At 47.4% G+C, this 57,671-nt stretch carries 48 protein-coding genes, 6 tRNA genes and 1 riboswitch (2 of these 55 running past the window's edge); of the genes, 38 read left to right on the top strand and 16 right to left on the bottom strand.

Translation table 11 applies throughout. The features are described 5' to 3' along the window. The 12 genes from tolR to N7386_RS13260 form a co-directional block, all read left to right on the top strand. Positions 1-240, top strand: the 3' portion of a protein-coding gene (gene tolR / locus N7386_RS13315) for a protein TolR (protein ID WP_011623130.1). It extends 195 nt beyond the left edge of the window; only the last 240 of its 435 coding nucleotides appear in the window; its start codon lies off the left edge, out of view; it ends in the stop codon at positions 238-240. Beyond that, a complete protein-coding gene (gene tolA, locus N7386_RS13310) occupies positions 241-1,263 on the top strand; it encodes a cell envelope integrity protein TolA (protein WP_011717445.1) in 1,023 nt (340 codons plus the stop codon). A 9-nt stretch (positions 1,264-1,272) separates the two neighbouring features. Further along, complete coding sequence (gene tolB, locus N7386_RS13305) at positions 1,273-2,601, top strand: Tol-Pal system beta propeller repeat protein TolB (protein WP_011717444.1); 1,329 nt, start codon at positions 1,273-1,275, stop codon at positions 2,599-2,601. Between the two features lie 46 nt (positions 2,602-2,647). Then, positions 2,648-3,184 carry a peptidoglycan-associated lipoprotein Pal gene (gene pal / locus N7386_RS13300; protein ID WP_011717443.1) on the top strand — a complete coding sequence of 179 codons (537 nt, stop codon included), beginning with the start codon at positions 2,648-2,650 and terminating at the stop codon, positions 3,182-3,184. Positions 3,185-3,208: 24 nt separating this feature from the next. Further along, positions 3,209-3,961 (top strand): tol-pal system protein YbgF, encoded by a 753-nt coding sequence (ybgF, locus tag N7386_RS13295; protein ID WP_279768977.1) that lies wholly within the window; start codon positions 3,209-3,211, stop codon positions 3,959-3,961. 142 nt (positions 3,962-4,103) lie between these two features. Next, a tRNA-Lys gene (locus N7386_RS13290) sits at positions 4,104-4,179 on the top strand. A gap of 53 nt (positions 4,180-4,232) precedes the next feature. Beyond that, a tRNA-Lys gene (locus tag N7386_RS13285) sits at positions 4,233-4,308 on the top strand. A gap of 35 nt (positions 4,309-4,343) precedes the next feature. Next, positions 4,344-4,431, top strand: a tRNA-Lys gene (locus tag N7386_RS13280). A 39-nt stretch (positions 4,432-4,470) separates the two neighbouring features. Further along, positions 4,471-4,546 (top strand) — tRNA-Lys (locus N7386_RS13275). A gap of 34 nt (positions 4,547-4,580) precedes the next feature. Continuing rightward, a tRNA-Lys gene (locus tag N7386_RS13270) sits at positions 4,581-4,670 on the top strand. 35 nt (positions 4,671-4,705) lie between these two features. Further along, positions 4,706-4,781: transfer RNA gene (locus tag N7386_RS13265), tRNA-Lys, on the top strand. Positions 4,782-4,948: 167 nt separating this feature from the next. After that, positions 4,949-6,112, top strand: a complete 1,164-nt coding sequence (locus N7386_RS13260) for a DcaP family trimeric outer membrane transporter (protein WP_279768976.1) — start codon at positions 4,949-4,951, stop codon at positions 6,110-6,112. A 58-nt stretch (positions 6,113-6,170) separates the two neighbouring features. Here the strand turns inward: N7386_RS13260 and N7386_RS13255 are convergent, their stop codons facing one another. From N7386_RS13255 to acs, 3 genes are all read right to left on the bottom strand, one after another. After that, positions 6,171-6,431, bottom strand: a complete 261-nt coding sequence (locus N7386_RS13255; RefSeq protein ID WP_011072684.1) for a GrxA family glutaredoxin — start codon at positions 6,429-6,431, stop codon at positions 6,171-6,173. Positions 6,432-6,491: 60 nt separating this feature from the next. Continuing rightward, complete coding sequence (locus tag N7386_RS13250) at positions 6,492-8,264, bottom strand: DEAD/DEAH box helicase (RefSeq protein ID WP_279768974.1); 1,773 nt, start codon at positions 8,262-8,264, stop codon at positions 6,492-6,494. 226 nt (positions 8,265-8,490) lie between these two features. Continuing rightward, entirely contained in the window at positions 8,491-10,443 is a 1,953-nt protein-coding gene (gene acs / locus N7386_RS13245; RefSeq protein ID WP_086902146.1) for an acetate--CoA ligase, read from the bottom strand. A 175-nt stretch (positions 10,444-10,618) separates the two neighbouring features. On the opposite strand from acs, the gene N7386_RS13240 reads away from it, so the two are divergent. Further along, entirely contained in the window at positions 10,619-14,059 is a 3,441-nt protein-coding gene (locus tag N7386_RS13240) for a NahK/ErcS family hybrid sensor histidine kinase/response regulator (RefSeq protein ID WP_279768972.1), read from the top strand. 59 nt (positions 14,060-14,118) lie between these two features. Here the strand turns inward: N7386_RS13240 and N7386_RS13235 are convergent, their stop codons facing one another. Both N7386_RS13235 and bioA read right to left on the bottom strand, forming a co-directional pair. Then, positions 14,119-15,720 carry a methyl-accepting chemotaxis protein gene (locus N7386_RS13235; RefSeq protein WP_279768970.1) on the bottom strand — a complete coding sequence of 534 codons (1,602 nt, stop codon included), beginning with the start codon at positions 15,718-15,720 and terminating at the stop codon, positions 14,119-14,121. Positions 15,721-16,184: 464 nt separating this feature from the next. Further along, positions 16,185-17,543 carry an adenosylmethionine--8-amino-7-oxononanoate transaminase gene (gene bioA / locus N7386_RS13230; protein ID WP_279768968.1) on the bottom strand — a complete coding sequence of 453 codons (1,359 nt, stop codon included), beginning with the start codon at positions 17,541-17,543 and terminating at the stop codon, positions 16,185-16,187. Between the two features lie 122 nt (positions 17,544-17,665). Here bioA and bioB point away from each other — a divergent pair, with 122 nt between their 5' ends. The 4 genes from bioB (at position 17,666) to bioD (ending at position 21,919) form a co-directional block, all read left to right on the top strand. Then, complete coding sequence (gene bioB, locus N7386_RS13225; protein ID WP_011623120.1) at positions 17,666-18,718, top strand: biotin synthase BioB; 1,053 nt, start codon at positions 17,666-17,668, stop codon at positions 18,716-18,718. A 220-nt stretch (positions 18,719-18,938) separates the two neighbouring features. Next, the gene (locus tag N7386_RS13220) at positions 18,939-20,159 is read left to right on the top strand and encodes an 8-amino-7-oxononanoate synthase (protein WP_279768966.1); all 1,221 of its coding nucleotides are present in this window, start codon (positions 18,939-18,941) and stop codon (positions 20,157-20,159) included. Positions 20,160-20,340: 181 nt separating this feature from the next. Further along, positions 20,341-21,168 carry a malonyl-ACP O-methyltransferase BioC gene (bioC, locus tag N7386_RS13215; protein WP_279771025.1) on the top strand — a complete coding sequence of 276 codons (828 nt, stop codon included), beginning with the start codon at positions 20,341-20,343 and terminating at the stop codon, positions 21,166-21,168. Positions 21,169-21,223: 55 nt separating this feature from the next. After that, positions 21,224-21,919, top strand: coding sequence for a dethiobiotin synthase (gene bioD / locus N7386_RS13210; protein WP_279768964.1), 696 nt, complete (start codon positions 21,224-21,226; stop codon positions 21,917-21,919). 54 nt (positions 21,920-21,973) lie between these two features. Here the strand turns inward: bioD and N7386_RS13205 are convergent, their stop codons facing one another. The 4 genes from N7386_RS13205 to pepE all read right to left on the bottom strand — a co-directional run bounded on the left by N7386_RS13205 (position 21,974) and on the right by pepE (position 27,811). Continuing rightward, positions 21,974-23,305 carry an IS4 family transposase gene (locus tag N7386_RS13205; protein ID WP_218211666.1) on the bottom strand — a complete coding sequence of 444 codons (1,332 nt, stop codon included), beginning with the start codon at positions 23,303-23,305 and terminating at the stop codon, positions 21,974-21,976. 130 nt (positions 23,306-23,435) lie between these two features. Further along, complete coding sequence (locus N7386_RS13200) at positions 23,436-24,404, bottom strand: DUF3187 family protein (RefSeq protein ID WP_011717432.1); 969 nt, start codon at positions 24,402-24,404, stop codon at positions 23,436-23,438. Between the two features lie 704 nt (positions 24,405-25,108). Beyond that, positions 25,109-26,692 (bottom strand): glucan biosynthesis protein G, encoded by a 1,584-nt coding sequence (locus N7386_RS13195; RefSeq protein ID WP_279768962.1) that lies wholly within the window; start codon positions 26,690-26,692, stop codon positions 25,109-25,111. A 408-nt stretch (positions 26,693-27,100) separates the two neighbouring features. Continuing rightward, positions 27,101-27,811, bottom strand: a complete 711-nt coding sequence (gene pepE, locus N7386_RS13190; RefSeq protein ID WP_109285689.1) for a dipeptidase PepE — start codon at positions 27,809-27,811, stop codon at positions 27,101-27,103. Between the two features lie 287 nt (positions 27,812-28,098). Here pepE and htpX point away from each other — a divergent pair, with 287 nt between their 5' ends. Continuing rightward, positions 28,099-28,962: a protease HtpX gene (gene htpX / locus N7386_RS13185; RefSeq protein ID WP_011717429.1), complete on the top strand. Its 864-nt coding sequence runs from the start codon at positions 28,099-28,101 to the stop codon at positions 28,960-28,962. Positions 28,963-29,009: 47 nt separating this feature from the next. Here the strand turns inward: htpX and N7386_RS13180 are convergent. Beyond that, positions 29,010-30,226 (bottom strand): IS3 family transposase gene (locus N7386_RS13180; RefSeq protein WP_279768960.1). Its coding sequence is split into 2 segments (ribosomal slippage): positions 29,010-29,878 and positions 29,878-30,226, totalling 1,218 coding nucleotides; the frame shifts between segments, so codons are not numbered across the junction. A gap of 368 nt (positions 30,227-30,594) precedes the next feature. Here N7386_RS13180 and N7386_RS13175 point away from each other — a divergent pair. Further along, positions 30,595-30,945, top strand: coding sequence for a cytochrome c3 family protein (locus tag N7386_RS13175; protein WP_279768957.1), 351 nt, complete (start codon positions 30,595-30,597; stop codon positions 30,943-30,945). A 70-nt stretch (positions 30,946-31,015) separates the two neighbouring features. On the opposite strand, the gene N7386_RS13170 is transcribed toward N7386_RS13175, so the two are convergent. Then, positions 31,016-31,762, bottom strand: a complete 747-nt coding sequence (locus N7386_RS13170; RefSeq protein WP_037427475.1) for a cytochrome b/b6 domain-containing protein — start codon at positions 31,760-31,762, stop codon at positions 31,016-31,018. A gap of 296 nt (positions 31,763-32,058) precedes the next feature. Here N7386_RS13170 and N7386_RS13165 point away from each other — a divergent pair, with 296 nt between their 5' ends. Beyond that, complete coding sequence (locus N7386_RS13165) at positions 32,059-32,694, top strand: LuxR C-terminal-related transcriptional regulator (protein WP_011717426.1); 636 nt, start codon at positions 32,059-32,061, stop codon at positions 32,692-32,694. Positions 32,695-32,880: 186 nt separating this feature from the next. Here N7386_RS13165 and N7386_RS13160 read toward each other — a convergent pair whose 3' ends face one another. Continuing rightward, on the bottom strand, positions 32,881-34,647 hold the full coding sequence (locus N7386_RS13160) for a PDZ domain-containing protein (protein WP_279768956.1): 1,767 nt from the start codon (positions 34,645-34,647) through the stop codon (positions 32,881-32,883). A gap of 145 nt (positions 34,648-34,792) precedes the next feature. Here N7386_RS13160 and hinT point away from each other — a divergent pair, with 145 nt between their 5' ends. The 6 genes from hinT (at position 34,793) to tsgA (ending at position 38,928) form a co-directional block, all read left to right on the top strand. Beyond that, on the top strand, positions 34,793-35,149 hold the full coding sequence (gene hinT / locus N7386_RS13155; protein WP_011623075.1) for a purine nucleoside phosphoramidase: 357 nt from the start codon (positions 34,793-34,795) through the stop codon (positions 35,147-35,149). Continuing rightward, complete coding sequence (locus tag N7386_RS13150) at positions 35,146-35,673, top strand: PaaI family thioesterase (RefSeq protein ID WP_011623074.1); 528 nt, start codon at positions 35,146-35,148, stop codon at positions 35,671-35,673. The genes hinT and N7386_RS13150 overlap by 4 nt, the downstream gene beginning before the upstream one ends. After that, entirely contained in the window at positions 35,660-36,124 is a 465-nt protein-coding gene (locus tag N7386_RS13145) for a PaaI family thioesterase (protein ID WP_011623073.1), read from the top strand. Before N7386_RS13150 ends, N7386_RS13145 begins: the two co-directional genes overlap by 14 nt. Before the next feature lie 130 nt (positions 36,125-36,254). Continuing rightward, positions 36,255-36,647, top strand: a complete 393-nt coding sequence (locus tag N7386_RS13140) for a YcfL family protein (protein WP_279768954.1) — start codon at positions 36,255-36,257, stop codon at positions 36,645-36,647. Positions 36,648-36,997: 350 nt separating this feature from the next. Then, positions 36,998-37,702 (top strand): purine-nucleoside phosphorylase, encoded by a 705-nt coding sequence (gene deoD / locus N7386_RS13135; RefSeq protein ID WP_011717422.1) that lies wholly within the window; start codon positions 36,998-37,000, stop codon positions 37,700-37,702. A gap of 50 nt (positions 37,703-37,752) precedes the next feature. After that, on the top strand, positions 37,753-38,928 hold the full coding sequence (tsgA, locus tag N7386_RS13130; protein ID WP_041412667.1) for an MFS transporter TsgA: 1,176 nt from the start codon (positions 37,753-37,755) through the stop codon (positions 38,926-38,928). A gap of 55 nt (positions 38,929-38,983) precedes the next feature. Here tsgA and N7386_RS13125 read toward each other — a convergent pair whose 3' ends face one another. After that, positions 38,984-39,664: a Crp/Fnr family transcriptional regulator gene (locus tag N7386_RS13125; RefSeq protein ID WP_011717420.1), complete on the bottom strand. Its 681-nt coding sequence runs from the start codon at positions 39,662-39,664 to the stop codon at positions 38,984-38,986. 214 nt (positions 39,665-39,878) lie between these two features. Continuing rightward, positions 39,879-39,989, top strand: a riboswitch (TPP riboswitch). Between the two features lie 53 nt (positions 39,990-40,042). Between N7386_RS13125 and N7386_RS13120 the strand changes: the two genes are divergently transcribed. From N7386_RS13120 to N7386_RS13085, 8 genes are all read left to right on the top strand, one after another. Beyond that, positions 40,043-42,316: a TonB-dependent receptor gene (locus tag N7386_RS13120; protein ID WP_011717419.1), complete on the top strand. Its 2,274-nt coding sequence runs from the start codon at positions 40,043-40,045 to the stop codon at positions 42,314-42,316. A gap of 95 nt (positions 42,317-42,411) precedes the next feature. Beyond that, complete coding sequence (locus N7386_RS13115; RefSeq protein ID WP_011626476.1) at positions 42,412-42,672, top strand: YkoF family thiamine/hydroxymethylpyrimidine-binding protein; 261 nt, start codon at positions 42,412-42,414, stop codon at positions 42,670-42,672. A gap of 68 nt (positions 42,673-42,740) precedes the next feature. After that, a complete protein-coding gene (pnuC, locus tag N7386_RS13110; RefSeq protein WP_011717418.1) occupies positions 42,741-43,406 on the top strand; it encodes a nicotinamide riboside transporter PnuC in 666 nt (221 codons plus the stop codon). 90 nt (positions 43,407-43,496) lie between these two features. Continuing rightward, positions 43,497-44,801: a phosphotransferase gene (locus N7386_RS13105; protein ID WP_126511521.1), complete on the top strand. Its 1,305-nt coding sequence runs from the start codon at positions 43,497-43,499 to the stop codon at positions 44,799-44,801. A gap of 109 nt (positions 44,802-44,910) precedes the next feature. Continuing rightward, positions 44,911-45,783 carry a DUF6279 family lipoprotein gene (locus N7386_RS13100; RefSeq protein ID WP_126511520.1) on the top strand — a complete coding sequence of 291 codons (873 nt, stop codon included), beginning with the start codon at positions 44,911-44,913 and terminating at the stop codon, positions 45,781-45,783. 50 nt (positions 45,784-45,833) lie between these two features. Further along, positions 45,834-46,427 carry a DoxX family protein gene (locus N7386_RS13095; RefSeq protein ID WP_011717415.1) on the top strand — a complete coding sequence of 198 codons (594 nt, stop codon included), beginning with the start codon at positions 45,834-45,836 and terminating at the stop codon, positions 46,425-46,427. 128 nt (positions 46,428-46,555) lie between these two features. Continuing rightward, positions 46,556-47,104, top strand: a complete 549-nt coding sequence (locus N7386_RS13090) for an NAD(P)H nitroreductase (RefSeq protein ID WP_126511519.1) — start codon at positions 46,556-46,558, stop codon at positions 47,102-47,104. A 34-nt stretch (positions 47,105-47,138) separates the two neighbouring features. Further along, entirely contained in the window at positions 47,139-47,636 is a 498-nt protein-coding gene (locus N7386_RS13085) for a GNAT family N-acetyltransferase (protein ID WP_164717868.1), read from the top strand. Between the two features lie 99 nt (positions 47,637-47,735). Here N7386_RS13085 and N7386_RS13080 read toward each other — a convergent pair whose 3' ends face one another. Further along, positions 47,736-49,964, bottom strand: a complete 2,229-nt coding sequence (locus tag N7386_RS13080) for a M3 family metallopeptidase (RefSeq protein ID WP_279768944.1) — start codon at positions 49,962-49,964, stop codon at positions 47,736-47,738. 273 nt (positions 49,965-50,237) lie between these two features. On the opposite strand from N7386_RS13080, the gene N7386_RS13075 reads away from it, so the two are divergent. The 3 genes from N7386_RS13075 (at position 50,238) to N7386_RS13060 (ending at position 53,686) form a co-directional block, all read left to right on the top strand. Then, on the top strand, positions 50,238-51,839 hold the full coding sequence (locus N7386_RS13075) for a dipeptidase (protein ID WP_279768942.1): 1,602 nt from the start codon (positions 50,238-50,240) through the stop codon (positions 51,837-51,839). Between the two features lie 818 nt (positions 51,840-52,657). Next, positions 52,658-53,020, top strand: coding sequence for a hypothetical protein (locus N7386_RS13070; protein WP_279768941.1), 363 nt, complete (start codon positions 52,658-52,660; stop codon positions 53,018-53,020). A 138-nt stretch (positions 53,021-53,158) separates the two neighbouring features. Beyond that, entirely contained in the window at positions 53,159-53,686 is a 528-nt protein-coding gene (locus N7386_RS13060; RefSeq protein ID WP_279768938.1) for an SMI1/KNR4 family protein, read from the top strand. A 641-nt stretch (positions 53,687-54,327) separates the two neighbouring features. Here the strand turns inward: N7386_RS13060 and N7386_RS13055 are convergent. Beyond that, positions 54,328-54,543 (bottom strand): hypothetical protein, encoded by a 216-nt coding sequence (locus N7386_RS13055; RefSeq protein ID WP_279768936.1) that lies wholly within the window; start codon positions 54,541-54,543, stop codon positions 54,328-54,330. A 353-nt stretch (positions 54,544-54,896) separates the two neighbouring features. Between N7386_RS13055 and N7386_RS13050 the strand changes: the two genes are divergently transcribed. Next, the gene (locus N7386_RS13050; RefSeq protein WP_279768934.1) at positions 54,897-56,993 is read left to right on the top strand and encodes a TonB-dependent siderophore receptor; all 2,097 of its coding nucleotides are present in this window, start codon (positions 54,897-54,899) and stop codon (positions 56,991-56,993) included. 260 nt (positions 56,994-57,253) lie between these two features. Here the strand turns inward: N7386_RS13050 and ggt are convergent, their stop codons facing one another. After that, positions 57,254-57,671: the final stretch of a gamma-glutamyltransferase gene (gene ggt / locus N7386_RS13045; protein ID WP_279771022.1), read on the bottom strand. 1,322 nt of this gene lie beyond the right edge of the window; only the last 418 of its 1,740 coding nucleotides appear in the window; its start codon lies beyond the right edge, outside the window; its stop codon occupies positions 57,254-57,256.

Raw genomic sequence — 57,671 nt, 5'->3', positions numbered from 1 at the left:
TCTATCGATGCCGACGGCGCTTATTTCCTCAATCAGGGCGGTTCCAATAACGAAGAGATGGAATTGGATGAGTTAGCCACCGCCGTCGCTGCAATCATGGTGACTGAGCCTGAGCGCCCAGTGGTGGTGAAAGCCGATAGAAATATTCCTTACGATAACGTGATCCAATTGATGGTGACCCTGCAGCAGGCAGGCGTTCCCTCAGTCGGTTTGATGACGGATTCACCCAAGGAGAAATAGGTGGCGGATAATTCAAATGTTGCATTACCTCTGTCGATTTCAGCAGGTATTCATATTGGCGTGATAATTATTCTGGCCATTGGCATAGATTTCACCCATAAACCTGAACCTGTGCAACAAGTTAGCGCCCCTGCAGTAAAAGCTGTTATGGTTGATCAGCAAAAAGTGGCTAATCAAGTTGAAAAGCTTAAGCAGGAAAAGCGCGATGCCGAGCGCCGCGAACGTGAACGCCAAGCCGAACTTGAACGCAAAGCACAGGAAGCAAAGCAAGCCCGTGAGCGTGAACAAGCACAGTTGAAGAAACTGGCGGAAGAACGTAAGCAGCAGGAAATTGAGACCCAAAAGGCCAATGATGCCGCGAAAGCCGCGCAGGTGAAGCAGCAACAGGAAAAGGAAAAAGCGCAGAAAGCTGAAGCCGACCGCAAGCAAAAGGAGCAGGAACGTAAACTTGCTGAAGATGCAGCCCAAAAAGCGGCAGAAAAACGCAAAGTAGAAGAGGCCGCAGCCGCGAAAGCCGAGGCCGACCGAAAGCAGAAGGAAGCCGAAGCCAAGGCGAAAGCAGAGGCAGACGCTAAGGCTAAAGCGGAGGCAAAAGCCAAGGCCGATGCAGAAGCGAAAGCAAAAGCCGAAGCTAAGGCAAAAGCGGATGCTGAAGCTAAGGCTCGTGCTCAGCAAGAGCAGGAAATGGCCGATGCGTTAGCCGCCGAGCAGGCTGCGTTATCGCAAACCATGAATAAGCAAATGCAAACGGAAGTGGGTAAATACACCGCGATGATTAAATCGACAATTCAACGTAACCTAGTGGTTGACGAGTCGATGCGCGGTAAAACCTGTACTGTTTCTGTACGTTTAGCCAATGATGGTTTTGTGATCAGCAGTCAGACGCAGGGTGGCGATCCTAATGTGTGCCGTGCAGCAAAAGCGGCGATCTTAAAAGCGGGCAAGTTACCAGTGTCTCCGGATCCTGCGGTTTATAACTTGATGAAAGAAATTAACTTAATCGTTGAACCAACGTTTAATTAAAGGAGTCCCATGAAAATTTTGGCAAAATGGTTAGCATTGGCGGTTCTGCTTTGCACTATGCCGGCAAAAGCGGCGCTGGATATTGTGATCACTGAGGGTGTGGATGCGGCGCGTCCAATCGCAGTGATGCCATTCCAATGGCAAGGTGCGGGTGCGCCACCCCAGGCGATTGCCGATGTGGTGATGTCTGACTTAATTCGTAGCGGTACCTTCAAACCATTAGATGAATTAGGGTTACCACAACGTGGTATCGGTGCCTTAGCCCAGTTTGACGCGAGCGCGTGGGCCAATGTCGGTGCCGAAGCTGTCGTCGTGGGGTCGGTAAAACCTTATGGTACGGATCAGTTTTTGGTGAGTTTTGACCTTATCGATTTGGTTAAAGCGCAAAACCAAGCGTTAAAAGGCCCTACCAGTGCTACGGAATTTTTGATGGACAGTCGCCAAACAGTGATTTCTGCGGCGCAGTTCCGTCAATATGGCCACCGTATTAGCGATATCGTCTATGAGAAGTTGACGGGGATTCGTGGTGCGTTCTTAACCCGTATTTCTTACGTGGTGGTGAATCACACTCAGAAAGCGGCTTATTCACTGATGATCGCCGACTATGACGGTTATAACGAGCAAATGTTACTGCGCTCTCCAGAGCCGCTGATGTCGCCTTCTTGGTCTCCCGATGGTCGTCGTTTAGCCTATGTAAGCTTTGAAAACAAAAAGGCTGAGATTTTTGTTCAGGATCTATACACCCAAGTGCGTACAAAGGTGAGCAGCTTCCCTGGCATTAACGGTGCACCGACTTTCTCGCCCGATGGTAAATCCTTGGCTGTGACCCTCTCAAAGGATGGCCAACCTGAGATTTACGTTATCGATATCGCCACTAAGGCGGCAAAACGTATTACCAACCACTATTCCATCGATACTGAGCCATCTTGGTATCCCGATGGCAAGTCATTGTTGTTTACCTCCGAGCGCGGTGGTAGACCACAGTTATATCGTGTAGATTTAAATTCAGGCAAAGTGACCCGTGAAACCTTTGAAGGTGAATGGAATTTAGGTGGTTCAATTACCCCTGATGGTCGCAGCATGATTTTTGTGAATCGCACAAACGGTAAATTTAATATTGCACGTATGGATTTGAGTACGCGCTTTATGCAGGTGCTGACATCGACACGTTTGGATGAATCTCCAAGTGTGGCCCCTAATGGTACTATGGTGATTTATGGCACTACGTATCAAGGCAAGCAAGTTTTAGCAGCTGTTTCTACGGACGGACGCTTTAAAGCGAGATTACCGGTAGGTCAGGGCGAGGTGAAATCACCTTCTTGGTCTCCGTTTCTCTAATGTATTAGCTAGATTTATTCACATTTAATTTTATAAGGAACAGATAATGGATCTGAACAAGTTGTTAAAAGCTATGTTGGTAGCACTTCCAATTATGGCTATTAGTGCGTGTAGCTCAACTTCTGAATCAGAAACTGATGCAATGGGCTCTACAAACGGTTCTGGTAGCGAACTGAATGGTGGTGGCGTTCAAACTGGCGGTATTGGTGGAATGTTGTCACCTGAAGAGCAACAACGTCAGCAACTCGAGCAGTTGAGAAAAGAACACATCATTTACTTCGACTTCGACCGCAGTGAAGTTCAAACTGAATTCGCCGCCGTACTCGAAGCCCACGGTACTTATTTAGTTGAGCACCCAAGCGTACGTGTATTGATTGAAGGTCATGCCGACGAGCGTGGCACGCCAGAATACAACATCGCACTGGGTGAGCGTCGTGCTAAAGCTGTTGCTAAATACTTACAAGGCATGGGTGTACAACCTAGCCAAATGAGCATCGTAAGCTATGGCGAAGAAAAGCCACTTGACTTCACTCGTACCGATGAAGGTTTTGCTAAAAACCGTCGTGCAGTTTTAGTTTACTAAGATTGAATTACGGAGAGTAACTAGATGAAACGTGCCGTCTTAATTACGGCAATGTTCTTCGGCGCAGGAGCTGCAGTGGCAGCTCCTGCTCCTGCTGAAGATATTGCTGGTGGTTCAGGTGATGACAGACTTGCTCGTTTAGAGCGCATTGTAAAATCGAGACAACAAAGCGAAATTGATATGCAGCGCCGTCTGGATACTTTGCAACAAGAAGTTCTCGACTTACGTGGTTTGACCGAACAACAGAATTATCAAATAGAGCAGATGCAACAACGTCAGCGTCAGCTTTACGATGAAATTGCCAATTTATCCTCCAAAGCCGCTGCTGCGCCAGCTGCTTCTACTCCTGCAACGCCTGCTGCTGTGGCAGCTACCGCCAATGCCGCCGCCAGTAGCTTAAGTGAAACGGCCAGCTACGAAAGTGCGGTGAACTTAGTGCTGAAAGAGCGCAAGTATGACGATGCTATCCCAGCGTTTCGTGCCTTCATTAAACAGTATCCAGATTCAGTCTATGCTGCCAACGCCAACTATTGGTTAGGACAGTTACTGTTTAATAAGAGTGAATTTGCTGAAGCCAAACAAGCCTTCAATACTGTCGTGACCCGTTTTAGTGATTCGAACAAACGTGGTGACAGTCTAGTGAAGCTTGGCATGATCGCAGAGAAAACCGGTGATAAAGCCGGCGCGACTCAATACTACCAACAAGTAGTAAAAGACTACGCCAACAGCGCTGCAGCACGCATTGCACAACAACAATTGGCTGCAATTAAAGCATAATTAACTAAAAAACATACTCTTAGTCTGTTTTTCATGCAAACGACAAAAAATTGGGAATTTACGCTTGCATGGGAAAATGAAAAAGGTATTATAGGCGCCCTCGGAACGGCGAGGTCGTTCGGGGCGCAAAATACCAGTAAATGGGTCGTTAGCTCAGTCGGTAGAGCAGTTGGCTTTTAACCAATTGGTCGAAGGTTCGAATCCTTCACGACCCACCACTTACTCTAGTAAATAGAATAAGTTAGCGGTATTTGAAGTTTGTAAATAAGATGGGTCGTTAGCTCAGTCGGTAGAGCAGTTGGCTTTTAACCAATTGGTCGAAGGTTCGAATCCTTCACGACCCACCACTTTTCTGAGAGTGTAAAATTCAGAGTCCTTAGATGGGTCGTTAGCTCAGTCGCTTATTTTATAAAGCTAGGGCAGTTGGCTTTTAACCAATCAGTCGAATGGTTTAAATCCTTCACGATTCACACACTTTTCTGAAAGTGTAAAATTCAGAGTCCTTAGATGGGTCGTTAGCTCAGTCGGTAGAGCAGTTGGCTTTTAACCAATTGGTCGAAGGTTCGAATCCTTCACGACCCACCACTTTTCTGGAAGTGTAAAATTCAGAGTCTTAGATGGGTCGTTAGCCTGTCGCTTATTTTATAAAGCGAGGGCAGTAGGCTTTTAACCAATCAATCGAATGGTTTAAATCCTTCACGATTCGCCACTTTTCTGAGAGTGTAAAATTCAGAGTCCTTAGATGGGTCGTTAGCTCAGTCGGTAGAGCAGTTGGCTTTTAACCAATTGGTCGAAGGTTCGAATCCTTCACGACCCACCACTCTAAAATTCCCTAGTAAACTCCTCTTTAGCTTGCAATCCCAAAGTATTTTCGCGTTATATTCAGCATTTTCAACTTTTGTCTCATAGACTTATTGCCAATGTTGCTCGCTTGTTAAATTGTCCATATTGGCTGCGGACAAATAATAACAACTGGGGAAACATAAAATGAAACAAGCAAAACTTAGCTTGCTTTACTCTGCAACCTTATTGGCATTTATGGGCTCTGCCAATGCGGCTTCTTTAAAAAATACTGACGTTGAATTTGGTGGCTATATCAAGGCGGACGTGATGTTCAGCGATTATGGCAATGGGGCACCCGATTCGGGGGATTTATCCCGTCAGTTTTACGTGCCGGGTACCATTTACGGTAAAGACGGCAACGGTAACCAAGTGGTGGATTTCCAAGCCCGTGAAACGCGATTCAATTTTAAGGCGGCAACGGATCTTGATGGCCATAGCTTGTCGGGCTTTATTGAACTGGATTTTATGACCCACACAGATGGTAATGAGCGGGTGTCTAACAGCTATTCACCACGTATCCGCCATGCCTATGTATCCTATGATAATTGGACCGTAGGTCAAACCTGGACCACTTTCCAAAACCCTGCAGCTCTGCCCGAAAACCTCGACTTTGTGGGTGCTGCAGATGGTACGCCCTTTGTGCGTCAATCGTTACTGCGTTATACCCATGGCAACTTCCAATTTGCGATAGAAAACCCTGAAACAACGGTAACTCCGAACCAAGGTGGCGCACGCATCACCAGTGGTAATGGTGTCGTGCCTGATGTGGTGGCGCGATACAATCTCAAGACGGACGGCGGCGCCTCATTCTCGTTTGCGGGTATTGCTCGTCAACTCAATTTAGAAACCAAAATCGGTGCGACCCAAATCGATAGTTCGAGCTTTGGTTACGGCGCCAGTGTGGCGGGGATTATCCCCATTGGTAAAGATGATCTGCGCTTTACCGCAACCTATGGTGACGGTTTAGGGCGTTATATGGCGCTTAACTACATTAATGCGGGTGTGTTAGATGCGAGCGGCGATATCGAATCCATTCGTACCTTCGGCGGCTTTGTGTCTTACCGTCATTGGTGGAACGAACAGTGGCGCACCAGTGTGACACTCTCTGGTATGCAAGCGGATAATGATGTGGCTTTAACGGGCATAGGGGTGAATAAGGATGCCTATTCTGGCTATATCAACCTGTTGTATTCCCCTAGTAAACCACTGACCTTTGGGGTGGAATATATGTACGCCCAAAACAGTAAAGAGAATGGTGATGATGGTGATTTAAGCCGGATCATCTTCTCGGCGAAGTATGTGCTCTAACGTTTGATGTAATAAATAAAAAGGAGACCTGAGGTCTCCTTTTTATTTGGTATTAGGATTAACCTAACAGGTTGTTATCGCGAACATATTGTTCGAAATCGGTGCAACCACCTACGTGTTTTTCATCAACGAAAATCTGTGGCACAGTTTCGACTGGCTTACCGACAGTCTTCTCGAGATCTGCTTTAGAAATCCCTTCGGCGTGGATATCCACGTATCTAAATTTAAAGTCATCACGTTTTTCAACGAGTTGCTCTGACAGTTGTACTGCTCGCACGCAATAAGGACAGCCAGGACGGCCAAAAATAACAACGTACATAATAGCTCCTTAGGATTACTTTAAGCGTTTTATACCATAGCGCTAACCGAATTGATAATGTCAGATGTGTTTATTTTCAGTTTGATAGCGCCCTTGGTAATCGAAATAGCTTTCGAGCAGATCCCAGCCTTTCTTGTGCTTTTTCAGCAGTAACAGATCCGGCATTCGAAAGGCGGCGCTATCGGCAATCAGCTCAGACACTTTTTTGTATTGCTTAGGTTTAAGGCCCGGCGTGCGACTATGGGGGAAAATAAACAGCGCATACAAGGCACGCCATTGGGCGGGCGTTTGCAGTTTAAAGCGTCGGTTAAACTCGTTTCCTTCAATGTCCAGATATTGCACCTTAAGATCGCCCGCATCATCCATTAACGTCATATGCTGGCAGCGGAACAGATGATGGTGCTGCTTGTTCAATACTTGCTTAAGGCGTTTGTCGGGGTCGATTAAGGTCGACTGGCAATGCTGGCAAATACGCGCCGCAATGTCGTTCTCTTGCCCGCAATCGGGACAGGATTTAGACCTAAATCGAAAGTCACATTGCTGCTTTTGCCCATGATGCTCGACTATGCCCTGACAGCGACGGCCAAAGTGTTCGATAATATCGCCATCATTGTCGGTTAATCCCCAAAAGATATTGGCAAACTGGCAGACAGGGCAGTGCACTTGTACCGGAACCGACTTGCTATTGGGCTTCGCTTGGCCGACTTCTGGAAAATACAAATCATAGCCATTGGCAGCGTAATCAATCACTAAACAATCTTTTTTACCTTCACAGATCCTAAGACCGCGGCCAATCATTTGCTGAAACAAACTCACCGATGCGGTGGGACGTAAAATCGCAATCAAATCCACATGGGGCGCATCGAATCCCGTGGTCAATACCGCCACGTTGACGAGGAACTTAAGCTCCCTCGCTTTAAAGCGCTCGACAAGTTCATCACGTTCATTATCTGGCGTCTGCGCCGTGACGATTGCCGTTTGCTCGCTGTGCTCTTTGTTCAGCTGGCTGACAATTTCCTCAGCATGGCGCACTGTCGCCGCGAAAATAATGATCCCCTGGCGATGGTGACTCAGTTCAATCAGTTGCTTCACAATCGCCGTTGTCGCGCGTCCGGCGTGATTCAGCAGCGCATTGACTTGGGCCTCGGGATATTCGCCATTGTCATTGGGCTTGATTTGGCTGAAGTCATATTGAGCGCTTAAACCATCAAATAAAGTGGGCGCGGTTAAATAGCCTTGTTTAATCAGCGGACGGATGGGGAGCTCGAAAATACACTGCTCGAAGATCCCAAGTTCAGGCGAGCCAACTTTGCCATGGTAATGGCGTTTGTAAATCCAGCCCGTACCGAGCCGATAGGGAGTGGCCGTTAGGCCTAATAACCTCAGCTTGGGATTACGCTGCTGTAAATGACTTAAGATCTGCTGATATTGGCTGGTTTTTTCGAGGCTGACTCTGTGGCACTCATCGATAATCACTAACGAGAAGGGCTCATCGAATTGATTTAATGCGCGCGCGGCGGATTGGATACTGGCCACGACGGTTTTGCCGTCAGTCGATTTTTGATTTAACCCAGCGGAGTAAATGCTGGCCTCAGTCGTCAGTAATCCCACCTTTTGCGCGTTTTGGGCAACCAGTTCCTTCACATGGGTTAAAACCAGCACTCGTCCTCTGGCGATGCGGGCAAGCTCGGCAATAACGATACTTTTCCCGGCTCCCGTTGGTAGGACTAACACGGCGGAATCGGTGCTTTTTTTAAAATGCGCGATGGCGGCATCGACGGCTTGTTGCTGGTAATCCCTGAGGGTAACGCTTGGGCTGGAATTAACTGACACGCTGTTAGCTATTCTTGGTCGATTGAGTTTGGCGCCAAGCTTAACACAGAACCAAAAAAATGCCCCTTGGTTGGAGGGGCAACTAAGAGAAAGGGGCAATCAGGCACTTTCTCAACAGGGTTTGCTTCATTTAAAGGAACCTGTACTCGACGGAGCAAGGTTCAAACGTACAGGAGCTAAAGCTGCGCTTAACCGTGATAAATCACGATTAAGCGCGGGATAACGATTACTCGTTACGATTCAAGCGAGTTTCAATCAAGGTCTCAATCACGGCTGGATCGGCCAGCGTTGATGCATCACCTAAGTTGGTCACTTCGTTCGCGGCAATCTTACGCAGGAAGCGGCGCATGATTTTGCCAGAACGGGTCTTAGGTAATCCTGTTGCCCACTGGATAAGATCCGGTGTGGCCAGGGCGCCAATTTCTTTGCGAACCCATTGGCGCAGCTCTTGGCGAAGTTCTTCACTCTCTTCTGTGCCGCGGGTTAACGTCACATAGGCATAAATACCTTGGCCTTTAATATCATGGGGATAGCCCACAACGGCGGCTTCAGCGACCAGTTCGTGTGACACCAGTGCACTTTCTACCTCTGCTGTGCCTAATCTGTGTCCAGAGACGTTAATCACGTCGTCTACACGGCCGGTGATCCAGTAGTAACCGTCTTCATCGCGGCGCGCGCCGTCACCGGTAAAGTACATGCCACGGAAGGTTTTGAAGTAGGTCAGCACGAAGCGTTCATGGTCGCCATATACGGTACGCATCTGGCCTGGCCATGAGTCGAGCAGCACTAAGTTACCTTCGGTAGCGCCTTCTAAAATGTTACCCATGTTGTCCACGAGCGCCGGTTGTACCCCAAAGAAGGGGCGAGTCGCCGAGCCAGGTTTGGTATCGGTTGCGCCTGGTAACGGCGTAATCAAAATGCCGCCGGTTTCGGTTTGCCACCAAGTATCGACAATCGGGCAATGCTCATGGCCGATGACCTCGTGGTACCAGCGCCAAGCTTCAGGGTTGATGGGTTCACCCACAGAGCCCATGATGCGCAACGAGCTGCCATCATACTTGTCAAAATGCTGTTTACCTTCGGCCATCAGTGCACGGATAAGTGTCGGCGCCGTGTAGAGGATATTCACCTTGTGACGGTCAATCATCTCGCCTAAACGTGCAGGGCTTGGGTAATTAGGGATCCCTTCGTGGATAAGCACGGTAGCACCGTTAGCGAGTGGGCCGTACACCATGTAGGAATGACCCGTGATCCAACCCACGTCGGCGGTACACCAGTAAATCTCACCGGGTTTGTAATCGAACACATACTCATGGGTCATAGAGGCATACACCATATAACCGCCGGTGGTGTGCAATACGCCCTTGGGATTACCAGTTGAACCAGAGGTATAAAGCAAGAAGAGCGGATCTTCGGCGCCCATTTCTTCAATGGCGCAGTGCTCGGATGCGGTTTCAACCAAAGAATGCCACCACACATCGCGGCCTTCTACCCAGTCAACCTTGCCGCCAGTACGTTTAAGTACAATCACCTTCTCAACGCTGGTGACATCAGGATGTTTTAGCGCATCGTCGATGTTGCGTTTGAGTGGGATCGCGCGGCCACCACGCATACCTTCATCGGCGGTGATAACCACTTTAGATTTACCGTCGATGACCCGTGAAGCGATAGAATCGGGTGAGAAGCCACCAAAGACAACCGAGTGCACGGCACCGATGCGGGCACAGGCCAGCATAGCGACAGCCGCTTCTGGCACCATTGGCATATAAATGGTCACAATATCCCCACGACGCACGCCTTGGCTGCGTAGGGCGTTGGCAAACTTACACACTTGTGTATGCAGCTCACCGTAGGTGATTTTACGTTGTTCGCTGGCGTTATCGCCTTCCCAAATGATGGCAACGCGGTCGCTGTGCTCTGCTAGATGGCGATCTAAGCAGTTGGCTGAGGCGTTTAGGGTGCCGTCGTAGAACCAGTTAATCGATAAGTTATGATCGTCAAAAGTGGTTTTTTTGATTTTAGTGTATGGCTTTATCCAATCGATCCGTTTGCCGTGCTCTCTCCAGAAACCCTCTGGATTGACAATCGACTCTTGGTACATTTTTTTATATTGATCGTTATTTACAAGTGCATTGGCAGCGATATTGCCGGAGACTTTGTAGAGAGACTGCGAGCTCATAGGGCTTCCCTTTCTAAAAATTGCGTAGTCTGAGTATGGTATGCAAGGGGCTGGCAACTCCATTAGACCTTGGTCTAGTTTTAAAATTTCCTTTATATTTAGGCTGTTGCATTCGAAAATCTGGCTAGATTTCAGCCATTATTTATCGCACAATAATGGAAAAAAGAGCAAAAATATGAATCTAACCTTAGTCGTCGCCGTTATTGCTATTTGTTATGTCTCACTTTTATTCCTTTTAGCCTGGGGCGCGGAGCGTTGGTTTAGCGGCGTGACCAAGAAGCTGCAGGTTGGCATTTATGGCTTAAGTCTGGCGGTTTATTGTTCTTCCTGGAGCTTTTTAGGCACGGTAGGGCAGTCGGCTAATGATTTTTGGTCCTTCATCCCGATTTTTATCGGTCCTATCATTATTTTCACCTTAGGTTTTGGCATGCTGCGCAAGATGGTCCTCGTGTCCAAGGCGCAAAATATTACCTCGGTCGCCGACTTTATCGCCGCCCGTTACGGTAAGTCACAAACCTTGGCGGCCATTGTTACCCTCATCGCGCTATTTGGCATCATGCCCTACATTGCCCTGCAACTTAAGGCGATGGTATTTAGCCTTAATTTGTTTCAGCCAGCAGACGATCCTTTAAACGGCATTACTATCCCTTTACTTATCACAGCATTGCTGGCGATTTTTGCCATTCTATTTGGAACGCGTAAGCTCGATGCCACCGAGCATAACCCCGGCATGATGCTGGCGATTGCCTTTGAATCGCTAGTCAAACTGGCGGCATTTTTGCTGGTGGGGATTGTGATTAGCTTTGGGGTGTTCGATGGTTTTGGTGATATCTGGCAGCAGGCGAGTGAAAAAGCCTTAATTAATTACCCAAATCCTCGCATCGAAGCCTTAATGCCTGAGCTGCTCGTCGGCATGGCGGCGTTTTTATGTATGCCACGGCAATTCCACGTGATGGTGGTGGAGTGTGCCGATGAGTCGGTGTTGTCCAAGGGGCGCTGGTTATTCCCGTTGTATTTGGCCTTGTTTGGCTTATTCGTTGGGCCACTGGCCCTAGCGGGTAAAGTCATCCTCGGCGATAGCGTTGCCGCAGACACTTATGTGATCAATTTACCGCTTGCGTTAGATCATCCACTGCTCGCCGTGATTGCGTTGTTAGGCACTTTATCAGCGGCAACTGGCATGGTGATTGTGGCGGTCGTGACAATAAGCGTGATGGTGAGTAACGAGTGGCTGGTGCCAGTGATGCTGCGCACGGGCAATATCCGTGAGAAGAATTTCAGTCAGTTTTCGCAGATGCTGTTAAATGCACGCCGCCTTGCCATCGTCATCATCCTCGGTCTGGGGTATGGCAGTTATCTGGCGCTCGCCGACAGTGACTCCTTGTCGCACCTTGGGATGTTATCCTTTGGGGCGTTTGCCCAGCTGGCTCCCGCGCTGGTGGGAGGTCTCTATTGGAAGCACGGTAATCGTGCTGGGGTGTTTTTAGGCTTAAGTGTGGGCTTTAGCCTGTGGTTTTACATCATGCTGAGCGGCATGAATGACGGCCAAAATGTGGCGACCTTATTGTCGAGTAATATCGACCTGTTAGATGCCATTACTCCCAATGTGCGTGATGCCCTCACAGCCTTGTTCGCTAATATTGCCTGCTATATCTTAGGCTCGATTTGGTTTAGGGCGGGGGTGGCCGAGCGTATTCAAGCCAGCGCCTTTGTCAGCCCGGGTAAGCTTAAAAATAATGCCAATAAGAAAAATGGCCCTATTTCCCAGCAGGACTTGCTGATCTTAGCCAGTCGCTTTGTGAGCCCAACCCGCGCCTATGAAAGCTTTAGCCGATTCTCCACCGAGGCGGTTAAGAGTGACAGCTGGCACAAGGCCGCAACCCCTGAGCTTATCGCCCACACCGAACGCTTACTCGCCGGTGTACTTGGCGCTTCCAGTGCCTCCTTGGTAATGGACTCGGTTTTACAGGGGCGCGACTTGGCGCTCGATGAGGTCTTTAGCCTTGTCGATGAAGCCTCATCCAAAATCATGCTCAGCCAAGATATGCTGCGCGGGGCTATCGAGCATGCCTATGAAGGGATGAGCGTTATCGACAGCGACCTCAACTTGGTGGCATGGAACTACAAATACGTCGAGCTGTATCAATATCCGGAAGGATTCTTGCAGCAAGGTATGCCGATTGGTGAAGTGATCCGCTTTAACGCGGCGCGGGGATATTGCGGTGAGGGGGATATCGAGTCGCAGGTCGAAAAACGTGTGCAGCATATGCGTAATGGCACGCCGCATACCTCAGAGCGGCAACGTAAAGACGGCAAAGTGATTAAAATTCAAGGCAATCCCATGCCAGATGGTGGCTTTGTGATGACCTTTACCGACATTACTCAATACCGTGAACAGGAACGGGCTTTACTTGAGGCCAATGAAACCCTCGAGTCACGCGTCAAAGAGCGTACCTACGAATTAGCCATGCTAAACAGTGAGTTGCTTGAGGCCAAAGCGCAGGAAGAAATGGCGAACGCTTCTAAGAGTCGCTTCTTAGCGGCGGTAGGGCACGACTTAATGCAACCCCTGAATGCGGCGAGATTGTTTACCGCGTCCTTGTCCCAATACCCTAATTTGGACCGCGAGGCGCGCACGACCCTATCCCATGTGAATAGCTCGCTCAAAACAGCGGGCGAGTTGCTCACCGACTTATTGGATATTTCGAAGCTCGATTCCGGCATGGTGGAGGTCAATCGGCGGGAATTTGCCATATCTGAGCTGCTCAATGGTCTGTCGGTCGAATTTGAGGCGATGGCGGCGGACAATCAAATTCGTTTTAAGATGATCCCCTGTAGTGCGACGGTCAACTCAGATCCTTCGCTACTGCGGCGCGTGCTGCAAAACTTCTTAACCAATGCTTATCGTTATGCCCGAGGTGGACGAGTGCTGTTTGGCTGCCGCCATCGCGGCAGTGAGTTAGAGATCCAAGTATTGGATACGGGCTGCGGGATTGATGAGCATGAAACCCGTGAAATCTTCAAAGAGTTTAAGCGCTTAAATAATCCTCGTAGTAAGAGCGTTAGCGGCCTTGGCCTTGGGTTGGCGATTGCCGATAGGATCAGTCGGGTACTAAACCACAGTATTCAAGTGTCCTCACAGCTTGGACGTGGTTCAGTGTTCTCTATTAGTGTGCCTTTAGGGGAAACCGTGCGTCAGCCGCAGGTGAAGGCCTTGCCATCGCTATTGCAACCTTTGTCTGGCATTAAAGTGCTGTGTATCGACAACGAAGAGGCCATTTTGGCAGGGCTTGAGAGTCTACTGAGCCGTTGGCAGTGTGAGGTGATTTGTGCCAAGGATTTAGCCGATGCACGCATAAAGTTAGGCCTAAAAGGGGTGGCACCGGATATTGTTTTAGCGGATTTCCACTTGGACGATGGCCAAAATGGTGTCGATGCGATGGACGGGATCCGCGCGCTCTATGGAAAAGAGTTACCGGGAATTTTAATCACGGCCAATACTCGCAAAGAGCTGGTGGAAGATGTGCAGCGCCGCGGTTACCACTATATGGCGAAAATGATTAAACCCGCGGCGCTGCGGGCATTGATTTCGAGCCTAGTCAAGGCGAGTCGTTAAAGAAGGAGCCAACATCAGGATGTTGGCTCCTATTGAATTCACTCTGATATCACTCTGATTTAGAGCTTAAACGCCGCCAGTTTGGTATTGAGATTAAGCGATAGCTCGGCGAGGCTTTCGCTTTCTTGAGCAAGATAGGTGGCTGATTCAGACACTTCAAGCGCCGAACTATTAATCCCGCAGACGTTACGGTTCATTTCTTCTGCCACCGCGCTTTGCTCTTCGGCCGCGGTTGCAATCTGGGTGGCCATATCACTCACGTGCTTAATATGGGTCACAATGAGGGATAAATCGTTGCCTGCCTTTGTGGACTGGTCAACGCTCTTTTCAGCCAGATCGCGGCTCGTATCCATCGCATTGGCGGCACTGACAGCACGTTGTTGTAATAGGGAAATGGTGTTTTGAATTTCCTCTGTGGATTGCCTCGTTCTGCTGGCTAATTGCCGCACTTCATCGGCCACCACGGCAAAACCTCGGCCCTGCTCACCGGCACGCGCCGCTTCAATGGCGGCGTTTAATGCCAATAAATTGGTTTGATCCGAAATGCCACTGATCACCGCCGTCACTTCACTGATCTGCATGATTTCTTCTTTTAGCTTGTTCACTTGCTGCGTTGCTTGCTCCACTTCTTTGGCAAGCGCATGGATACCATCAACGCTGGCGTGCACGTCTTTATCGCCAAGTCCGGCTTCGCGGGTGGCTTCTTTGGTGTCTTTCGCGGTACTTTCGGCATTATTGGCCACATCGGCAATGGTGGCGCTCATTTCGTTCATCGCCGTGGCTAACTGGGCGAGTTGATCCCGCTGGTTGTTTACCGCTTGATTGGTTTCTTCGGCGGTTGATGCGATACGTGAAGCGGCTTGTGAGACGTTGTCGGCGCTGTGGTTAGCCTCTGCCAGTGCCGTTCGAATGCTTGTCATGCTCTGATTGATATTGTGCGCTAGGGTTGCAAGTTCATCTTTGCCAGTGACCGCAAGCTGCGGCGTAAGGTTGCCAGTGGCGATGATTTGCATCGCGTTGTTCACTTGCTCTAAGGGTTGAACAATCGAGCGACTGATGATGTAGCCCAGTGCCGCCATCAGCAGAATGAGAATAAGTGTAGTGCCGCCCATTAGCACATATTCATGCCAAATCGTGTTTTCAATGTCTTGCAGTAAAATCCCCGAGCCTAAAATCCAGCCCCAGGGTTTAAACCCCATCACTAAGGACATTTTCTGGGCTTTTTTGCCATTGCCTGTTACCCAAGGATATTGCAAGACACCTTGCTGACCATTGCGCCCTAACTCGACCATGTTAAACCAATACTGCTCAGCGCCAGTGTTGCCCATTTGCTGGCTGACTAACTCGGGTTTAACGGGATGAACTATGATGTGGCGTGTTTCATCAATTACAAACAGGTAGTTGTCACCGTCGAACCGCATATTGTTAAGCATCTCTTTTGCGGCTTGTTGAGCCTGCTCTAGGGGTAAGTTTTGTTGTAAAGCTTGAATGCGACTGAGGGCTAAGCTGAGCACAGCGTTGAGTCTGGCTTCACGTTCTGCCATCAAATTGCTTTTTAAGGTAGTGACAGAAAGGGTGAGAAGAATTAAGGCGCCGATAAGGGCTGTGATAAGTTGTAGCGCGAGTTTTCGGCTGACGGGAATGTCGGCGAGTTTAAACATAAAAGCTCCTTTTTCTTGGTAACGCTCACTAAGCTATCCTTTTTGCCTAGGTTTTTAGCGGCTGCTTATGAAACGTACTTATGTGGAAGTCAGTGTTATTAAGCATTACTGGCTTTAACTAATTTTCCAGTTAACTTGCTAAATAAATGTGAAAATAGTGAGATTTTATGCAATTTGTGAACGAGGTTATCTAAAGCGTTTTTATGTGACGTCTTTCACTCAAAGTAAGGTGAACCACATTAAGAGTACAAAAGATAACTCAATTCTGAGCCGGTTGAGTGAGCAGATTGAGTGAGCCAGTTGAGTGAGTAGGGTTAGGATCGCAAAGCCAAAGTCAGAGGCCTTAGAGAAACAGTCCAGCCGAGTGTTACTCACTCGGTTGAACTGATATTTGGCTGAGTTTAAATGGGGCCAAGCTAAGACGTGCAGAGTTTGCATCACGAGTGCATTGTGATTGAACAACCTTAGCCGTGACTGATAGTGATGCTCTCTTTCACCAGAGCCTCGCTTTGATTGGCATGGGGCGGGGCAATCGTTGCCGCCACTTGCTTCATCGCCCGAGTCAGTTGTGTCAGCTGCGCAGGGCTTATCACATAGGGCGGCATAATATAAATCAGGTTGGCAAAAGGACGCACCCATACGCCTAAGTCGACAAATTGCTGCTGCAGCGCCGCGGTATTGACCGCTTGGTGCATTTCGAGCACGCCAACCGCGCCGAGCACGCGCACCTCTTTCACGCTGGGAATATCAATGGCATCGTCAAGCTCACGCCGCATTTGCTGCTCGATGGCGGCAACCTGTGCAGGCCACTCCTGCTGATTGATTAAATCTAAGCTGGCGCAGGCGGCGGCGCAGGCGAGGGGATTGCCCATAAATGTGGGACCATGCATAAAGACACCAGCGGGCGATTGGCTAATGCCTTGGGCGACGTTATCCGTGCATAAGGTGGCGGCAAGGCTGATATAACCGCCCGTTAACGCTTTGCCTAGGCAGAGTATGTCGGGCGTGATGTCAGCATGTTCATAGGCAAATAACTTACCGGTTCGGCCAAAACCCGTAGCAATTTCATCGAGGATAAGCAGCACATTATATTCATCACACAGGGCGCGCAGGCTGCGTAAATACTCGCTGCTGTAGAAGCGCATTCCCCCTGCACCCTGCATAATCGGCTCGATAATCACGGCGGCAATGTCTTGATGTTGCTCGCGTAAAATACGCTGCATTGGCGCTAAATCATCTTGGTGTAATGGCTCACCGAAGGGCGTTTGCGGCGCATCGACAAAACACTGTTTCGTTACGGCCTCGCCAAACATGGTATGCATGCCACCTTCGGGATCGCAGACACTCATGGCGGCAAAAGTATCGCCATGGTAACCCTTCTTCACCGTAAGAATGCGCTGTTTTTGGGCCTTTTGCGCTGAAGGCAAATCTTGCCCCTGCCAATATTGCAGCGCCATTTTGATGGCGACTTCGACGGCAATTGAGCCTGAGTCGCAGAGAAAGACTTTAGTGAGGGGCTCGCAGGTCATCGCCAGCAGTTTTTTGCAGAGTGTAATGGCTGGCTCGTGGGTAATGCCGCCAAACATCACATGGCTAAGTTGGTGCAGTTGCCGCTCCATCGCCGTTAATATCGCCGGGTGCCCGTAGCCATGTACGCAGGCCCACCAAGAGCTGGTGCCATCGATAAGCTTACGGCCATCGACCAATTCCAGCTCGCAGCCTTGGGCACTGTGTACCCCAAAAACAGGAAGTGCGCGGGTCATGGAGGTATAAGGATGCCAAATATGGGCGCTATCAAAATCAAAATCGAGTAAATTGCGCATAAAAGCTCACAGTGTTGATTGAAAATTAATCAGTGGTAAACCTGTATCACTGGTTGGCGTTGACAGTTTAAGGGCTGAGGTTATCCTAGCCAAGGTAAAATACAAAAATAAAAGGGTGTTCAATGTCGCAGTTGCAAGTTCGTCATGATTGGAAGCGGGAAGAAATCGAAGCCTTATTTGCGCTGCCGATGAATGACTTATTATTTAAAGCACACAGTATCCACCGTGAAGTGTACGATCCTAATGAAGTGCAGATCAGCCGATTACTGTCGATCAAAACCGGTGCTTGTCCTGAGGATTGTAAATATTGTCCGCAGAGTGCGCGTTACGACACTGGCCTTGAAAAAGAGCGACTATTGGCGATGGAAACCGTATTGACTGAAGCGCGCAGTGCTAAAGCCGCGGGCGCTTCACGTTTCTGTATGGGCGCCGCTTGGCGTAACCCGAAAGATAAAGACATGCCATACCTCAAGCAAATGGTGCAAGAGGTCAAAGCCCTCGGCATGGAAACCTGTATGACCCTAGGAATGTTAAGTGCCGAACAAGCCAATGAGCTGGCCGATGCCGGTCTTGATTACTACAACCACAATTTAGATACCTCGCCTGAATATTACGGCGATGTGATCACGACCCGTACCTATCAAAACCGTTTAGATACCTTAAGCCACGTGCGCGCATCGGGCATGAAAGTTTGCTCTGGCGGTATTGTTGGTATGGGCGAAAAGGCCACCGACCGAGCGGGCTTATTGCAACAACTAGCTAATTTGCCTCAGCATCCCGATTCAGTGCCCATTAACATGTTGGTCAAAGTGGCGGGCACCCCCTTCGAAAAACTCGATGATTTAGATCCGCTGGAGTTTGTCCGTACCATCGCCGTGGCGCGTATTTTAATGCCTAAGTCCCGCGTACGTTTATCGGCGGGCCGTGAAAACATGACTGACGAACTGCAAGCTATGTGTTTCTTTGCGGGCGCGAACTCGATTTTCTATGGCTGCAAGTTACTGACTACGCCAAACCCTGAAGAAAGTGATGATATGGGCCTGTTCCGCCGTCTGGGTTTACGCCCTGAGCAGGGTGCTGCCGCGACTATCGATGATGAACAAGCGGTATTAGCCAAAGCTGCGGCTCACCAAGATAAAGCCTCGGCACCTTTTTACGATGCGGCGGCGCTGTAACTAAGGCTTATCGCCACAGTAAAATTTGCTACGTTGGACTTGCGTTTCGTTAAGTGGCGAAGCGCAGGTTCCAAAGGATGATGCGGGCGGTGAGACTCAGCGAGCATTTGAGCTGACGTTGTGCCGAGACTGAACGAAAAACCAGTCAAGACGCCGAGTAAGCCAGCAAAGTAAAATGCACAGCAAGAAAAATTGAGCAAGACAAGTTGAGTAAGAAAAAATGAGTTCACCACTCACCTCAAAACTGAGTTCAAAAATCCTCGCCCGTCAGCAGGCGTTAGCCGAGCAAGGTTTGCTTAGGCAGCGTCAGGCATTGTCGAGCGCGGCAGCACTCAGTGAGGATGGCCCTCAGTTTGGCTTAGCGGATCAGCGCTATCTTAACTTCAGCAGTAATGATTACTTAGGCCTATCCCGTGCTCCCGCATTGGTCGAGGCGCTGCACCTTGGCGCTAAGCAATATGGCGTGGGTAGCGGCGCATCACCACTGGTGACGGGTTACAGCGAGGCGCATTTGGCGCTAGAAACTAAGCTGTGCCAGATAACGGGATTTGAGGCGGCACTACTTTTTAGCTCAGGGTTTAGTGCCAATACTACCTTGTGTAAAACCTTGTTCGATAAGCAGGATGTGGTACTGGCCGATAAACTGGTCCATGCATCGATTATCGATGGATTACGCGACAGCGGCGCGGATTTTAAGCGCTTTTTGCATAATTCTACCGAAAGTGCCGAGCGTCTATTAGCGAAGAACGTTGTTTCTGCCTTGATCACTGAAAGTGTGTTCAGCATGGATGGTGATATCGCGCCGATTTCGGCGTTATCCGTACTTTGCCGAGCACACAATTCTTGGTTGATTGTCGATGATGCCCATGGTTTTGGCGTGGTAGATGCAGTGAGTGCTGAAGCTGAGTCTACTCCAGCTTCCAAGCATATCGATATCCAGATTGTGACCTTTGGTAAGGCGTTAGGCTGTCAGGGCGCTGCAATCCTCGGGAGTCGGCAGTTGATTGAGTTTCTGGTCAGCAATGCACGGGAATATATCTATTCTACGGCCTTGTCGCCCGCCAATGCGGCCCTTGCCTTGGCAGCAGTTGGATACGCTGAGACCCATCCTGAGCTTAAGCAAAAATTGCAGAGCAATATCTTATTGTTCAAGCAGTTGTGCCAAGATGCGGACATTCCACTCCTAGGAAGTGACACGGCAATTCAACCTTTGATTATCGGTGATGCGACGCAAACCATGCGGGTGGCAGAAAAGCTAAAGGCATTAGGCATTTGGGTCGGCGCCATTCGTCCACCGACAGTGCCGGTCGGCTCGGCAAGATTGCGCATCACCTTAAGCGCATCCCATAGCGAGGCGGCAATAAGGTGCTGTGTCAGTAGTATTGCCACTGTGCTAAAGGAATGCGCACTGCCGAGGGTTTCTGAGCGGCCTGAACGGTAAGCCAGCGTTTGATTCAGAACATCCGGTGAATGGTAGGGGTAGGGCACTTCAATGCTCGAGTATTGAGAGCTTGAAGATAAGAGTTTGAATGTAAGAGTCTGAAAGTAAGAGCTTGAACGTAAAAGCTTCTAAGTAAAAGCTTCTAAGTAAAAGTTTGATGTTAAAGTGAGAATAATTTGTGATGTCTATGCCGCTTGGCGTGAGTGTTAATTCCCATCCATCTGCAAGTCAGATCGAGCATATTGCCGATAGGTTTTCTGCTGCGGCCAAGCGCTACCAAGAGCATAACTGTTTACAGCGTTTAAGCGGCGCGAGTTTGTTGCAGGGATTTGCTGCCAAGGGCGCAATTCTTGATATTGGCGCGGGGCCTGGGACCGATTTTGCCGACCGTGTAGTGGGTGACAATATCAAGGTTTATGCCCTCGATGTCGCCCTAGGGATGCTGCAACAACTTCAAGTGACTTTCTCTCGGCACCAATGCGTGTGTGGTAATGCCGAGCAACTCCCCTTTGCCGATGGGAGTATCGATAGTATTTACTCCAATTTAGCCCTGCAGTGGTGCCATGATTTTTCGGCGGCGACCAGTGAAATGGCTAGAGTCTTAAAAGCTGGTGGAGAAGCGCATCTGAGTATTGTGGCCGAAGGCAGCCTGGCGCAGTTATCCCATCTGGGTTTAAGGGTGAACGGTTTTCAATCCCTTGAAAGCTTACAAGCCGCCTTTGATACCAAAGATTGGCAACTGTTTGATGTTCAACTTGTGCCAATGACCGTCTATTTTCAAGATCTTAAAACCTTGCTCTATTCCATTAAGGGCGTGGGCGCATCGGTGCAATCGTACATACAGACCGAAAATTCCTCAGATGCCGATACTCACTTAGGCAAATTGCGTGGCCGCCGCGATTGGCTAGCATTACAACAACGCGCAGAACTATTCCGTGAGGCTCAGGGCCTGCCTTTAACCTATCAAATCGCCCAATTTCGTGTACGTCGCCAAGGCGATAGGGTGTAAAACTCGTCGTTTAGCTTTGAGCACGTGATTGACCATGGAGTAAGAAGGAAAACGCATGTTTTTTGTAACAGGTACAGATACCGACAGTGGTAAAACCTTAGTGTCGACGGCGCTGTTAACCGCATTCAATCGTGAAGCTGCTCGCACAGGCGCTGCGCACTTAAGCCTTGGGGTAAAACCTGTGGCCTCGGGATGTGAAACCACAGAGCAGGGCTTACGTAACAGTGATGCGTTAAAATTGATGTCGGCCTCATCTTTAAAGCTCAACTATGAACAGGTCAATCCGATAAGCTTTGAACCTGCCATTGCGCCGCATATTGCCGCAAAACAGCTGGGGGTTAACTTATCTCCCGAGGCGATTTTGGCAAAGTTAGATAGACAAGCCTTTGAGCAGGCTGATTTTTGCTTGATAGAAGGTGCGGGTGGCTGGCGTTTGCCCTTAGGGGACGGGCGTTATTTATCGGAATTAGTGCAGCAACTTAATTTGCCAGTGATCTTGGTTGTGGGAATGAAACTGGGCTGCTTAAATCATGCATTATTAACCCAAGAGGCGATAATAGCTGATGGCTTAACCGTGGCGGGTTGGGTAGCAAATTGCGTCGATCCCAATATGAGCGTGTTTGATGAAAACTTAGCATCGCTTAAAGAGATGATGACATCGCCTTTCCTTGGTTGTGTTCCACATCTTAAGCAGGCTGATGCAGAACATGCCGTCCATTTTATCGATATCCAAGCTTTGTTGATGAAATAACCCATTCAAAAATACGTGTGATATAACAAAAAAGAGGCCATACAGTAATGCCAGTCAGTTAAGAGCTGACTGGCATTTTCTTTTGACTGGGTATTTCCTTGGTTTCACTCTGACACACCGAGGGTAAGCTCTTGAATCCCCTCGTATTGGTAGCACATGCTGCTCGGTTTCTGCGAGTAAACTATCCATCCTTTTAGGGATGGTTCCGGCGGCTTCCAGCCAAAACCCATAAATCACATGGATTATCGCAACCGCGCATGTCGTAAAACTCAGTTGGTTAGCGTATAAACCCGGCTTGCTTTGCGCCATTTTCACCATCTGGTAGCGGATAATATTGTAGCTCAAGAGAATGCCCCATAGCTCTTGTTTTACCATCTCCGGTTTCTTGCTCCTCAACGTAAACTCGCTGTTGAGCAAACTCTGCTTCATCTCGCGATAGCCCAGCTCAATTTCCCAGCGATGACTGTATAAATCCACGATTTCTGCACCAGGGAAACGCAACGGGTCTGTCATTGAGGTGAGGATATTGACCTCTTTGCCTTTCACTGTTTTTGTCAGCAATCGGACGTCAATAAATTCAGGTAACTCATTAAATTGTTTACGAGATTGTGCTGTGGTCGTCAGCCGAATGAGTTTATCGTGTCGACCGAGTTTTGTGATGACTTCAAACTGTGTGCCTTTCTTCATCGGCATTAACCAATGTCTGGATTTGCCCGCTTGATGCCAACGGTTTAGCAGCCCCAGTGAGTAAAATCCTCGGTCAAATAGGGTGAGTGAGTTGTCGGGTGTGCTATCAATCAGTTGCTCTGCCAACTTCATTTCATTGATTTTGGCATCGTCAAATGCGCTGGCAACTAACATGTGGCTCGTCAATTCCATCTGGCAAACCATGCGTACTTGCGGATAGCCAACATCACCGTGCTGGTTTTTGCTGTAGGTAAAGGCTTGCTGGTTGTTGGGAGTATCGGGCGTTCGCCAAATGACGCCATCAACCCCAAGCAACGTTAAGCCACACCAGTCAGGATGCTGGGCATCTTGGTTCCAGACGCGCTGACTTTGCGAAAAAATTTCTTTAACGGCATCAACACCTAAACGTTGTCTGGCTTGAACAACGGCGCTAGGAGCCACAAGGGGCTTCTTACCAGGCAACATCAATTGTGCTTTGGCGACAATGCTCCAAACAGGCTCTTGGCGATACATTGCCATCGCAATGACAGCCCAAACAGCCTGCTCTAGAGGAAGTCGACGTTTGCGTATGGTTGCTACACCAGATGTTTCAAGGCATTGCGAGATGAAATCTGGACACAAGATATCACTTAGTTTGCCGAGTTGTTCAGTGTTGGGAGCGTAGCCATTAGCCAGTGCAAGCGCTGTAGTCAGTTGCATAAAAAAATCCGATGACGAGTGGTCATCGGATTTTGATCTTTTCAATGAGATCGTCAAGTGTTCTGGCTTAACTGATCGGCATTAGGCCATACAGCCTCTTTTTTGTTATTGAGTGTTTAATTTATTGTGACTAAAACTTAACTCGGTAGCCAATATTAAAGGCAATGTCAGTGCTGTTATCCATATTGAAATAATTTTCAACGACGGAAAACTCAATTGCACTTGTGTCTAAGTAATAACGGTAGCCGAGTAATATTTCATTTGACGCCTTAGCGAAATCATTTTCAGTTTCTAATAAACCTTGGTAATGATGTAACTCAATTAACCAGCCATGGCGACCCGTGATATATTCATAGCCGAGATTGACTGAATAGGCATGATTATCGTAGCGGATCCCCGAGAGCACTTCATTGCCCTGCCTAAAACTGACGGCGGCGCTAGAATGAAAATGATGCTTCTCGTAACGGAAGCTGTAATTTAACTGCAACGCTTGTTCAAAGGCTTCATTTTCAAAGGGACCTGAGTCCACATAGTTATAATATAAGCTACCACCTAAGGATAAACCCTGATGTTGGTTCTCAAATAATTGATAACCAACATAAAGCATAATGGCATTATTGAGTGTCTCACCCGAAATATCTTGTTGGTTTACACCATCTTTAGAAAATATTTGATTTTGATGTTTTGCCGTATCTTCACGACCATTTTGACTAAAACCAAAAGCATCATGGAACCACATAGTTACCGAGTCTAAGTGATTATCGCCGCTAAAGCGCCAGTGATAACTTGTGTCTATCATCCATTTGTCATTGATTTGCCAAGTCAGCCCTCCTTCGAGGGTGTTGTGGTAGTAATCAGCAAAATAATCATCGGTTTCGGCCCAAACACTGGCCGCACTTGCAGATAAGTGCAGCTCTTTTTGACCTTCAGGTAACGAAAACCCAGATCTAAGCATCGGCGTTAAACTGCCCGCTTGGGTCGGTGATTGTGCGTAGGTGCGTAAAGGACCGTAGTCACTAAAATCGACGGCAGTAGCAAAGGCATTCGGGACAAACAGCAAAGAAAGTGCAAAGGCTGGTTTTAGGTTTGAAAACGGCATAGCTTAAATATCCGTCTAGATAATGAGTTATCTAGATTCGATGGGTTGATGAAACAGGGTATTATCGACCAACAGTTACACTGATGATTAATATAGATGTTAACGTTAATTGTTGTATTAACATTTTGTTTGCAATTAAATCAGCGTATAGCAGAGTAAAACCAACGCAAGCCAAAACACTCGTCCAATCATTGGTAGTGAATATAAGGCAAGTAGGATACTTATCATTAACAATATTGTCGTTGGCTTACGAAAGTACGCAGCATCTAATGTGGGTAACTTCATTTTTTCTCTGACATACTCATGATGCGAAATATAACTAACACTGAATATGGTGATAGCAATAGATGGAGATCTTGTAAAGAAGTGTATATAGCAAATATTCAGTTGCTGTGAAGGAGGTAATATACCGTTGTGGAGTAGGGGAGTAAATCTTATTGGCGTGCTAAATAGGGCCGAAAATTGGAACTGAAGTTCCCTATTTTTGTTAGATAGAAATAATCCTAGATATTCCGAAGACGTTATTCTGTCCAAGTTATCCTGTAAATTAAGAAGCTGAATAGCTAAAGAGTTATGATGTTGCCACGACTTGCTGAGAATATAATCGAGTTAGATCTGAACACTCGTTAGTGTAGAACCAAGCGCAATAAAAAACGCCGTAAGTTCGGCGTTTTTATGGTGTAACGGATAGCTAGCTTATTTGCCTAAGGCCAATCGTCACTGTTCCAGCGATACAGCCAAGTGGCGGCCACAGGTTTTTCATCTTTACGCAATTGGATGCGCAGTTCTGCCACATTGGTGCTTTCGGGCTCGAAGGTCACAAATACGCGGGCACCATTGATATCTGGATGAGCGACGATACGAGATGACAGGATCTTGCCCTTGCTGATACTGGCATCAATCACAATGTTCTCAATATCTTGTGGTTTGATATTGCTGTAATCGATAAGCAACTCTTTACCTTTGGCTTGCTTTTGTCCCTTTGAGCTGCGAACCACTCGTGCCTTAGTGTTAGCACTGGGGCTATCGTTAGACGCTGTGATGCGATAGGAGTAACGATAGGGTTCACCTTGCTTCAATCCGCCCTGAGGCTCCCAGTAAGTGACTATATTGTCGTTGGTTTCGGCGCTCGATGGGATCTCCAGTAGCACTAGCTGACCTTTACCCCAATCATTCAGCGGCTCAATCCAAGCGGAAGGGCGCTGCTGATAGTTTGCAGTCAGATCTTGATAGTAATCGAAGTTACGATGGCGTTGGATTAAACCAAAACCCTTAATATCTTCATCGCCAAAGGCACTGATCTGCAATTTATTTGGGTTATTAAGCGGGCGCCATAAACGCTCACCGTTACCGCGATCGATTTGTAATCCTTCGGAGTTATGTACCGCAGGACGATAGTCTGGCTTATCTGAAGTATCTAACCCGCCATAGAGGAACATCGAGGTCAGCGGTGCGAGGCCCACATGGGCGATGTCTCTGCGTGGGAATAGCGTGACATCCACTTCGACCCGCGTTGGCGCGCCTGGGTAAATACCAAAGCGGTAGGCCCCAGTAACGCTCTGACTGTCTAACAGCGCATGCACCACAATGGCGGTTTGATACTTAGAGGGGCGCTCTACCCAAAAACGTTTGAATAATGGGTATTCTTCGCCTTTGGGCTGGGCCACATCGATAGCCAGTCCACGGTTGGATAGACCATAAATTTGTCCTTTAGACAGCGTTCTAAAATAACTCGCGCCTTGGAACATGATGAACTCGTCTTTGACTTCATCGTCATTGATAGGGTAGTGCAGGCGCACGCCCGCATATTGGCCAACCTGAGTGAGTAATTTTTCAATGGCGCCATTAGGGACACTAAAGGAAGACTCGGTCAGCTCGATGGGCAAGGCTTGGCTGTTTTCAACTACATCGATATCCACGAGGTTTTTGTATAAAAAACCGGGGGCAAAGAGTTGTACCGAAAACTTAGTGGGAGTGCCGCCCCAAATCGCGGCGTTTTCTTGATAATTGATTTTGCCGTAGGTGGCGTAATCTAGATCAATGAGCTCTTTGGGGGCTTTTCTTGCTTCTTTAAACGGTTTCTGAGCCAGTTGTTGAGCCAGTTCAATGACAGTGTCATGGGAGAAGGCCTTGGCTTTCTTCTCTGGGGTCGAGTCGGCGCCATAGGCAGGGACTAAACTGCTGATGCCCACCATACAAGCGAGTAAGGAACCGAGAAAAAACCGCGGTTGGTTCGTTTTTCGCTGTGTGATCGGGGCTAAATGATTGATTGTTGAATGCAGTCGCAAAATAGGAACTCCTCACTTCAATGGGCTAAGGTGCAAGATTGGCACCCGGAACGTGCCCAAAACTCCCGATTTATAAATCACTTAGAATGCATTAGTTCGGGAAGTGCTTAAGGGTGGATAAAAATTTAATCTTGTTAATCAAAGTGTTCGACAACGAAATTAGAGCAGTTACTTAAGTGGTGCAAGTATTTTCTCCCACGGGATAAGTGCTGACCTTATCGGTTAAAGCATCAGGTAGCTTGGGTATTAACTTGGGATATTACTGCTATCCGGTTTCAGCGCACGAGGTATAGATGCCTCTTTTATATGACATTTTGCGGCATTTTATCGGCCAGCAAGTCTGATGACAAACTCACACTCGGTGGCCGATATTAGCAGATTAGCTGAGGCAATGCCGCCGAATAGATCTTATTTCAGTAAATGGGATAAATCGCTTCCTACAGGGATAGGGATCTCTTGCTGCTCACCACAGAATAAATAGGCTGGGTTGTCACCGAGTAGGGATAAAGTGTCTCCCTGACGCCAGAGTGCGCTGCCTTCGACGATACCCACAACCGGGGTGATAGGATCGACACGGGTGAATTCGAGTAAGCGCTGGGCGCGGGTTTCGCCGTTATGCCCTGGAGCGCGGTAGTTTGAATAATGTGGATTTAACTGAAATGGCACTATATTTAACGCGGTAAACGACGGCGGCTCGATAATCGGCATATCGTTGGTGGTGCGAATGCTCAATCCAGAGACGTTAGAGCCCGCGCTCCAACCAATATAAGGTTTACCATTCAGAACTTCTTCACGGATAAGATGCACTAAATCGTACTTATAGAGCTCGTGCAGTAAATGGAAGGTGTTGCCGCCACCGATCAAAATGCCGTCGGCATCTTTAATCGCTTGGCGCGGATCAGGATGTTGATGAATGCCGCTGATATCGAGCCTGAGTTCGCTTAATCCCGCCACGACTGAGGCCAAATAAGTGTCGTAACTCATGCTGACACCGGCATAGGGGATAAAGATCCATTTTTGGGCGTTAGCGGTGAGCGGTTTGATAAAGGGAATCGCATGGGAAAGGTAAGGCGTATCACCGACGCGAGAACTGCTCAGTAGTAGGGCATTGACTGTCATTTTTTTATCCTGAAATCTCGGAATGTGCTGGCATGTTAACAAAGTTTAATCGCGATAAACATAGATAAACACACATGAATTTGGCTGTAATGCTGACAGAGCCTAGATTTAAGCTTGGATTAATATACTGTCCCTAGACTCACGAGCCATGAAAGGCAATGTCTAAATTGAGAGAAAAATTAGCGAGTAGAAAAACTCTTATCTTTACCCCTTGAATTTCGATTAATTGGACATATTATGTCTTTGAGCAAAGTTAAATGGCATGTGTTTGCCGTAAAGGAGCTGAAATGAAGCGTATTTTTTTATTGATTGCGACTAACCTAGCCGTGTTGCTGGTAGCCTCAATTGTGATGTCTATTCTGGGCGTGAATACGTCTACTATGGGTGGACTACTTGTGTTCGCTGCGATTTTTGGATTCGGCGGAGCCTTCATCAGCTTAGCCATTTCAAAATGGATGGCGAAAAAGACCATGGGTTGTGAAGTGATCACCACGCCACGTGATAGCACTGAGCGTTGGTTGTTAGACACTGTTGCCCGCCAAGCGCAGCAAGCTGGGATTAAAATGCCAGAAGTGGCAATTTACCAATCGCCAGAGATGAACGCTTTTGCCACAGGCCCAAGTAAAGACAACTCATTAGTTGCCGTGAGTACCGGTCTGTTGTACGGCATGAGCCAAGATGAAGTTGAAGGGGTACTTGCCCACGAAGTGAGCCACGTTGCTAACGGCGATATGGTGACACTGACCTTAATTCAAGGCGTGGTGAACACCTTTGTTATCTTTGCCGCGCGTGTTGTTGCGGGCATTATCAATAACTTCGTCTCGAGCAACGACGAAGAAGGTGAAGGTCTAGGCATGTTCGCTTATATGGCGGTTGTGTTTGTCCTCGATATGTTGTTTGGTATCTTGGCCTCGATTATCGTGGCTTACTTCTCACGCATCCGTGAATACCGTGCAGACGAAGGTGCAGCACGTTTAGCGGGTAAGCATAAGATGATTGCAGCGCTTGAGCGTTTACGCCAAGGCCCTGAAAGTTCAGCAATGCCAGCGCAAATGTCTGCCTTCGGTATTAACGGCAAGCGTTCAATGGCAGAGCTGATGATGAGTCATCCGCCATTAGAGAAGCGTATCGCCGCTTTACAGACCCGTTAATCGAGGCTGTATGTTTCGTCCTGAAATAAGTTGACACTTATTTCCACCTAAAACGCTCGATGAACCTCATCGGGCGTTTTGTATTTTAAGGCCAAATGTGGCCGCCGTTGATTATAGATGGCAACCGCTTCTGCCACCATTTGTCGCGCCTCCTCCAGCGTTGCGGGCTTATGTGTTAAAAACTCCTGCTTCAAGATGCCATTCACTCGCTCTGCTAAGGCATTTTGATAGCAGTCATATCCATCGGTCATTGAGCATGTCACGCCATGGTGTGCGTGAACCGCTTGATACGCGTTTGAGCAGTACTGTATTCCACGGTCTGAGTGGTGTATCAGCGGTTTACTTTTATCTTGTCGCTGCTTCAGTGCCCGTTTGTAGGCCGTTAGCACCCCGTCTGTTTTAAGATTATCATCAACATGATAGCCCACGATTTTTCGTGACCAGGCATCGGTCACCAAGCTTAAATAGGCTTCATTATCTTGCAGTGGCAGATAGGTAATATCAGCCACCCAGACTTGTTCTGAGCGGCTGATGTCCACTTGCTGCTCGCTGGGCTTAAGCAAGTTGGGATGACACCTAAATCGATGATGGCTATGGGTCGTTTTATAGTACGCCCGTTTCGGCGTGACCAACAAACGATGCGCCCTAAGACAGCGAAATAACCGGTCTCGTCCTATCACTATTTGATGCATTTTGTTGAGTAAATACTGCAGTTTACGCGTACCGACTCGCGGTTGAAATAACCGTTCATATTGTACTGTTTGCAACACCTGTTGCTCCCTTAGCTCTGAGACGATTTGCCGCTGGCATTGCTGATAATACGCCTGACGACTGATGCCAAGGTAACGACAGCATTGGGTGACGCGATAACCTACGTCCGTTTTTTCCTGGAGCGTTTCGCGGGTGGCTTTTTTACGACGGATATCCCGTAGTCAGTTCTGAGTTTTTCGACAATGGCTTCGAAGAACGCCGCTTTCATGCGGGTATCTTCAAGTTCGGCTTCGAGGGCTTTTATCTTTTGCTCGGGGGTGAGCGTGGTGGGTTCAGTCATCAACTGTCCTCGCATTGATGTTGGCGGCGTCCCTAGGGACCAATCCAGTTTGCCATGCTTGCGTAACCACACTAACACGGTGGAGCAACCTTGAATACCGTACTTGTCTTGCGCCTGCTTATAGGTCAGTTCGCCTTTTTCCACTTGGTCGACAACCGCCAATTTAAAAGCGAGGGAATAATCGCGTTGAGTTCGTTTAATTGTTGAAGTCATTACACTCTCCAAAATGAGTTTGAAAAGTGTCAACGCTATTTAGGACGGGTCAGTAAGATCAAAAAAGGAGACCTAGTGTCTCCTTTTTTATTGGGGCTTTTCTTTTTCTACGGATTAGGCTAGGGCCGTTTTTAGTTGTGAGCGATAGGTTAAGTCAATGTAAAACTCTTATATAAGCATGTGGTTACATGATGCAGCGCACATTTTACCCCTTGGTATATTGATAAAGTTACTTTGCATTAAGATTGGGTTGCTTATTGCTCAATCCTTAGCTAAGTTAAATCGAGTCGTGCTATTTACATTGGTTGCGAGATGGAAGTCACCCTGACAAGAATTTCCACTGTCAATCGCCATTGGAGGATACAATTGTGAGCAAAAAACTATTAAGTGCGCTTTTCGGGGCAAGTCTTGCAGCGCTGGCGCTGTCACCAACCGCATTTGCCGCGGATCAAAAATTATCAGACTTCCATGCTGAGTCAGGTGGTTGTGAAAGCTGTCATAAGGATGGTACGCCTTCTGCTGATGGTGCTTTCGAATTTGAACAATGTCAAAGCTGCCACGGCTCTTTGGCTGAAATGGACGCAGTACATAAGCCACACGATGGCAACTTAGTTTGTGCTGACTGCCACGCTCCACACGATATGAACGTAGGTCAAAAACCTACCTGTGAAAGCTGCCACGACGATGGCCGTACTCCGGCATCTATTCTGAAGAAGTAAGTTTGACTTCAGATTGAGCTTGATAAAACGCCAGCAAATGCTGGCGTTTTTTATGCTCATTGAGTTGACCTCATTCGTCCTTCGGTTGTCCTTGAATAAGCTTTTTGCCTGAAAACATGGCTGAGATAATGCCAGGTTGGCGTTTGACTTCGGTGTAGATTACGGCAAAAACATGCAGCATGATCAACAGTATCAATAAATACACTGCATACACATGTACCTCTCCTACAAGACCTTTTATGGGTTTTATCACGTTAGCTTTATCGGTATCGACGCCCGTAGCATCGTAGGGTTGTAGGCTACTCGGATCAACATTGGTGGCCGCAAGGTACTGTTGGACTGCACTTCCCAGGGGTGGATAGTAAATGTCGGTACCGGCGCGGATCAGCCCAGTAATCATAATTGTGACTAATAAGAGCATGATAGCGAGTACGGCGAATTTCCCCTTAGGATTGTGGCCTAGATACTGGGGATTTTTACCCGCGGCAAGTTCTGCTTTATAGGTTTGTAACTCGGCCTTGCTATTGGCATTGGGGAACATATGGCTAAAGCGGGCGTATTTATTGCCCATAAAACCCCACACTAAGCGGATAAGTAAATTAATCGCAAAGCCATAGCCAATGATGACGTGCAGGGTTTTAAGCCCGATTTTACCGGAGAGTTCGGTTATACCTAAGTCGCTGCGAAACATCATTATACCGCCCACGATAAGCAGGGAGAGTACGAGGATGACATTAATCCAGTGGAACAGACGCGTAGGTCTGTCCCAGACGGGGTAGGATTGTATTTCAATAGGGCTTGGTTGCTGGCTGGACATGGTATTTCCTTATGTTTTGTATTGATTTGATCTTACGCCTTTCTGTTAAAAATAGCGCATTATTTTCAGTTTAAATTAAGCCTTCTGCTTGACAATGATTTGTCCTAAAGTTGTAGAAGTTTTTGATTTGCGTACGGTAAATATTTTTTACGTAAGTCTTTTGAATCTGTTTTATCTAATGCTAATATCGTGTGCACGATAGACTTGGAAGTCTATTGAACGGATGTTGAAGTGGTATTGAGAGATGTTTCTCCTCTCAAAATAAATAATCGTTAACCAGACAGGGAGTGAGCAGGATGTTCAAAATATTACATTGGATTGTAGTGTCAAGATCGCAAGTTCTGATGGAATTGCTTGCAGGCCGCTGGCCGCAGGAGTTTCTGGTGAAGCTGTCGCAAGTCAGTCCAGATGAAATGTGCGATCAAATCAAAGATAACCAAGCCTCTATGGTGGTGATTGACCTTTCCACCGTCGATCTTCAGAAAGCCTATCAATTTCAACGCTTGCTTGCCCGTGAACACCCGAGTGTGCGAGTCGTCTACATTCAATTCCCTAAACAGGTTGATGCCCGTTTTTTAATGCAAGCCTCGACTACGGCAGGGGTGTTTTATCTGGATGCAGGACTGACTGAAATCAGCCTTGGCCTGTCTAACATCCTGCGTGGACACAGAGTGATCCCCATCCAATTGGTGAATGGGGTAAATGATGACTTTGGACTGTTCGAAGATACCGAGCCATTAACCATCCGTGAGCGCGAAGTGTTACAAGCCCTGTTGTCTGGCAGCACTAACCTCGATATCGCGAATCAATTGTTTGTGAGTGAGAGCACCATTAAGACTCACTTGTACCGTGTGTTCCGTAAGATTGGTGTGTCAAGCCGTGGGCAAGCCATTGCATGGGCGCAAACCTACTTACACGATGTGGTGGTGTAACGCGTTGTTGATGGGGCCACTAAGCCAATATTCAATTGAACAACTTAAGAATCAAATAAAAAGGGGCAATCCTCGATACGATTGCCCCTTTTGTGCTTTATGGGTTAAGGACTATTGCATTAAAAACTAATGCATTAAAAATTAGTGCATTAAAAATTAGTGCATTAAAGGCTAATAGATTAAAGATCAACGACCTAACCAAGCCTGCAGTTTGTCTTTATCTGTGATGCTTAAGGCAACCGTATCCTTAGGCGCCTCTGCAATAATCAGTTCTCCCGTCATCAATTCATCTCGTCTAAACCAATGCAGGCTTAAGCGTTGTCCGATTGGGTATTGCTGAAGCTGAGCTTCAAATTGACCTGTCACCTGCAGATTATCCGCCGCAATTAAGATATCTCCGGCACTTAAGCCTGCAAGGTGCGCAGGGCTACCTTGGGCGACAGTGGTCACTTTAAGGCCCATTGGCGCAGCTTGCGTTTTAGCGCCAAAGGCAATCTCATACCCTTTGGCCGTGCCACCGCCAACATCCTGCGCGCCTTGGCTCGCTCTCAGTGTCAATTCAACCCCAAACTCGGCCAGTAGTGGTGCCAGCGGGATATCGTCGGTATTGTCTAAATAGGCGAAGAGATCTTGGCAATCACGCCCCAATAAGCGTTCAACAATCCTTTGATGACATTCATCCGTGGTGCCGCGATTTTGCAGGGCATATTCCTGCCACAGAATGGTCATTAGATCGTCGAGGTTGTATTTTCCTTGAGTCTCGCTTCTTAGGGTTAAATCCAGATACAGGGCAAACAGGGCGCCCTTAGTGTAATAACTGATAATGGCGTTTTGGGCGTTCTCATCCTGCTTATAGAACTTAGTCCAAGCGTTAAAGCTCGAGTCCTTAATGCTTTGTTTAAAGCGGCCTTGACTGCGGTATACCCGGGTAAAGGTTTCGCTCAGCATATCTAAGTAGCTTTGCTCATCGACTAAGCCTGCGCGATAGGTAAGGAAATCATCATAATAGGAGGTGATGCCCTCATAGGCCCACAGCTGCGGCGTATAGGTTTCCGCCTCGAGTTGATAGGGTAAGAAGCATTCTGGCTTGATGCGCTTGACGTTCCAGCTGTGGAAATATTCATGGCTGCAGAGCGATAAATAAGTGCGGTAGTCGTTATTTATCGGCGCATCCATCGACAGCGGTAAATCTTTGCGTGAGCACATGAGTGCTGTCGATGCCCTATGTTCCAAACCACCAAAGCCATTGTCGAGTACTGTCGTCATAAACAGATAACGCTCAAAGGGCGCTGGCGTGCCAAACAGCTTGATTTGATACTCGCAAATCGCCTTTAAATCTTGGCAGAGTCTCGGCATATGGGCGCGGTGGCGACCGTTTAACACGATATCGTGTCTCACGCCGCAGGCTTCAAAACTGGCGTGGGTGAATAGCCCCATCTCAACTGGATGATCGATAAGTTCGTCATAGCTTTGCGCGCAAAACTCACCAAAGGCAAATTCATCACCGCTTTGGCGTGTCATGCTGGTGGCAAGGCGCCATTCATTTAGGCTCTGCTCGGTCGGCGCAGCCATAGTCACTGTGTGTAAGCCTGCCTCAAAGCCGTGGGCGGCTAAAAATACACTGCTACCGTTAAAGAAGCCGTGGGTCATATCCAGATGCGCAGTGCGTACCGACAGGTCCCAAGCATAAACTTGATAGGTTAAGGTCAGTTGGGTGCTTTGATGTTCGACCGACCAGGTTTGTTTATCCAGTTGAGTGAGGTGGAGCGCCTCACCATTATCGCCTGTGGCTTTAAGATCGATAATATTCTTGGCAAAATCCCGCACCATATAACTGCCGGGAAGCCACGCGGGCAGGCTAAAAACTTGCTTAGGGTGGGGCTTTTGTACCGTCATAGTAACGGCGAACAAGTGCGCCTTGGGATCGACGGGAATGATGTGATAGTGGAGCATAATTTATCCTGTAAAACCGATGCGTTTTAATGGGCGTCATGCTGCCAAAAATGCGCACAACAGGCAAATGAAACGCAAAATATCTGGAGACACAAAGCGTTGAATTGCTAGTATACTATCCCAATTAACCCAAGGAGGACTCCCCATGGCCGAAGAAACCATTTTCAGCAAAATTATCCGCCGCGAAATTCCCGCCGACATTCTGTATCAAGACGAGCTGGTGACCGCTTTTAGAGACATCTCGCCAAAGGCGCCAACCCATATTCTGATTGTGCCGAATCATTTGATCCCAACTGCAAATGATATGAAAGCCTCGGATGAGCCTGCACTCGGCCGGATGATGACAGTGGCGGCCAAATTGGCGGCAGAGGCGGGGATTGCCAAAGATGGTTATCGTTTGATCATGAACTGCAACAAACATGGCGGACAGGAAGTGTACCATATCCATATTCATCTCGTTGGCGGAGAGCCATTGGGACCCATGCTGAGCCAAGGTCAATGAAGGTAAATCCTGATTTTTTTCCGCTGACTCAAATGGCGCAGCGATTTGTCGATCAGCTCGCCCAGTGCCGTCGCTTAGGGTTAACCGTGCTCGAAGCCAGTGAGCACCATGTACTGATTGAGTTGCCCTATAGCACTGAGTTAATTGGTTATCCCGATACGGGCGTTATCCACGGCGGGGTGATCACCACCTTGATGGACACCGCCTGTGGCAGTGCGGTGGTGAGTGCGATTTTTCAAAAATATCAATCCTTAGAGATTTCGCCCACCCTCGACTTACGGGTCGATTATATGAAGCCCGCGCAGCCCCATAAGCCAGTTTATGGTTTTGCCGAGTGCTATAAATTGTCATCTAATATCGCCTTTACCCGCGCCATCGCCTATCAGGACAGCATTGATGATCCTATCGCCCATGCGGTGGGCTCTTTTATGCGGATCAGCCCTGAAATGGTGGGCGATGCCTTTAGACAAGCCTTGATGGGAGAAGCCGTGCCGCCCTTAGGAGAGACAGATGAACTCAAATAAGCCGACCGAGCAGAAAACCCTCGATGTGCAGGGAATTGTAAAACGCGCCACCGAGCTGAATGACTTTGGTCATCTACTCGAACATGTGCCTTATGCTAAGTTTATTGGTATGAAGGTCGAGCGCTTTGGCGATGAACTGATTTTCAAACTCCCCGCTAAGGACGACAATATCGGTAATCCCATCCTGCCCGCGATTCATGGTGGGGTGATTGCTGGTTTTATGGAAATGTCGGCCATAGTGCAATTAATGGTGTTTATGCAAACGGCAAAAGTGCCAAAAGTCGTTGATTTCTCGATTGATTACCTGCGAGCAGGCCTACATAAAGACAGTTTTGCCGAATGCCGTATCACCCGTCAGGGGCGACGGGTCGCCAATGTGAACATCAATTGTTGGCAAACCAATCGTAAGCAGTTGATCGCTACCGCAAGGGCGCACTTTTTGATTGATTAATCGCGAGGGTGCGGCAGTACGGGCAGTTTAAGCCGATGTGTACGTTAAGCATAAGTTCAGCTGGCGTCGCGTAGTGTCATTGCCCATCCGTTGTTCGGCACCTAGGTTTTTGTGAGTGAGGGAAAACAAAATGAAAGCAATTTACAGTGGAGTAATCTTGGCTGCAGCTCTGACACTCGGCGCTTGCACCAATACGGCGGGCATTTCGGTGAACTCACTGGGAGAAACCCGCGTCGATAACAACAGCTTCGCCCGTTATATCAGTGTTGAAGGCGTTGAGGCGCGCCGCGTTGGCGATCTGATCCAAGGTTCGGCGTTGATCGTCAGCAAGTCCTCAAGCGATATGCGAGTGCAATATAAGTTCACTTGGTACGACGCCAGCGGCTTTACCATCGAAGATGAAGCCACCAGTTGGAAATCGGTGAAATTACACGGCAAACAACAGCTGCAAGTGTCGGCCGTGGCCCCAAATGCGCAAGTGGCTAAATTCGATGTCTATGTTCGCGAGACTTATTCAAACTAAGCTTGAATCATAGGGTTGAGTTGTCACTATCGCGTTAGAGCATTTGGCATTTCAAAGCTAAGTTAACGCGCGTTGATAAAGGCTTTCGCTCCATTTATAAAGACTTACGTTTTCAGGGCGTAAGTCTTTTGCTTTTATCTATCCTCATCCTCACCAACCCATCTTCCTTCTGCTCGTTTGTGCGGGATTGAGTTTGTCCCGTGACGGTTGCTACGCCGAGAAGCAAAGTTGCGATAACTGACTCAGTTCGACGGAAAAAGTCAAACAGCGACAGAAAAGCGGACTTTAGTCCTAAAACTATTTCAGGGTTGAGCACTACTATCAGCATAATATTAGATGAGGATAGACCTATGACTGCGCACATTAATGCACAACCTACTGATTTTGCTGAAACTGTTATTATGCCTGGCGATCCGCTACGGGCGAAATATATTGCCGAAACCTACCTTACTGATGCCGTAGAAGTCACCAACGTTCGCAATATGCTGGGCTACACAGGTTATTACCAAGGGCAGCGTATTTCTGTAATGGGGCACGGTATGGGGATTTCCTCAATGGTGCTCTATGGCCATGAGTTGATTAATTTTTTTGGTGTGAAGCGCATCATTCGTATCGGCAGTTTAGGCGCAACCCAAAAACACGTGCAAATGCGGGATGTGATTTTAGCGCAGGCGGCGGGTACCGACTCACCCACGAATGCCAAGCGTAGCAGTGGCTATCATATGGCAACCTCGGCCACCTTTTCCTTACTGCACAAAGCCTATACCCAAGCCAATGAAAAAGGCATTAGCGTGAAAGTTGGCAACGTATTTAGTGGCGATCTTTATTATGATCCCGACGAAGATATGATCCCAGCACTGGAGCGTTTTGGGGTATTGGGTATCGATATGGAAGTCGCGGGTCTTTATGGCTTAGCGCATCAACAGGGCATTGAATCATTGGCCATTCTCACGGTATCCGATCATTGCCTAACGGGTGAGGAAACCACCGCCGAAGAACGCCAGTTATCCTTCAATAATATGATCGAACTTGCGCTCGCGACTGCGCTGAATTAGGTCTCTCGTTAACCTTTGCACCTTTCGCATTTCACGATGGAATGACAAAAATGAATAATAAAATCACCTTAACTGCCATTAGTTTTCTCGCGAACTTTATTATGGCGGGTTTTGCGACGCAATTTGGGATGTTGATAGAACCCATAGCGGAGAAGTTTGCGGCCGATGTGAATGATGTGGCTTCAATCTTCTCCTTACTTAATGGTGGCGCATTGGCAGGGACCATTGCCGCCTTCTTCTTTATTGAAAAGTTGGGCATCAAGCGGATCACCTTACTCAGTTACAGTCTAGTCGCGCTTTCTGCACTGGCATTACACCTTACCAGTTCGCTACAGCTAGTGATGGTGGCCATGACCTTAATTGGATTCTGCGGCGGGATTGGTCTGTGTATCGCTGGCACCATTGTGGTATCTGTATGGCAAGCCAAAATGCAGAGCACTATGTTAGTGGTGCAGGATGCGACCTTTAATGTTGCTGGGGTGGTGTTTCCGCTGATCACAACCTACGCCTTAACCAATGCCTTATCTTGGAGTTACAGTTACTTAGCCGTGGGTTTGGTTGCCTTAGGCACGGTGATTATTAGCTTATTCACCAATTTTTCTCTGTGCGAGCAATCATCGAATACGGAGGAGAAACAACAATCGGAGTGGAACTTCGGCATTATCAGCGGCGGTATCGGCTTATTTTTAGGCATGCTGGCGCTGTATACCTTCCTCACGTGGGCGCCGTTATTTGTAAAACAAAAATTTGATATCCCATTTGAGGAGGCGGGCAATATCATTACCCAATACTGGTCGGCCGCGCTGATTGGTGCCTTAATTTCAACCCTGATCGTGACCCGGGTAAAAATTCATCATTTCTTAGTTGGTATTATTGGTTCTGCCATGGTGATCACCTTCGTGATTGTGACTACCGATAAACTGAATTGGATTGCTTATTTAACCTATGGTTACGGCTTTGTCTGCGCGGCACTTTACAATGCATTTATTGCCTATGGCGTGTCGTTTGTGAAGCAAGCCAGCAGCAAGAATGTCTCCTACATTCTGATCAGTGGCAGTACGGGCGCCATGTTTAGTCCGGCGATCAGTTCGTTCTTCGAACGTATTATCGGCTTACAAACCGTGATGTATGTGATCCCCGTGCTTTATGCCGCAATCTTTATGTTGTTGATTGCATCGAGTCGGATGAAACCTGCCATGTCTGCACAATCACTTTCGGCAAGTTAAGCTAAAGGCCCATACTTGGTTGTTATCTGCCGAGTATGGGTGTTGTCGAAGTGGGTTAAATGCCTGCTTCGACAAAAGCTTTAAGTGCATCCAGGTTTTTAATCCGAATGCCTTCTTTTTTACGCTCGATTAAACCGCGCTCTTCCAAATGTTGCAGTGCCCTTCGATAGACTCTGTCTGTGGTACCAAAACGCTCCGCCTCTAAATAACGCTTACTAAAACCATCGACGGGTAAATCGTTTAAATACTCATGGTAGATATCGAATGCCACGTTATAGCTGATGGGATAAAGCAGCCTTCGGGTAAAAATATCGACGGTATCTTGGTAATCAATCGCTATGGCACTGGCAAAAAATAGCGCCAGTTGTGGGTGTTGGCCGAGTGAATGTTGCAACTTTTCGTTGCTAATTAGCGAAATCTCTAAGGGTTCGCTAGCGATAATGTCGAGCTGACACTGGTATTGGGTAAAAAACTCCATCTCACCAAAGAGCTGCGAATCACAATCGATAGTCCCTAATTGGAAACAACGGCCATTTCTGGCGGTGTGCCCCAGCGATACGCGGCCTTGCTTGACTAACACCAGAGAGTTTATGGCTTCACCTTGTGTCATCAGGTGAGCACCTTTTTTGAGCATTTTGATTTCGCTGATACAGCTAAGAATCACAGCTTCAATAAGAGGATAGTCCTGTTCCCATCGCTGGCTATAACGTCCCTTGGCTAACGGTTTTAGCTGCATTGAGTTGACCCTTCTACCATACTTAAAATCGTCGCCTTCTATAGCATTAGAAAGCATATTGGGTCAAATCAGCCAAAGGAGAGAAAAGCGTTTTTATCGGCTAATTGTGAGTCGCCAGAGGTTTCAACAAAGGCATTAATGGCGTGAGCTGTGTGTCATTTACTGATGTGCAGTGACAAGAGTGTCTACTTTATGATTTTCGTCATGTATACTTAGCGCCGCCAAGGGGTGTTTGCCAACAAAGTGGCAGACTGAGATGTCATCAGACGAACCCTTAGAACCTGATCCGGCTAATACCGGCGTAGGAATGGGCCAATCAACAGCACACTTCTGAATCGCTTATTCGTTGCCGGATCTCAAACATGTATTTGAGGTCCTATGTCTAACAAAAAGTTTAACAACAAGTCTTACACCCAAAAATCGACCAAGAGTTCCACCTTCTCCTTATCGTTAACGCGTGCGCCATTAGCGCTGGCCATTTCGGCGGCGTTAAGCACGGCCGCATGGGCGCAAACCGATGCTATCGATAAACCTGAGCCTAGCAATGATATGGAAATCATGGTGGTGACTGCAGATTTTCGCAGTGCCAGTTTAGAGAAAATGCCATCGAGCATTACCGTTATCGATGCCCAGCAAATTCAAGATGAAAGTGCCCAGCACTTTGAAGACGTGATGAGTTCTATCGCCAACTTTAACTGGTCGGGTGGCAGCTCACGTCCTAAGTATTTCCAGATCCGCGGCGTAGGTGAGCAGGAACAATATCAAGGCGCGCCTAACTCATCTGTAGGTTATATCATTGATGATATTGATTTATCTGGTATCGGCATGGTGTCGAGCATGTACGATCTGCAGCAGGTCGAAGTGTTACGCGGCCCGCAGGGCACCCGCTATGGCGCCAATGCGTTAGCGGGCTTGATTTACCTAAAGAGCAACGACCCGACCGATGTGTTTGAACATGGCGCCGAGGTCTCTTTAGGCAATGACGATTTGCAAACCTTCAGCGGTTTTAGCTCTGGGCCGTTAACCGATTCGGGCAAATTGTTATACCGCGTGTCGCTGCAGCAACATCAACAAAATGGTTATCGCGATAATCTCTATTTAAATAAAGAAGATACCAATGGTCGTGATGAATTTACTGGTCGCGCTAAATTACGCTGGTATGCCAGCGATAATCTGCAACTTGATTTAACTCTGCTGCATGCCGATTTTGATAACGGCTACGATGCCTGGAGCTTAACCAACGATCCTAAACATACTATTTCGGATCAGCCGGGTGTCGATAGCCAGCGCACCACGGGCGCTGGATTTAAAGCAACCTACTCGGGCGCAGAGTCTTTCGAGCTTACCTCGCTGACCTCATTTGCCAATACCGATCATCATTATAGTTACGATGGCGATTGGGCAAACCCTGAATATTGGGCATCCAAGCAATGTGATATTTATGATGCGGATTGGAATTCAATTGGAAAGTTACCTTGTGTTTATGATGCAACATGGTCAAAAGTGGGTCAGAGAAAAACGTTTACACAAGAATTACGTCTTACTTCAAGTGATGCTGGAAGAATATTTAACGAGTCTACAGATTGGTTAATTGGAGTTTACTTTTCGAGTTTGCAGGAAGACAACAGTCTGATCGACTATGCCAAATATAGTAATGGTGGTTTGAATCCCAGTTTTAAAGAAAGAACTAAATATTTAGACTCAACATATGATGCGCAAAATTACGCAATATTTGGTCAACTCGATATTGATATGAGTAATGATTATTTATTGTCACTTGGACTGAGGTTAGAGAATCGCTCGAGTGATTATAGCGATACAAATCTGGATGATTTTTCTCCATCAGAAACAATGTGGGGTGGTCATCTTGCTTTAAGTAAAGCACTTAGTGAACAGCATAATGCTTACATTCGAGTTGCTAGAGGATATAAAGCGGGTGGTTTTAATATGACGCTTCCTGCTGATTTCAGCGATAAAAAGGAGTTTAATACTGAAACTTTATATAACTATGAATTAGGTCTTAAATCCTCATGGTTATCAGGAGCGTTAAGTACAAATGTTGCTCTTTTTTATATGGATAGACAAGACCAACAAGTATCTGCATCTCAACAAAATCCTGAAGATTTAAGTGAGTTTATTCTTTTTATCGATAATGCCGGAAGTTCAAAAAACTATGGCTTAGAGATTGATGCTAATTGGTATATCGACAGTAATTGGCATTTATATTCTAGCGTTGGTTACTTAAATACAGCCTATGGTGATTATCAATACGAAGTAGCTGAAGACCAGTTTGTGGATTTAACGGGTCGCGATTTGGCCCATTCACCACACTTAACCTACAGCTTAGGCGGTACGTATCGTGCGAACTCGGGTTGGTTTGCCAACGTCAACATGAGTGGTAAGAGTGAGTTTTACTACTCAGACAGCAACGACTCGCGCTCTGAGCCATACACCATTGTGAATGCGCGCTTAGGTTACGAGGCGAGTGCTTGGTCGGCGTATTTATGGGGCCGCAACCTGTTCGATGAAGAATATGGCGTGCGTGGTTTCTATTTTGGTAATGAGCCGGATAACGGCTGGGCGGAAAAGCAATATATCCGCTACGGCGACCCACGCCAAATCGGGGTGACACTAAACGTTAAGTTTATGTAATCCCTTAAGAATGATACATCAGATGTCAGGCTGTGCTCGCTCATTGCGTCACCGCCTGACGATTGCATTATTAGCATTTGACCTAAGGAGTGAAGATGAAACTCACCGCCGAAATTAGCATGTATCCCTTTAATGAAAATTATCTCGATCCGATCAAATGGTTTATCCATCGCTTGGATAGTTACCCCACAATTCAACGTGTTACCAATGCCATGGCGACGCAAGTGTGTGGCGACTATCAAGACGTGATGGCAATGCTCGCGACCGAGATGCAAGCCGCCCATGAAAAATGGGGCAAAGCGGTGTTTGTATGTAAGTTTATTGGTGGTGAGCTGAATTTAGCCCATAGCGAGTAACGCCCTGAGTTAACTTGAACGCTAAAGCGAAGTGGTTCAAGCAAGCGATATAGAGTGAGAGTAAGGCAATGACAGAATTATGGTTAACGCTGGTCAATAGTGTTAATGCGGCCCTAGGGGAAGTTCATGTGATGACCGCATGGGAAGCCTTAGCCGTGGTATTGGCCATGGCCTATTTGTTACTGGCCATGAAGGCAAACGTTTGGTGCTGGGCAGCGGCATTTACCAGCACGGCCATTTACACTGTCTTATTTTGGAAAGTCGCACTGCTGATGGAGTCGGTGCTGAATATCTATTACATGGCCATGGCACTCTATGGTTACTGGCTCTGGACCCAAGGCGGCGACAAACATCAAGGGGTGAAAGTGACTACTTGGCCGCTGAAAACCCATTTAAAGCTGATTGTCGCGACCGGTATTGTCTCCCTTGGTGTTGGGCATGGGATGGCAACCTTTACCCAGGCTTCCTTTCCCTACCTCGATGCGGCGACCACTTGTTTTGCAGTGATGACAACCTATTTAGTCGCCAAAAAAGTGTTGGAAAATTGGCTGTATTGGGTGGTTATCGATCTGGTATCGATTTACCTTTACCTCAGCAAGGGACTGATGCTGACCTCCTTATTATTCGTGCTCTACGTTGGCCTAGCGGTTGTCGGCTATTTCCTCTGGCGCGCCGCCCTTGCCGATAGCCGCAATCCCCATATTGAGTCGAGCGCCGCAAAACTACTCGGCTAACGGTGGCAGATATCAAGAGATGATGGCCAATTCACAAGGGCTGCGAATGCCTAATACGCTATTTAACATGATTGTTGTGGTAAGCCACTAATGCCGCCTATTGTTGATCAGGACAAAGATACGCTGCTTGCGGTATTAGCGCAGGCAGGGCTTACTGATATCAGTCAAATCCAGCCTTTAGCGCATGGATTAAGTAACCACAACTATCATATTGAAACGCCGACAGCGCATTATGTCTTGCGTGAAAACGCCGATGCCGCCGACAGCTTTTGTTCGCGGGAGCAAGAGTTGTTCTATTGGCGCCATCTTGCCAAGGCAAAGCTTGCCCCCGAGTTACTGTGGGTGAGTGGCGATCAGCGTTATTACCTCAGCCAGTTTATCTTCGCGCAATCTCTGCCAAGCCTTCCATTAGCATCTCAGTTTGCACCGCTGATGGAGGATATTGAGGGCAGGACAAATCTTCTTATCGAAAAGGCTATTTTGGCAAGTGGGACTTATACACTTGAGCAACCCGAGTTGCCACGCGAGCCAAGTATGGCATCAGGTTATCAAGAACTGAGCCTGCCAAACTTAAGCCTGCCAAACTTAAGCCTGCCAAACTTAAGCTCGAAAGCATTAAGCTGGAAAGAACTAAGCTCGAAAGAACTAAGCTGGAAAGAATTAGAGTCTCAATGCAGTGCAACGACCTTTTGCCAAGGTGAAGCGCACATTGAGGCTTGGTTGCAATCTCATGCCGATATCAAGGGTGCAGCAGACAAGCTGACTTGGTATCCCTCCGAACGGTTCGCCCTATTGGAAGCCTTAACGCCGAATCGCGCCCACAGCCTGTTACTGCAATTGCTGCAACAGCTTCGCGAGCAAGCGACTGGGCCGTACCACATCAGTATCACTGAGCAATGGCAGGAATATCACGCGCAGTTGTTAGCCTTTGCCGCAGTGGATAAGGGCGAGGCATGGCAGAGCCGATTGGCGCAATTGCTCAGCATACAAACACAGATCAATGGTTGGACGGCGACCCTAGCCGATTGTTTAGTCGAGCCGCAGTTTTGCCATCGCGACTTAAATCCCCATAATCTGCTGCTAAAAGATAACCAGTTGTATTGCATCGACTTTGAGTATGCAACCGCCTCTCATCCGCTGTGTGAACTGGCCGTTGTGCTCGCAACTCACCAATTAACGCCTGCGCAGCGGCATCTGTTAGTACGGCAGTATCTGGCAGGGCACCCTGGCTTAACCTCGGATGCCATCAAGGCGATACCCGCCGCCATCGAGATGTACTGGGTGTTTGCCGTGTATTGGGCATTATTGATGGCGGCGCACACCCAAGGTGAGCGGCAGCAGGAATACTTCGACTGGTTCGATCATTTCTGGCCACTTATCAGTCACACGTCTTAAGTATTTTGTTTCTCACTGCCTCTGTTTGGTTATGGTTGTTGTGTTAAAAAATAAACTTTCTATTAACCTCAGTGTCATAGGATGACCAAGGCTGAACGGATGCAAATTGATGAAAAAAGCAGTGTTGTTACTGGTATTACTGTTTGGCTTAACGGCCTGCTCGACCAAATTTAGTTATCATTTTCTCGACTGGGCCATAGGTTGGGAGCTGGATGACTATGTCAGCCTTGATAAAAACCAGCAAAAGGTCGTCGATGGGCTTATCGACAAGTTTGTACTTTGGCATCAATCCGAAGAACTCGGCCATTATGTGGCGCAGCTAACCGAAGTTGAGCAGCAGATCCAAACCAATACCTTAACTCCCGCATTGTGGGCCGAGCATGTCACACTCGCCAAACGGCATTGGTTTCGGCTATTTGAGTTTGCGCTGCCGGAAATGTTGCCGATCATCTCATCATTAACCGATGAACAGGTGAAGCAAATTCTTGCGCAGTCGCGAAAAGACGAGCAGGAATTGATTAAGGAATTTGCCGGTAAAACCCCCGAGCAGTTACAGCAAGAGGCCGATGAGAATCTTATTGAACAATTTGATGACTGGCTGGGTAGCATAACGGATGAGCAAAAAACGCTTATTCATCAATATAATCAGCAGCGACTGTCGACCTTAGACATGTGGCTCGATTACCGCCACGAATGGCTGCGCCAATTTGAGGTTGCCCTTGGGCAGCGCAGCGATATTCCGCTGCTGACCGAACGATTGACCCTGCTGATGACGCGCCCTGACGAGCTTAAATCGGAAAAACATCGCGCCATTTTAAGGCAAAACACCGAAGCATTCGGCGGCTTGTTACTCACGATCAATGCCAGTCTGTCGGCGAAGCAGTCCAAGCATTTTTATAAAAAGCTGAACAAACTTATTCAAGATCTTCGTGAATTAAATCAAGAGGGGATCGAAAAAGTGGCAGAAGCCACGAAAGATTAATCCTTAAGCCAAGGTCTATTGGGCAACTCCATCTAATTCTGAGATTGCCCATGTCCCTTGTTAACCTTTATCAAAAATTCCTCAATGCGAGCCGTTATGGTGAGGGGCTTGCCCCCTTAGCCCTTAGGCTCTATCTCGCGCCAGTGCTAATGCAGGCTGGCTATAATAAACTCGCACACTTTGAAGACACTGTGGCTTGGTTTGCTAATCCCGATTGGGGATTGGGTTTACCTATGCCGACGTTAATGGCTGCCTTGGCAGCGGGCACTGAGTTTTTTGGCGCGTTTTTGTTACTCGTTGGCTTAGCGACGCGGCTGATTTCTATCCCTTTGATGATAACCATGCTGGTGGCGGCGTTTACTGTGCATTGGCCTAATGGTTGGCTGGCGATTGCCGATGGCAGTTCATGGCTCGCCAATGAGCGGGTGCTTGAGGCGGGTGATAAGCTGGATAAGGCCAAATCCCTGTTGCAGGAATACGGCAATTACGATTGGTTGACCAGCTCGGGTAACTTGGTGGTGCTAAATAATGGTATTGAGTTCGCAGCGACCTACTTCATTATGTTGCTGGCACTCTTTAGCCTAGGAGGCGGGCGTTATATCAGTCTCGATTACTTTATCGCGAAGCGTTATAACGTAAAGTAATCCAAGTGACTTTGCTTGCAACATTTTCAATCCCACTTTTGCGTGGGATTTTTTGTACCTCTTTAGCCGCAATTTGCTATGCTTGAGCCAATTTACACGCACCTATTTTTCAGAACAGGGATAATCACTTGGACGCTATCGAACTTTTACTCACCCGCCAATCCACCCCAAGATTAACCGCGCCAGCGCCCAACGAGCATGAGCTTAAAATCATTTTAGATGCGGCGATTCGAGCGCCAGATCATGGCGCCTTAGCACCGTGGGAATTTATTATTGCCACAGGCCAAGGGTTAGACACCTTAGCGGATATCTATGTCAACGCGGCTAAAGCCAGCGGCGCCGATGAAGATTTTATCAATAAAGCCAAAGGGATGCCGATGCGCGCTCCTATGGTGATTACCGTTGTGGCGAAAACCCAACAACACCCCAAAGTGCCAGTACTTGAGCAGCAAATCGCAGCGGGCTGCGCCACGATGGCGATGCAGCAAGCGGCATTCGCGCTAGGATTAGGCGCAGTGTGGCGCACTGGGGATTTTGCCTTCGACGCCAACGTGAATGCGGCATTAGGCTTAGCGCCAGAGGATCAAATCGTCGGCTTTTTATATGTGGGCACCCCAGCGGTAGCCGCACCGAAAAAACCGCAAAAGGATGGCAGCCAGTACGCCCGCTACCTATAACCTAGTTTATCCCCTCTGAATGGGAGTCCTTAGTATGCAAGTTGCCCAAACCCCCAGATTGCTGCTGCGGCAGTTAACGCCCGATGATGCGTCATTTATTTTGGTATTACTCAACACCCAAGGATTTATCGACAATATCGGTGATAAGGGCGTGCGTAGTTTGCAAGATGCCAAGGACTATATCGCTAATGGACCAGCGATTAGCTATCGCGAGCATGGTTTTGGCTTGTTTGCCGTGGTGCTGGCCGAAAATGGTTTTCCGATTGGCATTTGCGGCCTGATTAAACGGCCGACGCTGGCGGACGTGGACTTAGGCTATGCCTTTTTGCCGCAGTATTGGGGTAAAGGTTATGCGTTTGAAGCCGCTAAGGCCTCACTGGAGTTTGGTAAAACCTTAGGGATTGAACGGATTGTCGCGATCGTCAGCCCGCATAATCAGGCCTCTAAGTCGCTGCTGAATAAATTGGGCATGTCGTTTGAAACCCAGTTGCAGCTTACCCCTAACGATGCGCCGGTGGAGTTGTTTAGCTAAGCAGTGGTTTTATGTGCGAGTGAGTGCGTCTACGCGCAATAAAATGGGGAGCTAAGCTCCCCATTTTTATCTCTTTTGCTTTCCCCTTAAGGGATGCGATTAATCCGCTAATAGACCACGACTACGTAGCAGCGGCTCAATGCCAGCTTCTTTACCACGGAAGTTTTTATACATCAGCATAGGGTCGTCACTGCCACCCTTAGATAAGATGTTGTTACGGAAGGCATCGGCGGTCGCTTTATCGAAAATGCCATTTTCTTTAAAGGCTTCGAAGGCATCGGCACCTAAAATATCTGACCAGAGGTAGCTGTAGTAACCAGCTGAATAACCGCCCGCAAAGATATGCGAGAAGTAAGTGCTGCGGTAACGTGGGCTGATCTCATTAATCAATCCCATGGCGGCTAAGGAGTCGGCCTCAAACTTGGCGGCATCCTTAGGCGTGGTATCGGTTAGGGTGTGCCAATCTAAATCGAGCTTAGTGGCGGCCATATATTCAACGGTCGCAAAGCCTTGGTTGAATTTGCTGGCGGCTTGGATTTTTTTCACCAGTTCCTGCGGGATCACTTCACCAGTTTTGTAGTGCTTCGCAAATTGCGCGAGCACTTCAGGCTGAGTCATCCAGTTTTCGTTGACCTGTGAAGGGAACTCTACATAGTCGCGAGGTACTGCCGTTCCGCCTTGTGAGCGATATTCGACATTGGATAACATGCCGTGCAGCGCATGGCCAAACTCATGGAACAGGGTGCTGGCTTCATCGAAGGTGAGTAACGCTGGCTCATTACCCGCTGGGCGAGGGTAGTTCAACACGTTGACAATAATGGGTTTCGAATCGACACCGTTCATATGGTATTGCTTACGGAACGAGTTCATCCAAGCGCCGCCGCGTTTGCTATCACGGGTAAAATAGTCGCCCATAAAGATGGCCATAAGTTTGCCATCTTTATCGTACACTTCCCAAGTACGTACTTCTGGGTTGTATTTAGGTAAGTCGGTACGTTCTTTAAAGGTTAAACCATAGAGGCGATTGGCCGTGTAGAACACGCCTTTTAAAGTGCTGTCGAGGGAGAAGTAAGGTCGAGTTTGCTGCTCGTTAAAGCTGTACTTCGCAACACGGATTTTGTCTGCGTAGTAATCCCAATCCCAAGCTTGCAGCTTAAACTTGCCGCCTTGGCTATCGATTAACGCCTGCATATCCGCAACTTCGGCCTTGGCTTGGGCAAGGGCTGCTGGCCAGACTTTATTGAGTAAGCCATAGACATTTTCTGGTGTCTTGGCGGTGCGTTCTTCTAACACGAAATCTGCATGGGTTTTATAGCCCATGAGCTGCGCACGTTCGGCGCGCAGTGCGGCAATTTTTGCCAGAATGACTTTGTTATCATTGGCATTATTGTTGTTACCGCGCTCGATATAACCCTTATAGAGCTTTTCGCGTAGTTCGCGATTATCGGCATAGGTTAAAAACGGCGTGATAGATGGGCGTGAGGTGGTAAATACCCATTTGCCTTCATGGCCACGCTTTTTCGCGGTTTCGGCGGCAGTGGCAATCACATCGGCGGGTAAACCAGACAGGTCAGCTTGCTTATCAATCACCAGCTCGAAGGCATTGGTTTCGGCTAACAGATTGTCACCAAAGGCTAAGTTAAGCTTGCCGATTTCTTCATTCAGGGCGCGCAGCTTGGTTTTATCCTGCTCGCTGAGGTTAGCACCGCCACGGGTGAACGACTTGTAGGTGTCTTCCAGTAATTTGGCCTGCGCCGTGTTGAGCTTTAGGCTGTCTTTGCTGTTATAGACGGCCTTAACACGTTGAAACAGCTTATCATTCAATAAGATATCGTCTTCTGCAGACGATAACATCGGCGAGACTTCCTTAGAAATCGCTTGCAGCTCCGGAGTGGTATCAGCGCCAGTTAAGTTAAAGAAGACGTTGGATACGCGGGTGACGAGATCGCCCGAAAATTCCATCGCTTCGATGGTATTGGCGAAGGTAGGCTTGTCTTTGTTATCGACAATCGCTTGAATTTCTTCGTGTTGCTGGGCGATACCCGCCTTAAATGCTGGGAGGAAATGCTCTGGCTTAATCTTATCGAAGGCCGGAATTTCCATAAACGTATCATAGGGTTTAAAGAATGGGTTGCTGGCATTTTGGCTGATGATCTGCGCCGACATCGCATTCGGTGCGACAGTCGCCTGCGCCGCAGTATCGCTGTTTTGTGCACTACAGCCACTTAAGGCGAGGGCGAGTGTGATGGCGCTAAAGGTCAGTGTGATAGCGCGTGGTTTGAGTGTTCGCGCGTTAAGGGCCGGTGATTTTAGGCTTAGTCCCTTCATGTCAATTCCCCGTTAGGTGATTATTATTCTGTCGGATTAATGGTACTGCAAACCATTAATATTATTTTAAGGTGACTGTTTAGCATGTATCAGACTAAGGGTTCCATCGATTTTGTGTTTTGTTTGTAACAAATGGTTAGTCTGCGGTTTTTAATCGAAGAACTATGGCAAACTGAGCCGCGCACCAAGGCAATATTTGGCAAGGGATAAAGCCATTGCTTTGGTGCGTTTTAATGTAAGTCCCTAATCATACAAATAATAAATAGGACCTCTATGGAATTGCCTCAGTTTAACTATACGCGCCTCTGTCGTCGTTTTTCTTATTCCCTATTAGCCGCTGCGCTGTGGACATCGACGCAAGCTGCAGCGTCGCCAACCTCGCTAAGCCAAGATGCGCTTAAGGTGGCCGATTATGCGGTGAGCACCTATGACTCGCAGATGGTTGAGAGTCTGGCGCATTTAATCAGTTTTAATACCCAAGCAGTGGAGGGGCAAACGCCCGATACCAACCCTGCATTTATTGGTTTTAAGTCGAGTTTAAAAAGCTTGAGCCAAGAACTCGGGCTCGATTATGCCGACCACGGTTATGTGGTGCTGATTGGCCTCGATGCTAATGCTGTCGATGCCCAACAATCACAGGTTGAGAAATTAGGAATCGTTACCCACGGCGATGTGCAACCCGCCAATCCCGCCCTCTGGACTAAGAGTCCCTATGTGCTGGATACCGAGTCTGAACCTGGTAAGCTGATAGGCCGCGGCACCGAAGATGATAAAGGTGCGATTGTCACCGCCATGTATGCGATGAAGGCCATCAAAGATAAACAACTCAAACGGGAAAAACGCATTGAGCTGTTGGTGTATTTAGCCGAAGAGTCCGATTGGGATCCACTAAAAGCCTTTTTAGCCCATTACACCCCTGCGCAGATGAATATCACCATAGATGCTGAGTATCCGGTCGTCACCGCCGAAAAGGGTTGGAGTAAAATTGGCTTTACTGTACCGAATATCGAGTCAACGCAGAAGCAGGGGACAGCTGCGAATGTCCCTAGCTTAACGGCATTCTCCGGCGGCTATTTTGCCAGCCAAGTGCCGCAGCAAGCCGAGGCGCAAATTCATGCCATCACCCCAAGCTTGTTTGAACAATTACAAACGAGTGCCGCCAACCAGCAGGGGATGAAGTATCGATTCGAGCGAACTTGCGAGCAGGCCGTATGCGACTTGCATATTTTTGCCGATGGTAAGGCAGCCCATTCCTCCACACCTGAAGATGGGGTGAATGCCGTGACGCATTTGGCCGCATTACTCCAGCCATACACTTGGCCTAAAACCACGGCGGCACTCACTGTCGCCGCCATGAATGAGTTAGTGGGTTTGGGGATTTATGCCGAGCAGTTTGGTGAGCTGGCCTATAAAGATGATTTTATGGGCGCCTTAACGCTGGCTCCCACAGTCGTTGCGCAAACTTTGAAGGGGACTGAAGTCACCATTAATTTACGTCGCCCTGTGGGCAAAACGCCTGAGTTACTCTCGGCGCAAGCCAAGGATGCATTGAACAAATGGCAAGCTGAGCATCAAGTGACACTCATCGACGTGGAAAGTTATTGGGGCGAACCTATGGTGATGAAGGATGCACCCCATCAGCAAACCCTACTCGATGTGTTTGCCCACTTTACTGGCATAGCATCACCCAAACCTGTGGCCATTGGCGGCTCAACCAACAGTAAGTTATTCCCCAACGCCTTAAGTTTTGGCCCCGCCATGCCTGGCGTGGAATACACCGGCCACACGGAGAAAGAATTTATTACCCATAAACAGTTTATGCTGAATCTGAAAATGTACACCGCCGCTTTTATTGAGTTAACCGCTGTAAAATAGTGCGTTTTCAATTGTGATTAATTAAAGCTATGGGTGAAATACTTCGGAGAGTGGAGGAGGTTTACTTAGCACGTTTATAAGTCAATGGCGGTTAATCTGAGATTACCGCCATTGCTCTTTTATCGTTAACACAAGAGAACAACAGTTCATCTGGCTAAAATTTTGCCCCCAAATCTAGATAAGTTTGTCGTCAGGTGTGCAGGATGAATTGTCATTGTTTCCCCTGTGACACGCCACCCTTTTATTTCACAAGAAGCATCCCTGAGGGCTCGACGGCGGCATCTGCAGCACACGGAAGTGTAAATGCCGCGATCACATGGATGTGAAAGAGCGGCCATGCCGCCAACGGTCACAGTTGCAACAATGACAATCTTTACGACCATTGAATAGTTTATCCGGCTAAAAAGCTCATGCCCCATTCCGTATTTCGGCTCGTTAGCTCAACCGAAAATTCCCACTCCTGCTGCCATACATTTTCTTATCTATTACCAATGTTTAGCATTACCAGAAATCAACTAACAATGTATGGGTATACAGTCATATTTAAATCTAGGTATTTGGGTATGATTTTAAGACAAGAACAGTGCACACTAATTCCATCCGCAATAAGTAAAACTCTATAAAATCAATTAACTATAGTGGCTGATTTTAAGTTAATCGGTTTGGAAAACGCGCATGCGCGTTTTTCCAGATAGTGTATTTGTCTGAAAGCTGATAAGTTCTTTACATACAGATAGTTAACCGTGCGCGTTTTCACTTATCCAACGAAGTAAACGCGCATGCGTACGAATAAAATGTTATGTGACAGGTGAAGATTAATGGGACGTAGATATTTAAGTTTAAGTGAAGCAGATTCAGTGCTAAATCGCGGTAAAAGTGTTGTGGTGTTTCTCGGAGGTTTTTTGCACGACGGAGAAAAGTGTATTAGGTGGGTTTCTTTTTCTCTGGATAATGGAGTTGTCACCGGGAAACTATGGGCAGCATTTGACCAAGGTGATCAAGACTATTTGGATATTTGGACGTTCGAGAGCGTTTTTGGTGAATATGATGAACCTGTGAAAGAAGTATGGTCACCGAATTTGACTTCTGCTTGTGTTAAATTAGGAATCGAATCATCCAAGTTTGTAAATGAGTCAACAGTTCAAGATGAGTACGGTGATTATCTGAAAAGTGTCACATAACAAACTGCGCAATAGGGATTCGCAACGCGTGGCATTTTTACTATGCGTTGGTTTTAGTGATTAAGGTGGTATGCTGCGGCTTTGGTATTGCGTTGCTCACCCCTTAGCAGGGCGTTGTGTGGGGTAAGGAGTGGAAAGGTGATTGAGTACGACAAGATATTCAGCTGGATGGATAAAGAGAAACCAGCGAAAGAGGTAGACATCGAATGTCTTAAGTTTAAGACTCTACTGCCTATGACCCAAAGTGAAATAGATGAAACAAATCATTCACATTGGGATCATATAAAAGATAGTAGGCAAGAGTTCGATTCCTCAAAATGGGAGATTCCCAAAGGCACTTTTCCTAATAGCTTCGTTAACTTTTTGCGTTGGTCCAACGGTGGGTATTTTGAAAACGGAGAAAGAAACTTTAGCCCATTTTTCTCACCAGCAGAAATTAGGCAAATGCTTCTTGCCTACGAATTCCCAGAGTATATGCGAGGAGCTGTACCATTTGCATTTGATGGTGGCGGAGTTTTTTATATTTTTGACATGCGCAAAGAACCCGCAGACGGTGAGTATAATATTTATATGGCGGGATCAGGAGCCCTCTTTTGGGAAGATGCAGTTTTTGTCGCTGAGACATTTAATGAATTAATAAATGGAAATACTGCTCCTTATGAGTAACTTTAGGTCAGTGTCAATGAGTGGAAGGTGCGCATAAAAATGCGTGTAAAGGAATAAAATGGTAGTTCGTCAAAACGTTACAATGAAGAAGGAATCCCGGCTTGTTCATCGTATACATTGTGGTGAATGTAATTGGGAACAATTTATCACTTCGCAGACGAGTGCAGAGCTTAAATGTTGTTCTTGGTGTGACTGGGAAGATTTAGATATTAGTAAAGTATCTATACAAGGTGGATTTCAGGAAATTAGCTGTGAGATTCATGGTGATTTCACGGTCATTTTACGAAGCCCTGACATAGATCCTCTAGATTTCATGTCGGATCTATTTTGCCCATTTTGCAAGTAACACATAACAAGGCGACGCAACCGACCTCTGGTAGCTGAGCGCTGCGTTATCTCCATAGACGTTTTAATCCAAAACTCAAAAATTAGTGATTGGGAATCTATCATGCTTTGTCCCAAAATGAGTAAGTATCTTCTTTAAAATCGACATCCGAAATGACAGTTGAAACCAACACAATTCCAACTGTCTCTCGAAGAGTTCTTCTGGCGAAACAACTGATTGCGACTAGATGGTCGCAATGAATTAAGTGTTGGAATAAATTCAGGTCGGTTAACCGCATTTTAGCTAGCGCAGACTATTATCCTTGGGGAAGGCTTGGGGCTGTAATGTCTGCCTTTAGTACTAAGACAATCAAGAAAATAACGCCCAATAACGGGAATAATCCCAGTACTGCGCCTAGCATCCCTGTGAGCTTAGGGGTTGTCGTTTTTTTGCGCCCGAGTGAATAACTCAACATACCGAAAAACATCATGCTAGCTAAGAGCAATAGCAAAATCAGCGATACAATTGACACAATAAATTCCTTTTTAATTCATATGTTAGAGATTGATAATAAAGAGCGAGTTAAGGCTGAGTCAATCTTATTTATCATGATTGAGTGCTTTGGCGGTGGGTAATTGGCCAGTTTTACCACTTACTTAGTGAATCCTAAAGACCCATAAAACAGACGATATCGAATAAAATCTAGATGGCGATGCTACCTAGTGATGCAACATGGGCCTAAATTGAGGACTCGCCTGCGGCATGTGATGCCCCCAACATTTTTACAAATTTTGAGTGTAAATGTAATGAGAATTGTTATCATTTTTGTGTATTGATAATTATTTTCAATTAAAATGCATCTCTCAAAAACAATGATGGGGAATCATGATGCAAAAAACGCTGTTAGCGTCACTCATTGCGAGTTTTTTATTCGTACCAGGCACCTATGCCAGTGAAGACAAGTCCGCGACCAATATTGAGGTCATTAGTATCAAGGGGAGTCGATTAGACAAGGCCGCAACGGCAACAGGTTTACCCTTAACTCTTAGGGAAACTCCGCAATCAGTCACTATTATCGATCAAGAGTTTATTCAGAGTTTTTCACTTGATAGTGTTGCCGATTTAATGTTTTTAACCCCAGGGGTTTATGCTCAAAAAGCTGAAACTAATCGCTATTTCTTTAGTTCCCGTGGTAATCCCATTACTAATTTTCAGTTTGATGGCGTGCCCGTTAACTATTCGAGTTTCTTTAATGACGCTTCAACCGACACCATATTATTTGATCGCGTAGAGGTTGTTCGTGGTGCAACCGGACTGTTAACGGGGGCGGGTGAACCATCGGCGGCCATTAACCTTATCCGTAAACGGCCTAAAGCTTCACCTGGTGGTTATGTCAGCGCCAAAGTCGGTTCGTGGGATAGCTACCGTGTTGAAGGCGATGCCTCTGTTGATGTGACAGATAGTGGTACTGTGCAGGCTCGTTTTGCTGCTGCCTATGAAAAATCAGATAGTTACATTGATCTTGCCGAAGATGAAAACCTCCAAATTTATGGTGTTATAACGGCAAGACTCAGCGACAATACCTTATTTACCCTAGGTGCCGATTACAGTGATCGTGACCCTAAAGGCTCAACTTGGGGTGGTATCCCGCTATTTTATGCCGATGGCAGCTTAGCCAATGACCTACCTCGCTCGACCACAACGGCTGCCTCTTGGTCGAGTTGGCAACGGAATGGTGCGAATGTCTTTGCCACGCTTGAACATGATTTTGATAATAATTGGGACCTTAAATTTGACGTTGAACATCGTGAAGATGAGATGGACGGCCACTTGCTGTATCTCTATGGTGCGCCGGATAAAACGACTGGCTTAGGTATGAAATCATCGGCGATGATCTACCAATCGACCCGTAAACAAGATGCCGCACGACTCTTTGCCTCAGGGCCATTTGAGCTCTTTGGCCGTGAGCATAAATTGACTGCGGGTTTATTGTATTCTAAGCAAGATACGACTGCAGATTCCTATTATCCATTGAATAGTTTAAGTATTGGTAACTTCTTCGAATGGGATGGCTCAATTGCCGAACCTAATTATCCATCGACGCCAATTTATCAGAAAGGGGAGGAAACTCAAAAAGGGGCCTATCTCGCGACCCAAATTAATTTACATGATCAATGGATGTTGTTACTGGGTGGCCGTATTAGCCAATATAAATTTGAATCAAACGCGGCTGATGACTACAACAATAGCGATGTTTTTACACCTTATGCTGGCCTTATATACAACCTGAACGATAGCATCTCGATTTACACCAGTTATACCGAAATTTTCCAACCACAGGATGCAAAAGACGCGAACAATAAGCGCTTAGATCCGATGACGGGGAACAATATTGAATTGGGGGCGAAAGGGGATTTCTTCGATGAGAAACTGACTGCCAGTGTTGCCGTTTTTAAAGTGCAAAAAGAAAATGTGGCAGAACGTGACCCAAATTATCCCACGCCTTTACCCGATGGTAGCTACCCAATGCGTGGAGTGGACGGAACCAGTAACCAAGGTTATGAAGTTGAGCTAAACGGTAAACCAACAGAAAATTGGGATCTGTTTTTCAGCTATACCTACAGCAAATCAGAAGATCAGGATGGAGCGGCTTTTAGCACTCACTTACCTAAAGATTTGGTGCGTTTATCCTCACTTTATCACTTTGATGGTGCACTCGCGGATTTAACCGTTGGCGGTAACTTAAGCTGGCAGAGTAAAATTTACAAAGATAAAGCGGGTCCTAATGGCGAGCGCTCAGAGCAAGACAGCTATTATCTAGTCAACCTGATGACAAGCTATCAATTGACGGATGATGCTAAAGTTCAGCTAAATATTAATAACTTATTTGATAAAAAATATTACTCCAGCATTGATTTTTACAATCAAGGTTTCTTCGGTGAACCTCGAAAGATTGAGTTAAACCTAAGTTACAACTTTTAAATACTCTTCCTTGCAAGCTAGAGCCGTTAATGCCGTGTCTATTAAGACACGGCATTAACATCACTCAGTGATAGGAGATAAGTGAATGGAACGCCCAACATTGCTAAAAATACTAACCAGCTTTTGTTGTTCATTAGACTCTTGCTGAGAGAGTCGTTATCCGCGGCTTTGCTTGAATGCTCTATATCGAGCAGTTTGGCAATCAGCCTTATCACTCCTATCCATACCTTTTTACATAATGCTTATATGCCAATCAGCGATTAGTAACCGACGGCTTCGCTACCCGAATGACGGGGATCGGTGGCGCCAAAAATCCCTTGCTCTGTCACCATAATGGATTGGGTGCTGCCCATGGCCGATTGCACTTTCACCTTATGCCCTTTGGCTTCGAGTAACGAAATGGTATCGCGGTTCAGGCTGGTTTCGACCCTAAGCTCATCGGGTAGCCATTGGTGGTGTACCCGCGCGGCATTGCTGGCTTCGGCAATGTTTAAGCCGTGGTCAATCACATTCATAATGATTTGCAGCGTGGTGGTAATGATGCGTGAACCGCCTGGGCTGCCCGTCACTAAGAAAGGTTTGCCATCTTTCATCACTATGGTGGGGCTCATTGAACTCAACGGGCGTTTATTACCTTCCACCGCGTTGGCATCGCCACCCACTAAGCCATAACCGTTA

Source organism: Shewanella sp. GD04112, from assembly GCF_029835735.1.
GTDB lineage: Bacteria > Pseudomonadota > Gammaproteobacteria > Enterobacterales > Shewanellaceae > Shewanella.
This window is presented reverse-complemented; position numbering and strand designations above follow the sequence as displayed.

Bases quoted from the DNA above. Each gene is read 5' to 3' on its own strand.
- N7386_RS13200 (WP_011717432.1), bottom strand. From the start codon at position 24,404: ATGCCGTTTTCAAACCTAAAACCAGCCTTTGCACTTTCTTTGCTGTTT.
- N7386_RS13260 (WP_279768976.1), top strand. From the start codon at position 4,949: ATGAAACAAGCAAAACTTAGCTTGCTTTACTCTGCAACCTTATTGGCA.
- tolB (WP_011717444.1), top strand. From the start codon at position 1,273: ATGAAAATTTTGGCAAAATGGTTAGCATTGGCGGTTCTGCTTTGCACT.
- bioC (WP_279771025.1), top strand. From the start codon at position 20,341: ATGTCTATGCCGCTTGGCGTGAGTGTTAATTCCCATCCATCTGCAAGT.
- N7386_RS13125 (WP_011717420.1), bottom strand. From the start codon at position 39,664: ATGCAGCTAAAACCGTTAGCCAAGGGACGTTATAGCCAGCGATGGGAA.
- N7386_RS13050 (WP_279768934.1), top strand. From the start codon at position 54,897: ATGATGCAAAAAACGCTGTTAGCGTCACTCATTGCGAGTTTTTTATTC.
- bioA (WP_279768968.1), bottom strand. From the start codon at position 17,543: ATGCGCAATTTACTCGATTTTGATTTTGATAGCGCCCATATTTGGCAT.
- N7386_RS13140 (WP_279768954.1), top strand. From the start codon at position 36,255: ATGAAAGCAATTTACAGTGGAGTAATCTTGGCTGCAGCTCTGACACTC.
- hinT (WP_011623075.1), top strand. From the start codon at position 34,793: ATGGCCGAAGAAACCATTTTCAGCAAAATTATCCGCCGCGAAATTCCC.
- ybgF (WP_279768977.1), top strand. From the start codon at position 3,209: ATGAAACGTGCCGTCTTAATTACGGCAATGTTCTTCGGCGCAGGAGCT.
- htpX (WP_011717429.1), top strand. From the start codon at position 28,099: ATGAAGCGTATTTTTTTATTGATTGCGACTAACCTAGCCGTGTTGCTG.
- pal (WP_011717443.1), top strand. From the start codon at position 2,648: ATGGATCTGAACAAGTTGTTAAAAGCTATGTTGGTAGCACTTCCAATT.
- N7386_RS13105 (WP_126511521.1), top strand. From the start codon at position 43,497: ATGCCGCCTATTGTTGATCAGGACAAAGATACGCTGCTTGCGGTATTA.
- N7386_RS13075 (WP_279768942.1), top strand. From the start codon at position 50,238: ATGGAATTGCCTCAGTTTAACTATACGCGCCTCTGTCGTCGTTTTTCT.
- tsgA (WP_041412667.1), top strand. From the start codon at position 37,753: ATGAATAATAAAATCACCTTAACTGCCATTAGTTTTCTCGCGAACTTT.
- deoD (WP_011717422.1), top strand. From the start codon at position 36,998: ATGACTGCGCACATTAATGCACAACCTACTGATTTTGCTGAAACTGTT.
- N7386_RS13095 (WP_011717415.1), top strand. From the start codon at position 45,834: ATGTCCCTTGTTAACCTTTATCAAAAATTCCTCAATGCGAGCCGTTAT.
- N7386_RS13070 (WP_279768941.1), top strand. From the start codon at position 52,658: ATGGGACGTAGATATTTAAGTTTAAGTGAAGCAGATTCAGTGCTAAAT.
- N7386_RS13235 (WP_279768970.1), bottom strand. From the start codon at position 15,720: ATGTTTAAACTCGCCGACATTCCCGTCAGCCGAAAACTCGCGCTACAA.
- pepE (WP_109285689.1), bottom strand. From the start codon at position 27,811: ATGACAGTCAATGCCCTACTACTGAGCAGTTCTCGCGTCGGTGATACG.
- pnuC (WP_011717418.1), top strand. From the start codon at position 42,741: ATGACAGAATTATGGTTAACGCTGGTCAATAGTGTTAATGCGGCCCTA.
- N7386_RS13120 (WP_011717419.1), top strand. From the start codon at position 40,043: ATGTCTAACAAAAAGTTTAACAACAAGTCTTACACCCAAAAATCGACC.
- N7386_RS13100 (WP_126511520.1), top strand. From the start codon at position 44,911: ATGAAAAAAGCAGTGTTGTTACTGGTATTACTGTTTGGCTTAACGGCC.
- bioD (WP_279768964.1), top strand. From the start codon at position 21,224: ATGTTTTTTGTAACAGGTACAGATACCGACAGTGGTAAAACCTTAGTG.
- N7386_RS13150 (WP_011623074.1), top strand. From the start codon at position 35,146: ATGAAGGTAAATCCTGATTTTTTTCCGCTGACTCAAATGGCGCAGCGA.
- N7386_RS13170 (WP_037427475.1), bottom strand. From the start codon at position 31,762: ATGTCCAGCCAGCAACCAAGCCCTATTGAAATACAATCCTACCCCGTC.
- N7386_RS13085 (WP_164717868.1), top strand. From the start codon at position 47,139: ATGCAAGTTGCCCAAACCCCCAGATTGCTGCTGCGGCAGTTAACGCCC.
- N7386_RS13160 (WP_279768956.1), bottom strand. From the start codon at position 34,647: ATGCTCCACTATCACATCATTCCCGTCGATCCCAAGGCGCACTTGTTC.
- N7386_RS13240 (WP_279768972.1), top strand. From the start codon at position 10,619: ATGAATCTAACCTTAGTCGTCGCCGTTATTGCTATTTGTTATGTCTCA.
- N7386_RS13115 (WP_011626476.1), top strand. From the start codon at position 42,412: ATGAAACTCACCGCCGAAATTAGCATGTATCCCTTTAATGAAAATTAT.
- N7386_RS13080 (WP_279768944.1), bottom strand. From the start codon at position 49,964: ATGAAGGGACTAAGCCTAAAATCACCGGCCCTTAACGCGCGAACACTC.
- N7386_RS13205 (WP_218211666.1), bottom strand. From the start codon at position 23,305: ATGCAACTGACTACAGCGCTTGCACTGGCTAATGGCTACGCTCCCAAC.
- N7386_RS13145 (WP_011623073.1), top strand. From the start codon at position 35,660: ATGAACTCAAATAAGCCGACCGAGCAGAAAACCCTCGATGTGCAGGGA.
- N7386_RS13165 (WP_011717426.1), top strand. From the start codon at position 32,059: ATGTTCAAAATATTACATTGGATTGTAGTGTCAAGATCGCAAGTTCTG.
- N7386_RS13220 (WP_279768966.1), top strand. From the start codon at position 18,939: ATGAGTTCACCACTCACCTCAAAACTGAGTTCAAAAATCCTCGCCCGT.
- acs (WP_086902146.1), bottom strand. From the start codon at position 10,443: ATGAGCTCGCAGTCTCTCTACAAAGTCTCCGGCAATATCGCTGCCAAT.
- N7386_RS13255 (WP_011072684.1), bottom strand. From the start codon at position 6,431: ATGTACGTTGTTATTTTTGGCCGTCCTGGCTGTCCTTATTGCGTGCGA.
- bioB (WP_011623120.1), top strand. From the start codon at position 17,666: ATGTCGCAGTTGCAAGTTCGTCATGATTGGAAGCGGGAAGAAATCGAA.